General features: G+C 68.0%; 51 protein-coding genes. 20 read left to right on the forward strand and 31 right to left on the reverse strand.

Going from position 1 to position 56,789, the window contains the following annotated elements:
* Positions 1–156 precede the first annotated feature (156 nt).
* Positions 157–819, forward strand: coding sequence for a TetR/AcrR family transcriptional regulator (locus ASF80_RS06735; RefSeq protein ID WP_056309130.1), 663 nt, complete (start codon positions 157–159; stop codon positions 817–819).
* Between the two features lie 129 nt (positions 820–948).
* Complete coding sequence (locus ASF80_RS06740) at positions 949–2,184, forward strand: acyl-CoA dehydrogenase family protein (RefSeq protein WP_056309132.1); 1,236 nt, start codon at positions 949–951, stop codon at positions 2,182–2,184.
* 29 nt (positions 2,185–2,213) lie between these two features.
* On the opposite strand, the gene ASF80_RS06745 is transcribed toward ASF80_RS06740, so the two are convergent.
* Complete coding sequence (locus ASF80_RS06745; RefSeq protein WP_056309134.1) at positions 2,214–2,699, reverse strand: hypothetical protein; 486 nt, start codon at positions 2,697–2,699, stop codon at positions 2,214–2,216.
* Positions 2,700–2,740: 41 nt separating this feature from the next.
* Between ASF80_RS06745 and ASF80_RS06750 the strand changes: the two genes are divergently transcribed.
* On the forward strand, positions 2,741–4,192 hold the full coding sequence (locus tag ASF80_RS06750; RefSeq protein ID WP_056309136.1) for a phytoene desaturase family protein: 1,452 nt from the start codon (positions 2,741–2,743) through the stop codon (positions 4,190–4,192).
* A 58-nt stretch (positions 4,193–4,250) separates the two neighbouring features.
* Positions 4,251–5,294 (forward strand): ATP-dependent DNA ligase, encoded by a 1,044-nt coding sequence (locus ASF80_RS06755; protein WP_056309138.1) that lies wholly within the window; start codon positions 4,251–4,253, stop codon positions 5,292–5,294.
* A gap of 3 nt (positions 5,295–5,297) precedes the next feature.
* Here ASF80_RS06755 and ligD read toward each other — a convergent pair whose 3' ends face one another.
* The 3 genes from ligD to ASF80_RS06770 are packed head-to-tail and all read right to left on the reverse strand — an operon-like array spanning position 5,298 to position 10,008.
* Entirely contained in the window at positions 5,298–6,350 is a 1,053-nt protein-coding gene (ligD, locus tag ASF80_RS06760) for a non-homologous end-joining DNA ligase (protein ID WP_056309140.1), read from the reverse strand.
* Between the two features lie 40 nt (positions 6,351–6,390).
* Positions 6,391–7,527 carry an SseB family protein gene (locus tag ASF80_RS06765; protein WP_056309142.1) on the reverse strand — a complete coding sequence of 379 codons (1,137 nt, stop codon included), beginning with the start codon at positions 7,525–7,527 and terminating at the stop codon, positions 6,391–6,393.
* Positions 7,528–7,554: 27 nt separating this feature from the next.
* Complete coding sequence (locus ASF80_RS06770; RefSeq protein ID WP_056309144.1) at positions 7,555–10,008, reverse strand: ATP-dependent helicase; 2,454 nt, start codon at positions 10,006–10,008, stop codon at positions 7,555–7,557.
* 158 nt (positions 10,009–10,166) lie between these two features.
* On the opposite strand from ASF80_RS06770, the gene ASF80_RS06775 reads away from it, so the two are divergent.
* Genes ASF80_RS06775 through ASF80_RS06795 form a run of 5 tightly spaced genes read left to right on the forward strand, consistent with a single transcriptional unit; the run spans position 10,167 to position 13,048 of the window.
* Entirely contained in the window at positions 10,167–10,475 is a 309-nt protein-coding gene (locus tag ASF80_RS06775) for a hypothetical protein (protein ID WP_056309145.1), read from the forward strand.
* Between the two features lies 1 nt (position 10,476).
* Entirely contained in the window at positions 10,477–11,787 is a 1,311-nt protein-coding gene (locus tag ASF80_RS06780; RefSeq protein WP_056309151.1) for a hypothetical protein, read from the forward strand.
* Positions 11,777–12,343 (forward strand): hypothetical protein, encoded by a 567-nt coding sequence (locus ASF80_RS06785; protein WP_056309153.1) that lies wholly within the window; start codon positions 11,777–11,779, stop codon positions 12,341–12,343. Before ASF80_RS06780 ends, ASF80_RS06785 begins: the two co-directional genes overlap by 11 nt.
* 11 nt (positions 12,344–12,354) lie before the next feature.
* Positions 12,355–12,756, forward strand: a complete 402-nt coding sequence (locus tag ASF80_RS06790) for a YbaB/EbfC family nucleoid-associated protein (protein WP_162239117.1) — start codon at positions 12,355–12,357, stop codon at positions 12,754–12,756.
* 1 nt (position 12,757) lies between these two features.
* Complete coding sequence (locus ASF80_RS06795; protein ID WP_056309157.1) at positions 12,758–13,048, forward strand: WXG100 family type VII secretion target; 291 nt, start codon at positions 12,758–12,760, stop codon at positions 13,046–13,048.
* Between the two features lie 94 nt (positions 13,049–13,142).
* Here the strand turns inward: ASF80_RS06795 and ASF80_RS06800 are convergent, their stop codons facing one another.
* Positions 13,143–16,220, reverse strand: a complete 3,078-nt coding sequence (locus ASF80_RS06800) for a lamin tail domain-containing protein (RefSeq protein ID WP_056309159.1) — start codon at positions 16,218–16,220, stop codon at positions 13,143–13,145.
* Between the two features lie 156 nt (positions 16,221–16,376).
* Between ASF80_RS06800 and ASF80_RS06805 the strand changes: the two genes are divergently transcribed.
* Together ASF80_RS06805 and ASF80_RS06810 are read left to right on the forward strand one after the other, a co-directional pair.
* Positions 16,377–16,772: a YccF domain-containing protein gene (locus tag ASF80_RS06805; RefSeq protein WP_056311882.1), complete on the forward strand. Its 396-nt coding sequence runs from the start codon at positions 16,377–16,379 to the stop codon at positions 16,770–16,772.
* A gap of 31 nt (positions 16,773–16,803) precedes the next feature.
* Positions 16,804–17,265 carry a hemerythrin domain-containing protein gene (locus ASF80_RS06810; RefSeq protein ID WP_056309162.1) on the forward strand — a complete coding sequence of 154 codons (462 nt, stop codon included), beginning with the start codon at positions 16,804–16,806 and terminating at the stop codon, positions 17,263–17,265.
* A 6-nt stretch (positions 17,266–17,271) separates the two neighbouring features.
* Here ASF80_RS06810 and ASF80_RS06815 read toward each other — a convergent pair whose 3' ends face one another.
* Positions 17,272–18,258, reverse strand: a complete 987-nt coding sequence (locus ASF80_RS06815) for a glycerophosphodiester phosphodiesterase family protein (protein ID WP_056311884.1) — start codon at positions 18,256–18,258, stop codon at positions 17,272–17,274.
* 87 nt (positions 18,259–18,345) lie between these two features.
* Here ASF80_RS06815 and ASF80_RS06820 point away from each other — a divergent pair, with 87 nt between their 5' ends.
* Together ASF80_RS06820 and ASF80_RS06825 are read left to right on the forward strand one after the other, a co-directional pair.
* Positions 18,346–19,275 carry a Bax inhibitor-1/YccA family membrane protein gene (locus ASF80_RS06820; protein ID WP_056309164.1) on the forward strand — a complete coding sequence of 310 codons (930 nt, stop codon included), beginning with the start codon at positions 18,346–18,348 and terminating at the stop codon, positions 19,273–19,275.
* Between the two features lie 158 nt (positions 19,276–19,433).
* Complete coding sequence (locus ASF80_RS06825) at positions 19,434–19,706, forward strand: GlsB/YeaQ/YmgE family stress response membrane protein (protein ID WP_056309169.1); 273 nt, start codon at positions 19,434–19,436, stop codon at positions 19,704–19,706.
* Positions 19,707–19,809: 103 nt separating this feature from the next.
* Here the strand turns inward: ASF80_RS06825 and ASF80_RS06830 are convergent, their stop codons facing one another.
* The 11 genes from ASF80_RS06830 to ASF80_RS06880 form a co-directional block, all read right to left on the reverse strand.
* A complete protein-coding gene (locus ASF80_RS06830; protein WP_056309171.1) occupies positions 19,810–21,096 on the reverse strand; it encodes an RNA polymerase sigma factor in 1,287 nt (428 codons plus the stop codon).
* Position 21,097: 1 nt separating this feature from the next.
* Positions 21,098–21,526, reverse strand: coding sequence for a YciI family protein (locus tag ASF80_RS06835; protein ID WP_056309173.1), 429 nt, complete (start codon positions 21,524–21,526; stop codon positions 21,098–21,100).
* 116 nt (positions 21,527–21,642) lie between these two features.
* Positions 21,643–22,581: an L-lactate dehydrogenase gene (locus tag ASF80_RS06840; protein WP_056309176.1), complete on the reverse strand. Its 939-nt coding sequence runs from the start codon at positions 22,579–22,581 to the stop codon at positions 21,643–21,645.
* Between the two features lie 147 nt (positions 22,582–22,728).
* Positions 22,729–24,315: a glutamine-hydrolyzing GMP synthase gene (gene guaA / locus ASF80_RS06845; protein WP_056309177.1), complete on the reverse strand. Its 1,587-nt coding sequence runs from the start codon at positions 24,313–24,315 to the stop codon at positions 22,729–22,731.
* Complete coding sequence (locus ASF80_RS06850; protein WP_056309179.1) at positions 24,312–24,782, reverse strand: DUF3817 domain-containing protein; 471 nt, start codon at positions 24,780–24,782, stop codon at positions 24,312–24,314. Before ASF80_RS06850 ends, guaA begins: the two co-directional genes overlap by 4 nt.
* A gap of 41 nt (positions 24,783–24,823) precedes the next feature.
* Positions 24,824–25,801, reverse strand: a complete 978-nt coding sequence (locus tag ASF80_RS06855; RefSeq protein ID WP_056309182.1) for a class I mannose-6-phosphate isomerase — start codon at positions 25,799–25,801, stop codon at positions 24,824–24,826.
* Positions 25,798–26,994 (reverse strand): ADP-dependent glucokinase/phosphofructokinase, encoded by a 1,197-nt coding sequence (locus ASF80_RS06860; protein WP_157520988.1) that lies wholly within the window; start codon positions 26,992–26,994, stop codon positions 25,798–25,800. Before ASF80_RS06860 ends, ASF80_RS06855 begins: the two co-directional genes overlap by 4 nt.
* Before the next feature lie 30 nt (positions 26,995–27,024).
* On the reverse strand, positions 27,025–27,888 hold the full coding sequence (locus tag ASF80_RS06865; RefSeq protein WP_056309186.1) for a ketose-bisphosphate aldolase: 864 nt from the start codon (positions 27,886–27,888) through the stop codon (positions 27,025–27,027).
* 45 nt (positions 27,889–27,933) lie between these two features.
* The gene (locus ASF80_RS06870; protein WP_056309188.1) at positions 27,934–28,779 is read right to left on the reverse strand and encodes a carbohydrate ABC transporter permease; all 846 of its coding nucleotides are present in this window, start codon (positions 28,777–28,779) and stop codon (positions 27,934–27,936) included.
* A gap of 2 nt (positions 28,780–28,781) precedes the next feature.
* Positions 28,782–29,705, reverse strand: coding sequence for a carbohydrate ABC transporter permease (locus ASF80_RS06875; protein ID WP_056311886.1), 924 nt, complete (start codon positions 29,703–29,705; stop codon positions 28,782–28,784).
* Between the two features lie 82 nt (positions 29,706–29,787).
* Entirely contained in the window at positions 29,788–31,083 is a 1,296-nt protein-coding gene (locus ASF80_RS06880) for an ABC transporter substrate-binding protein (RefSeq protein ID WP_056309190.1), read from the reverse strand.
* 250 nt (positions 31,084–31,333) lie between these two features.
* Between ASF80_RS06880 and ASF80_RS06885 the strand changes: the two genes are divergently transcribed.
* Complete coding sequence (locus ASF80_RS06885) at positions 31,334–32,137, forward strand: DeoR/GlpR family DNA-binding transcription regulator (protein WP_056309192.1); 804 nt, start codon at positions 31,334–31,336, stop codon at positions 32,135–32,137.
* Positions 32,138–32,230: 93 nt separating this feature from the next.
* Here the strand turns inward: ASF80_RS06885 and ASF80_RS06890 are convergent, their stop codons facing one another.
* From ASF80_RS06890 to ASF80_RS06900, 3 genes are all read right to left on the reverse strand, one after another.
* Complete coding sequence (locus tag ASF80_RS06890; RefSeq protein WP_056309194.1) at positions 32,231–36,868, reverse strand: ExeM/NucH family extracellular endonuclease; 4,638 nt, start codon at positions 36,866–36,868, stop codon at positions 32,231–32,233.
* Between the two features lie 235 nt (positions 36,869–37,103).
* A complete protein-coding gene (locus ASF80_RS06895; RefSeq protein ID WP_082488357.1) occupies positions 37,104–37,856 on the reverse strand; it encodes an SURF1 family protein in 753 nt (250 codons plus the stop codon).
* 58 nt (positions 37,857–37,914) lie between these two features.
* Positions 37,915–39,030 carry a GuaB3 family IMP dehydrogenase-related protein gene (locus ASF80_RS06900; protein ID WP_056309199.1) on the reverse strand — a complete coding sequence of 372 codons (1,116 nt, stop codon included), beginning with the start codon at positions 39,028–39,030 and terminating at the stop codon, positions 37,915–37,917.
* A 76-nt stretch (positions 39,031–39,106) separates the two neighbouring features.
* On the opposite strand from ASF80_RS06900, the gene ASF80_RS06905 reads away from it, so the two are divergent.
* Complete coding sequence (locus tag ASF80_RS06905) at positions 39,107–40,189, forward strand: FAD-dependent oxidoreductase (RefSeq protein WP_056309202.1); 1,083 nt, start codon at positions 39,107–39,109, stop codon at positions 40,187–40,189.
* A gap of 8 nt (positions 40,190–40,197) precedes the next feature.
* On the opposite strand, the gene ASF80_RS06910 is transcribed toward ASF80_RS06905, so the two are convergent.
* From ASF80_RS06910 to ASF80_RS06945, 9 genes are all read right to left on the reverse strand, one after another.
* Positions 40,198–41,886 (reverse strand): ABC-F family ATP-binding cassette domain-containing protein, encoded by a 1,689-nt coding sequence (locus ASF80_RS06910; protein ID WP_056309203.1) that lies wholly within the window; start codon positions 41,884–41,886, stop codon positions 40,198–40,200.
* Between the two features lie 74 nt (positions 41,887–41,960).
* Complete coding sequence (locus ASF80_RS06915; protein ID WP_056309205.1) at positions 41,961–43,736, reverse strand: sensor histidine kinase; 1,776 nt, start codon at positions 43,734–43,736, stop codon at positions 41,961–41,963.
* Positions 43,733–44,080: a response regulator transcription factor gene (locus ASF80_RS06920; protein WP_056309207.1), complete on the reverse strand. Its 348-nt coding sequence runs from the start codon at positions 44,078–44,080 to the stop codon at positions 43,733–43,735. The genes ASF80_RS06915 and ASF80_RS06920 overlap by 4 nt, the downstream gene beginning before the upstream one ends.
* On the reverse strand, positions 44,077–44,220 hold the full coding sequence (locus ASF80_RS19085; protein WP_164481739.1) for a hypothetical protein: 144 nt from the start codon (positions 44,218–44,220) through the stop codon (positions 44,077–44,079). Before ASF80_RS19085 ends, ASF80_RS06920 begins: the two co-directional genes overlap by 4 nt.
* Complete coding sequence (locus ASF80_RS06925) at positions 44,217–45,704, reverse strand: glycosyltransferase family 2 protein (RefSeq protein ID WP_056309208.1); 1,488 nt, start codon at positions 45,702–45,704, stop codon at positions 44,217–44,219. Before ASF80_RS06925 ends, ASF80_RS19085 begins: the two co-directional genes overlap by 4 nt.
* Complete coding sequence (locus ASF80_RS06930; protein ID WP_056309211.1) at positions 45,704–46,420, reverse strand: PHP domain-containing protein; 717 nt, start codon at positions 46,418–46,420, stop codon at positions 45,704–45,706. The genes ASF80_RS06925 and ASF80_RS06930 overlap by 1 nt, the downstream gene beginning before the upstream one ends.
* Positions 46,417–47,406, reverse strand: coding sequence for an ATP-grasp domain-containing protein (locus ASF80_RS06935; RefSeq protein WP_056309213.1), 990 nt, complete (start codon positions 47,404–47,406; stop codon positions 46,417–46,419). Before ASF80_RS06935 ends, ASF80_RS06930 begins: the two co-directional genes overlap by 4 nt.
* A complete protein-coding gene (locus ASF80_RS06940; protein ID WP_056309215.1) occupies positions 47,406–48,449 on the reverse strand; it encodes a response regulator in 1,044 nt (347 codons plus the stop codon). Before ASF80_RS06940 ends, ASF80_RS06935 begins: the two co-directional genes overlap by 1 nt.
* A gap of 165 nt (positions 48,450–48,614) precedes the next feature.
* Entirely contained in the window at positions 48,615–48,929 is a 315-nt protein-coding gene (locus ASF80_RS06945; RefSeq protein ID WP_056309217.1) for a DUF2277 domain-containing protein, read from the reverse strand.
* Between the two features lie 132 nt (positions 48,930–49,061).
* On the opposite strand from ASF80_RS06945, the gene ASF80_RS06950 reads away from it, so the two are divergent.
* Positions 49,062–49,478, forward strand: a complete 417-nt coding sequence (locus ASF80_RS06950; RefSeq protein WP_056309219.1) for a DUF4190 domain-containing protein — start codon at positions 49,062–49,064, stop codon at positions 49,476–49,478.
* A gap of 55 nt (positions 49,479–49,533) precedes the next feature.
* Here ASF80_RS06950 and guaB read toward each other — a convergent pair whose 3' ends face one another.
* A complete protein-coding gene (gene guaB, locus ASF80_RS06955; RefSeq protein ID WP_056309221.1) occupies positions 49,534–51,036 on the reverse strand; it encodes an IMP dehydrogenase in 1,503 nt (500 codons plus the stop codon).
* A 300-nt stretch (positions 51,037–51,336) separates the two neighbouring features.
* On the opposite strand from guaB, the gene ASF80_RS06960 reads away from it, so the two are divergent.
* From ASF80_RS06960 to ASF80_RS06975, 4 genes are read left to right on the forward strand one after another with little or no spacing between them, the layout of a single operon-like run.
* A complete protein-coding gene (locus tag ASF80_RS06960) occupies positions 51,337–52,653 on the forward strand; it encodes a branched-chain amino acid ABC transporter permease (RefSeq protein ID WP_056309223.1) in 1,317 nt (438 codons plus the stop codon).
* Positions 52,654–52,655: 2 nt separating this feature from the next.
* Entirely contained in the window at positions 52,656–53,633 is a 978-nt protein-coding gene (locus ASF80_RS06965) for a branched-chain amino acid ABC transporter permease (protein WP_056309225.1), read from the forward strand.
* Positions 53,634–53,679: 46 nt separating this feature from the next.
* A complete protein-coding gene (locus ASF80_RS06970) occupies positions 53,680–54,633 on the forward strand; it encodes an ABC transporter ATP-binding protein (RefSeq protein ID WP_056311887.1) in 954 nt (317 codons plus the stop codon).
* Positions 54,630–55,385, forward strand: coding sequence for an ABC transporter ATP-binding protein (locus tag ASF80_RS06975; RefSeq protein ID WP_056309227.1), 756 nt, complete (start codon positions 54,630–54,632; stop codon positions 55,383–55,385). Before ASF80_RS06970 ends, ASF80_RS06975 begins: the two co-directional genes overlap by 4 nt.
* A 117-nt stretch (positions 55,386–55,502) precedes the next feature.
* On the opposite strand, the gene ASF80_RS06980 is transcribed toward ASF80_RS06975, so the two are convergent.
* Positions 55,503–56,771, reverse strand: coding sequence for an ABC transporter substrate-binding protein (locus ASF80_RS06980; protein WP_056309229.1), 1,269 nt, complete (start codon positions 56,769–56,771; stop codon positions 55,503–55,505).
* Between the last annotated feature and the right edge of the window lie 18 nt (positions 56,772–56,789).

The raw sequence follows: 56,789 nt of genomic DNA on the forward strand, positions 1-56,789 counted from the left end.
ACTCGGCACCAACACGACTCCCAGCACACACGCCACCGCAGCAACACGAGCAGTCCATCTACGCAGCACCATCATCATTCATCCCCCCTGGACGCATACCCGCTCATCGTAGACGCAGCGTCTGCGGTGCTCGAAGCCGAGGTCTAGGCTCGTCCCATGCACGAATCCGCAGAACTGCGCACCGGCGTCGTGGCCGCTGCACTCGAGCTCTTCGCATCGCAGGGCTTCGACCAGACCTCCGTCGAGCAGATCGCGAAGGCCGCGGGGGTCTCGCGTTCGACGTTCTTCCGCCAGTTCGGCGGCAAGGAGGATGTCGTCTTCGCCGACCACGAGGTGCTGCTCGAACAGCTGCGGTCATTCCTCGCCGAGGGACACGACGACCCGTGGGGCGCGGTGTGCGCGGCATCCGAGTCGGTCTTCGCCCACTTCGCGCACGATCCCGAGCTCGCGCGTCGCCGCTACCAGATCGTCCGCCAGGTGCCGGTGCTCCGCGAGCGCGAGATCATCACGGTGTTCCGCTACGAGCGCCTGTTCGACGACTATCTGCGCAGCTCGCTTCCCGGCATCGATCCTCTGGACGCGGTCGGGTTCTCGGCCCTCGTCACCGCCGTGCACAACCACGTTCTGCGTCAGCTGCTGCGCGGCAAGAAGAAGGTGCCGCTCTCGACGCTGCAGACTGCTCTCGCCGACGTGCGCCGCCGATACGGCGTCTCCTCGGAAGCTGTCGCCGAGGCGCCTGACGACGTCGTCGTCGCCGTGTTCCCCCGTTCGATGCCGATCGCCGAGGTCACCCGGCGCCTGCGCACACAGCTCGACTGAGTCGCCACCGGACAGACTCGCAACCGGACTGAGACGCAGCTCCTCCGACTCCGCACGGGTTCAGACGCAACCGGAGTCGTGGAACCGAGTATCGAGGAGTACGATACTTGGTGCCACGAAGGAGCCACCATGAGCACCGCAGCCTCCCCCTTCCCCGGCGAGCGCGTCTCGTCGTACGACATCACCGGACGACAGGACAGCGACTACTACGCCGTCTTCGCCGACATCCCCGACGCCGACCGCTCTGCCTGGGATCGCGCGAAGGCGTACATCGACGAGGTCGGGCCGCAGATGGCGGATGCCTGGGACCGCGCCGAGTACCCTCTCGACGCCGCCCGCCGCATGGGCGAGATGGATCTCGTCGTCGACGGCATCGAGCATCCGTCTCTCACCCGACTCTCGCCTCTCGCCGCCGGCCTCGTGAACATGGAGATCTCGCGCGGCGACGGATCGCTCGGCACCGTACTCGCCGTGCAGGGCGGTCTGGCGCTGCGCACCCTCGCGCTCTTCGGCTCGGATGAGCAGCAGGAGAAGTGGCTGACCTCCCTCGCCGACGGTTCGGTCTTCGGCTCCTTCGCCCTCACCGAGCCCGATCATGGGTCCGACTCCGTCTCGCTCGAGACAGTGGCCAGGCGCGATGGCGACGAATGGGTCATCCGCGGCGCGAAGAAGTGGATCGGCAACGGCGCCTCGGGCGGCATCACCTTCGTGTGGGCACGCGTCGACGATGAGACCGCGGCAGAGCACGGCGCCGTGCGCTGCTTCCTCGTCGAGCAGGAGACACCCGGATACACGGGGACGCCGATCCGCGGCAAGGCGTCGCTGCGCGCCATCCACCAGGCGCACATCGTCTTCGATGACGTGCGCGTTCCGCTGGACTGCGTGCTGCCGGGGACGAAGAGCTTCAAGGACGCGTCGATCGTGCTCTACGCGACCCGCTCAGGCGTGGCCTGGTCAGCGCTCGGACACGCGACCGCCTGCTACGAGGCCGCCCTCGCCTACTCGAAGGAGCGCATCCAGTTCGGCAAGCCGCTGGCGAAGTTCCAGATGGTGCAGGAGCGACTCACCCACATGCTCGAGGACCTCACCGCGATGCAGCTCTACTGCCGCCGCCTCGCCGACCTCGAGACCGCGGGCGAACTGCGCCCCACGCAGGCATCGCTGGCGAAGTTCCACAACACGCGTGCCGCGCGGCGCGTGGCGTCCATCGCCCGTGACCTGCTGGGCGGCAACGGCATCCTGCTCGAGAACGGCGTGATGCAGCACATGGCCGACATCGAAGCGATCCACACCTACGAGGGCACCGAGAGCGTGCAGGCCCTGCTGCTCGGCCGCGACATCACCGGGATGAGCGCCTTCGCCTGACGCCCCGAGGTCGGGCACGCGGTGCGTGATCAGTCGCAGCCGCAGCCGCCGGCGGGCGTCTTCACCATGAAGCAGACGTCGCACACGCCGTAATCGCGCTCGATGAGCTTGGGGGCGCGCTGGACCTTCGGCGCAGCCGCCACGCGGGGCGTCGTCGACCGCTTGGCCTTGACCGGCGCGATCGGGCGGAACTCGCTCGGGTGCGTCACATAGAAGAACGGTGCACGGCCTTCGCTCGGCTGCAGACGCAGGGGCGTCGAACCGATGACGACGACCTCGTCTTCCGTGAAGCCGTTCGTGTAGGTCTTGCCGATGTGCAGCGCAGCGCCCTCACCACGGCGGATCGCCTCGATGTAGCGGCCGCGGTCGATGTAGGAGGAGATGCCGATGGCATCCGTGATCGCCGCGATGAACTCGTGGTTCGCTTCGGCGATGCGGTGCGCGCGCAGCGCCTCCGCGAGGGTTCGGTACGGACGGGAGTTGCCTGTGGGGGTCGGGCCCTGAACTTCATTCATTTCTTCAAGGATCTCACGCCTGAGCATGGAAGACTGGCCGAATGGCTCGCGCGACGATCATCGGCTCCGGCCCGAACGGCCTCGCTGCCGCCGTGACGCTCGCTCGCGCCGGCTACGAGGTGCGCGTCCTCGAGGCAGCGAGCACCATCGGCGGCGGTGTGCGCACCGCCGAATCCACGCTCTCCGGCTTCCGGCACGACGTCTGCGCCGCCGTGCATCCGGCTGCGCTGTCGTCGTCGTTCTTCCAGGCTTTCGGCCTCGCCGAGCGGATCGAGTGGATCACCCCCGACATCTCCTACGCGCATCCTCTCGACGACGGACGCGCCGGCATCGCCTGGCGCGACATCGAGCGCACCGCCGCGGGCCTCGGAGTCGACGAGCGCGCGTGGCTCTCGCTGCTGCGCCCCCTGAGCAGCCACGTCGAGGGGGTCGTCGACTTCACGGGCAACCAGATGCTGCGGATCCCCCGCGAGCCGGTCACCGCACTGCGCTTCGCACTGCGGATGCTCGACCAGGGCACCCCGCTCGCCAGCCGCTCGTTCCGCACCGACGAGGCCGCGGGGCTGATGTCGGGAGTTCTCGCCCACGCCAACACGCCTCTCCCCTCGCTCGCGGGAGCGGCGGCGGGCCTGCTGCTGGCTGCACAGGCGCATGCCGGCGGCTGGATGTACCCGCGCGGCGGAGCCCAGCGCATCGCCGACAGCATGGTTGCCGACATCGAGTCGCACGGCGGGTCCGTCGAGTCCGGTGTGCACGTCACCGACCTGAGTGCGCTCGACTGGGGCGAACCCGCCCGGGGCGACCTGCTGCTGCTGAACACGTCGCCGCGTCTGACCCTCACCCACCCCGACATCCCCGCCGCGTACGCGCGCGCCATCCGCGGGTATCGCTACGGTCCGGCCGCCGCCAAGGTCGATTTCGCGCTCGACGGGCCCATCCCCTGGACGAATCCGGATGTCGCGCAGTCGCCGACCGTGCATATCGGCGGCACCGCAACCGAGGTATGGGAGAGCGAGAACGCGGTCGCGCGTGGCCGGATCAGCGATCGGCCGTATGCGCTCACCGTGCAGCCGTCGGTCTTCGACCCGACCAGGGCGCCGGAGGGCAAGGCCGTGCTGTGGGCGTACATCCACGTGCCGCAGAACTCCGACCTCGACGCCACCGAACTGATCACCCGTCAGGTCGAACGCTTCGCCCCCGGATTCCGCGACCTGATCCTGGCACACCACTCGGTGCCCGCATCGTCCCGCGAGGCGATCAACCCATCGGAGATCGGCGGCGACATCCTGGGCGGCGCGTTCACGATCACGCAGGCCCTGCGCAGGCCGGTGTTCGGCCCGGCACCGTGGCGTACACCGATGCGGGGCGTGTACCTCGCCTCGGCCTCGACACCCCCGGGCCCCGGCGTGAACGGCATGGCCGGATGGCATGCCGCCCGCACCGCGCTGAAGGATGCCGGCACCCGCGTGACCCTCGACGACCTGTTCGACTGAGGCGCGTCCGCGAGCGACACCCCTTCTGCCGCAGCGCCACCACCGCCAGGATGGACCCATGCGCTACGAGATCCCCTCCCCCATGCTGGCTAAGGCGGCAGCCTCCGTGCCCGACCCCGCGAAGACGACGGGCGGACTGCTGTTCGAGCCGAAGTGGGACGGCTTCCGCGGGCTGATCTCGTGGGACGGAGACACCGTCGAGATCGGATCGCGCGGGGCGAAGCCCCTGACCCGTTACTTCCCCGAGCTCGTCGAGGCGATCCCCCGGGTGCTGCCGGGGCCGTGCCTGCTCGACGGCGAGATCGTCGTCGCCACCGGCCCCGACGGCGCACAGCGGCTCGACTGGGAGGCACTGAGCCAGCGCATCCACCCCGCGGCATCGCGCGTGGCCAAGCTCGCCGACGAGACCCCGGCGATGTTCATCGCCTTCGATCTGCTCGCCCTCGGCGACGAGGATCTGCTGAGCACGCCGTTCGCCGAGCGACGCGAGCGCCTCGAGGCGCTGATGGCCGACGTCGAGCATCCGCTGCACATCACCCGCACGACCCGCGACCGCGACGCCGCCGTGCGCTGGCTCGCGGAGTTCGAAGGAGCAGGTCTCGACGGCGTCGTCGCGAAGCCCCTCGACCAGCCGTACGCCCCGGGCAAGCGCACACTCATCAAGGTCAAGCACGCGCGCACCGCCGACGTCGTCGCCCTCGGCTACCGCATCCACAAGTCCGGTTCCGGCGTCGGATCGCTGCTCGTCGGCCTGTACGACTCCGACGGCACGCTGCGCCAGGTCGGCGGTGTCGCGGCATGGAGCGACGTCCGACGCAGGGAGCTCGTCGACGAGCTCGCGCCGCTCGTCGAACGCGACGACGCAGGCGACGCCGTGACCGGTGCGGGAGAACGCTCGCGCTTCAGCGGCTCGAAGGACGTGTCGTTCGTGCGGCTGCGCCCCGAGCTGGTGCTCGAGGTGCGCTACGACCAGCTCGAAGGAGCGCGATTCCGCCACACCGTGCAGTTCGAGCGCTGGCGCCCCGACCGCGACGCGCGCTCATGCACCTACGACCAGCTCGACACCGTCGCCGGTTACGACCTCGCCGATGTCATCGGCTGACGGTCACTCGTCGACCGGGTCACCGTTCTCGTCCCAGTTCGCGGCGACCTTCTTGCTGGGCTGCACGCGTGGGGGCTCGCCCGGCATCTTGGGGAACTCGGGCGGGAACGACAGCTCGCCGAGCCCGGCCTCCTTGTCGCGCTCCCACCATTCGAGCAGGGTGTCGATGCGCCCGGGCGCACTCTGCATTCCCGCCCACGGGTCGCCGACCTCCGCGAGCCGCTTCGGGATGCTGCGGACCGTGAACGTCTGGGGGTCGAGCCCGTCGAGCTCGTCCCAGTGCACGGGCGTCGACACCGTCGCCTCGGGGAGCGCTCGGGGGCTGTAGGCGCCGGCCATCGTGCGATCCCGATTCGCCTGGTTGAAGTCGATGAAGATGCGCTCTCCGCGCTCCTCCTTCCACCAGTTCATGGTGACCTGCTCGGGCATCCTTCTCTCCAGCTCGCGCCCGGCCGCGATCACCGCGTGGCGGACGTCGAGGAACTCGTGGGTCGGCTCGATCGGGGCGAAGACGTGCAATCCGCGGTTGCCGCTCGTCTTCACGAATGCGTTCAGCCCCACCTCGTGGAGCACCTCGCGCAGTGCGTGCGCAGCCGGGATCGCGTCGGCGAACCCCGTGCCCGGCTGAGGGTCGAGGTCGATCCTCAGCTCGACGGGGTTGTCGGGATCGGAGGCGAGAGACGCCCACGGGTGGAACACGATCGTGTTCATCTGCGCCGCCCAGACGATCGCGCTCGGCCGGTTCAGCACGATCTGCGGATGCCGACGGCCACTGTTGTATGTGACCGTCACCGCATCGACATAGTCGGGCGTGCCCTTGGGCGGGTTCTTCGAGAAGAAGCCCTCGCTGCCCATGCCGTCGCGGAACCTCTCGAGAGAGACCGGTCGGTTGCCATTGGCCTCGAGGAAGGGCGCGCCGACGAGCTGGAAGTACTCCGCGAGCTCGGCCTTCGTGATGCCGACCTTCGGCCACACGACCTTGTTCGGACTCGAGAGCACGACCTCGCGCTCACCGTCCGGATCGACGACGGTCAGGGTCACGCGTTCTGAGGCCATGCTCCGACCCTAGGGCGCACGTGCGGCGCGCGGAAGACCGTCAGGCGTCGAGGTCGACGGCCAGGATGAGCACCGACGTCAGGGCGTCGCGCTCGACCACCATGGTGGGTCCGGCCGGGTCGACGACCACGCCTGCCATGTCGATGTGACTCGACAGGAGCTTGGCGAGCTGCTCGGGCTCGAACGGCAGCGGGCGGTCGCCGCGGCCGAGGGCGAGCACCTCGAGCGGGTGCGAGAACAGCTGCAGGAACCGCTTGCCGTCGGGGGTCTGCGCCTCGGCGATGCCGACCTGCCCGTTGGGGTTGCCCTCGTTGACGGCGACCCACATGCGCTTCGTGGCGAGCGCCTCGCCGAGCTTGGCTGCGGTGTCCTGCTCGCGCGGAGCGGCGACGATCGACTTGACGGTCATGTCGACGTCGGCCTGCTCGAGCGCCTTCTGCAGGAGTTCGGTCGGGAACACCACGCGGTGAGGAGCCGAGGCGTTGTCGACGATGAGGCCGGCGAACTCGCCCGAGACGACCTGCTGCAGCACCGAGGTCGTCGGCTGGGCGACGGCCGACGTCGCGGTCGGGTCCTTCTCGAGCTGCACCGAGTCGCGCACGGCGGCGGCCGAGCTGAACGCGAGCATGAACTGACGATCGCCGTCACGGACCACGGCGACGGCCAGGGGCTTGCCCTCGCTGATCTGGGCACGGGCGTCGCCGTTCACCCGGATGTACAGGTGCCCCTGCAGGGCCTGGCGCAGAACGCCGAGGAGCTGATCGTTCGTGGCGCCCTGCTCGACCTGCTTGAGCGACTCGCGGAGCAGGACGTTGTCCTTCATGCCCGCGACCGTCTCTGTCTGCTCGGGCGGCAGTGCGGGTGCCAGCGGAAGACGGCGTTCGGCTTCAGGAGCCGGAGTGGCGGCCGGTGCCGCCGGGGCCGGAGTGGTGGTGGCTGCCGGAGACACGGGGGCCGCGTCGGGGTCGGGGAGCGCGACCTCGGGGCCCGCCTGGGCTCCCACGCCGCGGAACGCCTGCACGGAGATCCCGATGGTCGGGGCGGCCTCGGTCACCTCAGAGGCAGCTTCTGCCTCTTCGGCAGCGTCGACTGAGGACTCCTCGGTCTCTGTCTGGGTCTCGATCTGGTCGGCGACGACGTCGTCAGCGGACTTCTTGCGGCGGGAGAACAGGGCCATATCAGCCAGCCTAACCCGCGAAACCGCTCAGATCTTCTCGATCGGCGCGACCTTGATCAGGAGCTTCTTCTGGCCGGCCGAATCGAAGCGCACGTGCGCGATGCGCTTCGCGCCCTCACCCGTGACCGCGTCGACCCGTCCCTCGCCGAAGTCGGAGTGACGGATGCGATCGCCCGCGGTCAGCTCGAGGTCTCCGTTGTCTCGCATCTTCGCCGTCACCCGGTTGGGGAACTTGTCCATCGCGGTCGACAGCGGCTTGAGCGAGTCACGACCCGGCAGCTGCTTGACCGCGAAACGGTCGCCCGAACCGGAACCGCCGAAGCCGCCGGCACGACGCGCGTTGAGCGCACGCGACTGCATTCCGCCGCGCGAGTTCACATCACCCGGCGACTGGCGCCAATCGATGAGCCCCGCGGGGATCTCCTGCAGGAAGCGACTGGGCATCGCGACCGAGACCTCGCCGAACTGCGCGCGGGTCATCGCGAGAGAGAGATGCAGGCGCTTGCGCGCACGCGTGATGCCCACGTAGAAGAGTCGCCGCTCCTCCTGCGGGCCGCCGGGCTCCCCGGCCGAGATGCGGTGCGGGATGAGATCTTCTTCGACACCCGTGACGAAGACGGCGTCGTACTCGAGGCCCTTCGCCGTGTGCATCGTCATCATCGAGACCGAACCCGACTCGTCGTCGAGGTCGTCGGCGTCTGAGACGAGCGCGACCTCGGTGAGGAAGTCGACGATCGTCCCGTCGGGGTTGTTGCGAGCGAAGTCGCGCGCGACGGCGACGAACTCGTCGAGGTTCTCGACCCTGGCCTCGTCCTGAGGGTCACGGCTCGCGCGCAGTGCGTCGAGGTACCCGCTCTTGGACAGAAGAACGTTCAGCCCGTCGGCGACCGTGGTCGGTGCGGGCACCTCGCCGGAGGCGGGGAGCATGATCTCGGTCGCCTCGGCGAGCACCGCGTCGAGCTGAGCGATCCCCGCCTGGATCTTCGGGCCGAAGCCGAGCTGGTCGGGCACTGACAGCGCCTGGCGGAACGTGATGCCGTGCTCCTCGGCGAAGCGCGCGATCGTGGTCTCGGTGACGTCGCCGATACCGCGCTTCGGCTTGTTGAGGATGCGCCGCACAGCCATCTCGTCTGCGGGGTTCGCCACCGCGACGAGGTAGGCGAGTGCATCCTTGATCTCGGCGCGATCGTAGAACTTGGTGCCGCCCATGATCTTGTAGGGCACGGCCGAGCGGATGAAGATCTCCTCCAGCGCGCGGGACTGCGAGTTGGTGCGATAGAAGACGGCCATCTCTGAGTACGGCATGCCCGAGCGACGCAGCACCTCGACCTCGTCGGCGACGAACTGGGCCTCGTCGTGCTGCGAGTACCCGGTGAAGCCGACGATCATGTCGCCGGCGCCCTTGTCGCTCCAGAGCTTCTTGTCTTTGCGGTCGAAGTTGTTGCCGATCACCGAGTTCGCAGCCGACAGGATGTTCTGGGTCGAACGGTAGTTCTGCTCGAGGAGCACGACGCGGGCGCCGGGGAAGTCCCGCTCGAACTCGCTGATGTTGCGGATGTCGGCGCCGCGGAAGGCGTAGATCGACTGATCGGAGTCGCCGACCACGGTGAGTGACGCGCCCGCGAGCTCGGGGGTGGTTTCAGGTTCGAAGATCATCATGCCGTTCGAGGCATACGGATCGGGGGCGTCGCCGGACACCGGCCGAGTGAGCTCGTGGATCAGCGCATACTGGGCGTGGTTGGTGTCCTGATACTCGTCGACCAGGATGTGGCGGAAGCGCCGGCGATACGTGTCGGCGACCTGCGGGAACGCACGGAACAGGTAGACCGTCTGCCCGATGAGGTCGTCGAAGTCGAACGCGTTGGCCTTCTGCAGCTGTCGCTGGTAGTCGGCGAACAGCTCGACGAAGATCCGCTCGGCCGGGTCGCTCATGTTGGCCTGGCGCGCATAGGCATCGGCATCCGACAGCTCGTTCTTGAGCTTCGAGATGCGGGACTGCACGGAGGCGGGGGTCAGACCGTAGGCGTCCGCCTCGTGTTCCTTGACCAGACGCTTGAGGAGCGCGCGCGAGTCGCCGGAGTCGTAGATCGTGAACGACTTCGTGAAACCGAACTGCTGGGCCTCGCGCCGCAGGATGCGCACGCAGGCGGAGTGGAAGGTCGAGATCCACATGCCTCTGGCCGCGTCGCCGATGATCGCCTCGACGCGCTCGCGCATCTCGCCCGCAGCCTTGTTGGTGAAGGTGATGGCGAGGATCTGGCTCGGCCAGGCCTCTCGTGCCCGCAGCAGCGAGGCGATGCGGCGGGTGAGCACGCTCGTCTTGCCCGACCCGGCTCCCGCGACGATGAGCAGCGCGGGGCCGCGATAGGTCACGGCCTCGAGCTGCTGAGGGTTGAGGCCGGCGAGGAGGTCGTCCTGCCCCTGCTCCCCTGTGGGGCGAGGGCCGACGGATCCGGGGACGATGAGGGGGGCTTCGGTCATGGCCTTATGAGTCTAAGCCGCGCCACCGACACTGGCCGCGGGCGAGGGCGAGCGCCCGGAGCGGGAGCTTGGCAACGTCGGGCGCCCGACCTATCGTGGAACCTGTCTGCTCGCCGCTCCGGCGGGTGGACACGCAGATTTCGGGGGGAGCTCGACCGATGGCGGAGATCGAAGTCCACAGTGATGCCTACGAGGCCGCACGCAGTGCACTGACGGAGGCGGCAGCGAAGCTGGCATCGTCACGCAACAGCATCTCGTCGGCGGTGCCCGGCATGGCGTTCGGTCCGATCGGGGCGTTCATCCCGCCGGTGCTCAACTCGATCGGCGGGGTCGTCGAGGGAGCCGCGGGCTTCGTCGGGACGGTCTCGCAGCGCACCGCCGACGGTGTGCAGAAGGCCGTCGAGGGCTTCCGCACGGTCGACGACACCGGACGCGCAGACCTCGACCGCATCGCCGCGGAGGGATGACATGAGCACTGCCGTCCTCCCCGAGGCCGATGCCGCGGCATCCTCACTCGCCTCCGGAAGCTGGAGCAGCCAGCTCCCCGCCGGAGGAGGTGCGGGCGACGACTGCGGCGGCGGCCTCAATGGCTTCGCCTCCGAGATCATGCAGTTCGTCCGCCCCCTCGAGGAGCTGCTCGAGAAGGTGACCGGCGATCCTGCCGGGCTCTATCAGGCGTCGCATGCGTGGGAGACGTATGCCGGTGACGTGCAGTCGACCTCCGCGCTCTATCAGCAGGCCCTCACCCAGATCAGCGGCCACGTGCAGGGGATCACGGCCACCGTGGTCGAGGGGTCGCTACGGGTTCTCTCCGCCGCGACGCACTCGATCGCGGACTGGTCCAAGGTCATGAGCCAGGCCCTCCAGCTGTGCGTGCGCGCGGTCGAGATCATGCGCTCCCTGGTCTGCGCCGGCTTCGAGCTGCTGTCCACCGTCGGCGGCAGCATCAAGGACTTCCTGTTCGGAAGCTGGCCGTGGGAGCTCGACAAGAAGGCTCAGGTCATCCGCGACTTCGCCGACAACTGCGCGCAGGTCGTCGCGGAGGCCACCTCCAACATCGACCGCGCTCTGCAGGCGCTGCGCGAGATGCTGCGTCTGGCGACCGACCTCTACCGCGCGATCATCCCGTTCCACCAGCGCCTCGAGGACATCCTCGGTGACCTGCTCGAACAGTTCCCTCCCGGGAAGCTCCTGGGGCCCTTGGGCGGCCTCCCCGGAGGCCTGCCTGCCGGCGGGATGGGAGACACCTACGACCCCGGTCCCTCTCCGTACCCGGGTTCCGATCACCGATTCGTCGGCGACTACGACCTCGGCTACTCCCACCAGTTCGATCTCGGCGCCACCGACATGACGACCGAGCAGCTGAACCAGATGCTGCAGCAGGAGTTCGGACACGTCTTCCTCCCCTCTCGCGAGGGAGACAACTCGCAGCTCAACATGCAGCTCACGGGCGAGGGGCAGACGATCAAGACCTCGCTGTTCGGCATGGGCATCCCCGGTGTCACCTCGGGAGACATCGTCGTGCAGCAGGTGACGGATGACGGCTTCGTGATCGCCGCCCAGCCGGGGCATCCGGAATACCCGGGCGAGGTCGCTTTCCGGCTGCGCAACGTCGACGGCCACGGCGTCTTCGAGGTCACCGGAGCCTACGACGAGACGATCCTCTCGGGCATGGGCTTCTCCGGCAACACCAACCCGGCCTACGCCGGCATCGCGGATGTCAGCATCTGGTCCGACATGCAGTACCGACTCGAGGACATGATGCACTATGGCCGCTAAGCGCTGGTTCGCCCTCTCCGCCGTCGCCGTGGGCGTGCTCGCGCTCACGGGGTGCGCGATCGGGGGCGGGAGCTCCGAGAGCGACGTCCCGCACGATGCCGCATCCGGCGGCCAGACGCTCTCCGAGATGCGGGACTCGTTCGATGCGCTCCCGGGCATCGTGGTCTCCGACATCGTCGGCGGCGAGAAGCCGAACGTGAAGGGCAACACCGGCTACGCCGTCGCGCTCGAGGTCGAGCCGGGCTATGCGATCGCCGACGGCGCCGCGCTGGTCGACTTCGTCGTGACATCGGTCTGGTCGGTGCGCGAGGGATACATGCCGAATGCGCGCATCGACATCAGCGTGCGCACCTCCTCGGGCGGAGGCTTCGACGTGGCCGCTGCAGCGGCGCAGGCAGGCTGGGCGCAAAGCGCCGCGACGACGCCGAGCTCCTACAGCTCCGCCGCCATCGAGGTGACCGACAACAAGGACCAGGGCACTCGCAACCTCGAGCGACTCGGCTCCTGGCCGGGCGACGCACCCGAGGTCCCCACCGGCGTGACAGTGCAGGAATGACGGAGGACGACATGAGCGACAACACATTCGGGATCGACGAGGGATTCGCCGCAGCCCGCACACAGCTCGACGACATCAACCGGCAGGCGCAGCAGAACCAGGCACGCGCGCAGGCGCTGGCGACCGACGTCGAGACTCTCGTCGAGTCGGCTCGCAGCCCCCGCGGCGAGGTCACCGTTCGGGCGAAGGTCGGCGGAAAGCTCGCCGGACTCGAGTTCGGCCCCTCCGCCGAGGCGCTCACGCTGCAGGCTCTGGCCCAGGTGACGCTGGAGACGATCGCGCAGGCGCAGCACAACGCGATGTCGACGCTCGCCGACCGCAGCGCGGAGCTGTTCGGCGAGGAGTCCGACATCGCGACGAGCCTGAAGTCGGACGCGCGACGCGGCTATCCGTCTCCCGGACTGGAGCGCTGACATGGATCTCAAGGTCGACCCAGACCGGCTCGCCGAAGCGGCCGCGAGCGGCGCAGCCTCCGCCGCCTCGATCGTCGAGTCGCTCGACTCCCTCGCCGGCACTTCGCAGGACCTCCGCAGCCGCTGGGAGGGTGAGGCCCAGAACGCCTACACGCGGCGTTCGTCGGCGCTCGACTCGCAGTGGCGCCTGCACGCGGGCACGCTGCGTCTCTCAGCCGAGCGTGCCGCACGCCTCGCCGAAGAGTACCGCCAGGCGGACTCCGACGGCGCCCGCGCCGTGCTGGGTCTCTGACACCGCTTCACACGCTGCCGCGGCAGCACACACGAGAGGGAGGATGCGCGGATTCTCGCGCATCCTCCCCGTCGTCATTCGCGACGCGAGGGCGTCAGACTGTGCTGCGGCGACGGCGGACGATCAACACACCCGCGACGATCAGCATCAGAGCCAGCGCGATCACGGCGACAGGCACCTCGGCGCCCGTCGCGGCGAGTCCGCTCGGGTCGGTGATGCGGATGTCCGCCCATCCGATCAGCTCGCCGCCTGCCGAGTAGATCGCGATCCGATGGGCGCCGAGGGCGGCATCCGTCGGAATCGTCACCGTGAGCGCACCGGACGCGGATGCCGCGCCCGAGGCCAGCTGCACGGGTTCGGAGTACATCCATACCGAGATCCGGTCGCCGGCGGTGTCGCCGCCCGCCGTCACCGTCACCTGCGAGCCGCGTGCCGCGACCGCCGGGTTCACCGTGACGCCGTTGCGGTTGGCATCGGTGAGAGCTGTGCCGGGGAGCGGAGGGTTCTGCGCACCGGGGGTGCCGCCCGGGTTCTCACCCGGGTTCTCCTCTGTCGCGCCCGGAAGCGTCCCGACTCGCAGTGCCTCGGAGGCGAAGCCGTCGGCGAACCACCACACCGGGCGCTGGCCGTCGACCGACAGTGAAGCCGGAGCGGTGGCGAAGCCCTCGTTGTTGATGTCGGGCATGCCGGTGGGGCGCGCGAAGTGCGCGATCCCCGGCTGGGCGGTGCCGTTCAGCGTGATCTGCGCCGACTGCCCGTGGCATCCGTCGTCGCAGACGGCCCACAGCACATCGAGGACGCTGTCGTAGTCGAGAGCCATGACCCCTGCGAGACCGGGTGCGATCTCCGACACCAGCGTCGCCGTGCCGTCGGCGCCGAGCGCGAAGGCGTAGACGTGGCCGTTGTCCTCGACGGCGACGAAGAACAGGCCGTCGCCGTGCCCTGCGTAGTCCGTCGAGTCGTAGGCAGCACCGGTGTTGGTGTCGAAGAGCGCACCGTCGAGTGCACTGTCGGGCACCCACTGCACGGCCTCCATGCCGAGGTTCGCACCCACGGCCGGCAGCAGCGACGTGAGGTCCCATTCCTGCTGGGCGATGAGGTCGCCGGGGGCGGCCTCGGGGTCGACCTTCAGCACGGTGTTCTGATTCACGCCCTTCGCGCTGTTGTCGCGCTCCGAGGCGACGTAGACCGAGCCAGCGCCGTCGACCGTGATGCCCTCGGTGTCAGGGCCCGCAGCACCGGGGTTCGCGGCATCCTTCTGGAATCGCACGCGCTTGCCCGATTCCCAGCCGTCGATCTGCGTGAACGATCCGTCGGCGTGGGCCTCGAGCTTCCAGATGCGCCCCTCGCCGTTGTCGACGGCCCAGAGGAACGCGCCGTCGGCGGTCTCCTGCACGTCGAGGCCGGAGCTGTCCTCGAGGAACGTCGGAACGGTGTCGAGCACGCGGACGTCGGCGGAACCGGGCCACGGCGAGACGGCGATCTCGCCGGCGCAGACGTTCGCCGCTCCCTTCGTGCTCTCGGCGGTAACTGCGAAGGCGCCGGTGACGTCGGGGCAACGGCCCCACGTGGTCGCGGCGTGCCCTGCACCCCAGGTGGTGGAGTCGATGAGGAGGTCACCGTCGAAGGCGCGCACCGAGTCGCCGTCGCCGAGGCCGAAGCCGAGGTCGGCCCCCTCGATGACGAGGTATCCGCCCGCCGCGATCGTGGTCGCGGCCGGGATGACGTACGAGTGGGTGTCGTCGTCGTCCTTCACGACGATGCCCGAGACGTCGAGGGCGGATGCCGTCGGGTTGACGAGTTCGATCCAGTCACCGGGCGATCCGCCGTCGGACTCGACCTCGTTGATGCGCACAGGGTTGCCGCATGCGTTGCGCAGGCCCTTGGTCGAGACCGCGATGTCGACGAAGTCGCCGCTGCCGTCCGCGCAGCGGGCGAGCACGCCGGCCGCATGCGCCGCGTACACGTGCTCGTCGACGACGTTGAGGTTCGCGTCGCGCAGCGTGACCGTGTCGCCATCCCCCAGACCGAACACGAAGTCGGACGGCTGGTCGAAGACGAGATACGAGCCGGGCGCGAGCACCGTGCCCGCAGGCAGCGGCGTCACCTGCGCTGCGTGGCCGACCGGGTCGCCGTCCATCACGCTCCAGCCGGAGAGGTCGACCGGGGTGCTGCCCGTGTTGACGACCTCGACCCAGTCGGTCGTGTCGCCGTTGGACTCGATCTCATTGATCACGACGTCGGGCATGACGCACGCGTTGGCCGCCCCCGGCGTCGAATACGCGAGCACGAAGGCGCCCTGGCCGTCGGGGCAGCGCGCGAGGGTCGCGGCGATGACGTCGCCGTCGATCGCGGCGTGGCCGCTCCACGGGAGCGTGTCGTCGATCAGGAGGCCCGCGTCGTCGAAGAGGCGGATGCGGTCGGCGCTGCCGATGCCGATCGGATCGCGGAACGCGGTCTCGACGCCGTCCACGAGCCCGATCGAGCCCTCCGCGACGACGAGGAACTCGCCCGCGGCGATCTCCGTTCCCGGCAGGAACTGCCAACGGTGGTCGTCGGAGTTGTCGCGGATCTCGTATCCCGAGATGTCGAGAGGGGCATCGCCCGCGTTGTAGAACTCGACCCAGTCGGCCGGCTGCGAGTCGACCTCGTTGATGACGATGCTGCCGCCCAGAGGGTTGTCGGCCGCGAAGACGTTGACTGCGCCCTTCGTGGACTCGGAGGTGTCCGCCCATTCCACGGTGCCCTCGACGTCGCGGGCACCCCAGGTCGCTGCAGCGTGAGCCGCCCACGATGTCTCGTCGACCAGCACGGCGCTCGGGTCGAACAGGCGCACCTGGTCGTCCTTGCCGAGTCCGAAGGTGAAGTTACCGACGCCCGCAGCAACCTCGTCGATCACGAGGTAGGCGCCGGGCTCGACGATCGTCCCCTCGGGGAACGTGTAGGACTCGTCCTCGCCGTTGTCCTTGACGACGTAGCCGCTCAGATCGAGGGCGACGGCGGATGTGTTGACGAACTCGATCCAGTCGCCGGGCACTCCCCCGCTGGATTCGACTTCGTTGATGCGGACACCGGATTCGGCGCCGGTGGCGGCGAGCGGAACGGCGAGCAGGGCGGCAGCGCTGAGTGCGCAGACCGTCGTGACCGCAGCCGCGGAGTGCAGGCGGGACATGGGGCTCCTGAGGGAATCAGACGGGTATCACCCCACATCACCGACACCGCATGGCTGACCGACGACCCGCAGGTGCACGGATGGTGAACGGCCGGTGGCCATTCGCCCGGAAGCAGCGAAGGGCGGATGCTCAGGCGCCGGTGCGAGGATCGTCTCGTGCGCACCATCCTCAACATCATCTGGCTGATCTTCGCCGGGCTCGCCCTGTTCCTCGGCTACATGCTCGCCGGCATCCTGCTGTGCATCCCGATCGTGACGATCCCCTGGGCGATCGCCTCGTTCCGCATCGCCCGGTACGCGATCTGGCCGTTCGGACGCGAGATCGTCAGCAAGCCCACGTCGGGCGTCGGCTCGTTCCTCGGCAACGTGCTCTGGGTGATCCTCGCTGGCTGGTGGCTCGCCATCGGGCACATCGTCTCGGGGCTCGCACTGTGCATCACGATCATCGGCATCCCGATGGGCATCGCCGACTTCAAGATGGTGCCGGTGTCGCTGATGCCGCTCGGCAAGGAGATCGTGTCGCGCAAGGGCGCTTTCGACCGCACCCTCTGACGGATCGTACGACCGACCTAGACTGACCGGGATGGATGCCGACCGCCTGATCGCCTGGGACGACGAGCTCCGCCGGGCGCACACCCGCCTCCGCGCGGCTCTGGAGGCGACGCGGGCAGCGCTCGACGACGACGCCGACGCCCCGGACGCCGCCTCGGATCTCGCACTGTTCTGCATCGGATTCTGCTCGGCGCTCGACGGACATCATCTGAGCGAGGACCGCGCCCTGTTCCCCGCCCTGCGTGAGGAGCACCCCGAATTCGGGGACGTGATCGACAAGCTCATGCAGGATCACTCGATGCTCGCGCACCTGCTCGGCGCGCTGCGCACCGCGGTCGAGAGTGGCGAGAGCGCCGAGACGATCGAACGGCACCTCGACGGCGTGGGGGCGATCATGGAGTCCCACTTCCGCTTCGAGGAGCGCGAGATCCTGACGCCGCTGCGTGCACTGCACCTGGATCGCGCCGTGCCGGACGTGCTCGGTCCACTCTGAACCGGGTCAGCCGCGGAAGAAGCCGACCCCGAGGTCCGGGTGGTCCACGAACACTCCGTCGACGCCCGTGCGGGCGATGACGCCCCATTCGGCCTCGTAGTCGCCGTACGCACCCTTGCCCCCGGCTCCCCGGAACTCCGCGGAGAGGAAGGCGTTCTCAGGACGACAGGTCCACGTGAACACCTTGAGCCCTCTGGCGTGTGCGTCGGGCACGATCGTGTTGCCTGCCGCGAGCAGCATCCGCTTGTTGACGCTGATGCCGTCGACCTGCCCCACCAGACCGTCGAGCCCTGTCGGCGCGACCGTCGCCTTGTAGGTCAGCGCCTTCTTGCCCTGCGCGACGAGCAGGTCGTAGGGACGCCCCGACGCCTCGATGAGGTAGATGTACGAGGCGGCGATGCCACGAGCCTTCAGCTGCCCGAGGATGCTCGACTCGAAGCACTCGACGATCAGCGGCAGCTCGCCGTCGGCCCAGCCCGCCGCGCGCAGGTCGCGCTCGATGAGCGGCGCGAGATCGAGCCCAATGCTCGCGAAGTACGTGGCGTGCTTGACCTCGAGCACGACTCCGATCTCACGGCCGTGCTCGACCGAGCCGTCTCGCACGATGTCGAGCACGTCGGTCAGTCGGAGGATGGCCTGTGAGCCGCTGAAGCTCGCGCTCGAGAGCCGCACCTCGGGCAGGCGTTCGCGGCTGCGCAGAGTCGTCAGCTCGTCCCACGTGAAGTCCTCGGTGAACCAGCCGGTCAGCGCCTGCCCGTCGACGCGCTTCGTCGTCTTGCGGTCGGCGAACTCCGGATGCTCTGCGACATCGGTCGTGCCCGAGATCTCGTTCTCGTGACGGACGATGAGCACACCGTCCTTCGTCGCGACGACGTCGGGTTCGACCGCATCCACCCCCATCGCGAGGGCGAGCTCGTACGAGGAGCGACTGTGTTCCGGACGGTAACCGGGCGCACCGCGGTGCCCGATCACGAGAGGCGATTTCCTGGGCACGCTCTCAGCGTAGGACACCCTGATGGCCCGGCATTCCAGGTATCGTGGAGGAAAGCGACCCACAACCCACTTTGGAGTGAGGCCCACATGAGCAACTTCGCCTTCAACAATCCGGCGTTCCAGCAGCAGGACCCGCGCAACGTCGCGACCTACCCGGGTGCGCCGCAGGGCGCTCAGGGTGCACAGGCCGCGTCGTTCCAGCACGGCACGATGGATGCTGCCGCCAACGCGCAGCTGGAGGGCATGTACGCCGCTCCCCCGGCCGGCGCGATCGAGACCGACCGCATGTCGGTCGAGGACACCGTCTGGAAGACCGCCGGACTCTTCGGCATCCTCCTCGTCACCGCCGCCATCGGCTGGTTCGTGACGCTCGGCGGCGTCGCCGCACCCGAGCAGAACCCCTACGACCAGTTCCAGCCGAACATGCTGCCCTGGATCGTCGGCGCGCTCGGCGGCTTCGTGCTCGCCATGGTGATCTCCTTCACATCGCGCAAGAAGGTCCGCCCCGCGCTGATCTTCGCGTACGCCGCGTTCGAGGGTCTCTTCATCGGTGGCATCTCGGCGTTCTTCGAGGTGCTCTACCCCGGAATCGTCTTCCAGGCCACACTCGCCACGGTCTCCGTGGTCGGCGTGACGCTCGCCCTCTTCGCCAGCGGCAAGATCCGCGCGTCGAAGAAGGCCACCAAGATCTTCATGATCGCCATGATCGGCTACCTTGTCTTCTCGCTCCTCAACGTCGTCCTGACGTGGACCGGCGTCCTGGGCGAGGGCGCGGCCTTCGGCCTGCTCAGCAAGGTCGAGATCCTCGGCATCCCGCTGGGTCTCATCATCGGCGTCCTGGTCGTCATCATGGCCGCGTACTCGCTGGTGCTCGACTTCGACCAGATCCAGCAGGGCGTGCGCAACGGCGCTCCCCGCAAGTACGGCTGGCTCGGCGCCTTCGGCATCATGGTCACGGTCGTCTGGCTCTACGTCGAGATCCTGCGGATCATCGCGATCGCCCGCGGCAACAACTGACGCATCGTCGCTCGAAGAGGCCCGTCTCCTTCCGGAGGCGGGCCTCTTCGCACACCCGGAGGCTCAGGCGCAAGGGGTTGGCTGATAATCAGCTGAGAGGGCACAGTGGTTCACACGAGCCCTGGCACCCCGGGGCTCACGATACATAGGAGCTGAACATGAGCTTTCTCGGATTCCTTCTTCTCGGCCTCATCGCCGGCGCGATCGCAAAGCTGATCCTTCCCGGCAAGCAGGGCGGCGGATGGTTCATCACCCTTCTGCTCGGCGTCGTCGGCGCCTTCCTCGGCGGATGGCTCGGCAGCCTCATCCTGAACCGTCCTCTCACGGAGTTCTGGGACCTGGGCACGTGGCTCCTCGCCATCGGCGGCTCGATCATCGTGCTGCTGATCTACGGCCTGATCGCCGGTCGCGGCAGCAAGGCCCGCAGCTGACCACATCGCGCACCGCGCGGTGAACAGAACCGCCCCCGTCGGAAGCAACGCTTCGGACGGGGGCGGTTCTTCGTATGAAGGCGGTTCCTCGTGCGGGTGGGCGTCAGCGCTCCGCGGCCCTGGCTTCGAGCAGCGCCCGCTCCCTGTCGTTTCCCGCGAGCGCGGCGGCGACGGCGAATTCGCTGCGCGCCTCCTCGTCGCGGCCGAGACGCAGGAGCAGCTCGGCACGCGTCGCCGGCAGCAGGTGGTAGCCGGTCAGAGCGCCCGAGGCTGAGAGCCGGTCGATGATCTGCAGGGCGGATGCGGGACCTGTCGCCATCGCCACGGCGGCCGCACGGTTGAGTTCGACCACGGGCGAGGGGGCGATACGGCCGAGAGCCTCGTAGAGCACCACGATGCGGTCCCAGTCGGTCTCGGCGACGCTCGCCGCGAGCGCGTGGCACTCGGCGATCGCCGCCTGCAGACCGTACGGGCCGCGACCCGAGCCGAGCGCATCCGCGGCCGCCAGCGCGGCGCGACCGCGCGCGATACGCCCTCGATCCCAGCGGCGCCGGTCCTGGTCGGCGAGCAGCACGGGTTCGCCGTGCGCGTCGACCCTGGCCGGAAACCGGGCGGCCGTCAGCTCCATGAGGGCGAGAAGGCTGTGCACATCGCGCTCCCGCGGCATCAGCGCCGCGAGCACGCGCGTCAGCCGGATCGCCTCGAGGCTCAACTCCGGTCGCATCCAGTCGGGGCCGCTGCTGGCCGCATGGCCCTCGTTGAAGATGAGGTACAGCACGCCGAGGATCGCACCCAGTCGAGCCGTGTGCTCGTCGCGGGGAGGCATCTCGAACGGCACGTGCGCTGCGGCGAGGGTCTTCTTCGCGCGGACGATGCGCTGCTGCACGGTCGCGGTGGGAACGAGGAACGCCCTCGCGATCTCCTCGCTCGACAGACCGCCCACCACCCGCAGCGTCAGAGCGACCTGTGCTTCGCGCGACAGCACGGGGTGGCACGAGATGAAGATCAACCGGAGCACGTCGTCGTCGACGGCATCCGGATCCCACGGCGGCGCATCCGCGGCCTCGGCCTGCTCACGCTCCAGGTCGTGGGCGAGCACCGCCATGCGGTCGTCCAGCCGCTCTCTTCGGCGCCAGCCGTCGACAGCCTTGCGCTTCGCGACCGCCGTGAGCCACGCTCCGCCGTTGCGAGGGACGCCGTCGATCGGCCACTGCCGCAGCGCATCCACCAGCGCCTCCTGCGCCAGATCCTCCGCGAGACCGAAGTCACCGACCGCCCGCGTCAGCGTGCCGACGATCTTCGCGGACTCGATGCGCCACACGGCGGCGACGGCGCGCTCCGCGGCACTCGTGTCGGGGGCTGAGCGCGCCGTCTCGCTGTCGTCGGTCATGTCACTGCTGGGCGCGGCGCGCCTCTTCCTCTTCGCGCCAGCCCTTCTCCTTCTCGATCCACTCGTTGTCGGCCGGGAAGTCGGACTCGTCGGTCACGCGTCGCACCTCGAGGAACGAGCCTGCGCCGAGAGGTGCGCGGCTCGCCCACTCGGCAGCCTCCTCGCGCGTCGATGCCTCGATGATCCAGAAGCCGTTGAAGAGCTCCTTCGTCTCCCCGTAGGGGCCGTCGGTGATCAGGGGCTTCTCGGCGCTGAAATCGACCACGAAGCCCTCCGAGGCGTCGCTGAGTCCCTCACCCGCGAGCAGCACGCCGGCCTTGATCATCGACTCGTTATACGCACCCATGGCTGCGATGACCTGCTCGAACGGCATCTCCTTGTACGCCTCGACCGCTTCGTCGTTCGAGCGCATGATCAGCATGTACTTCATGATGTTCTCCTTGGTGGGTGGGGCCGTCTTTCGACCCTCTCATTGAAGACGTCGAACGGGAACGACTCGGATCGACAGGCTCGACGAAGATTCTCGAGAATCTTTTCCCGAAGGGGTCAGCCGAGCTCGTCGATCGCCACCCGGATCGCGTCGGCTGAGGCCCGCAGCAGGCTCAGCTCACGCTCGCTCATCGGCGTCTCGGCCAGCGGCACCGCACCCGCAGCACCCACCACCGAGGGCACCGACAGCGCGACCCCGTGCAGCCCGTACTCGCCGTCGAGCACCGTCGCGACCGGAAGCACCGCCCGCTCGTCATGCAGCACCGCCTCGGCGATGCGGGCGCAGCTGACGCCGATCGCGAGGTTCGTGGCTCCCTTGCCTCGGATGACGGCGTACGCCGCGTCGCGCACCTCGATCGCGATCCGGTCGAGCTCCTCGGCCGTGAACGGCTCGTCGGCAGGCCAGTCGAGGATCGGCACGGACCCGATCGTCGCATTCGACCACAGGGGGAACTCCGTGTCGCCGTGCTCGCCCACGATATCGGCGTGGACGCTCGTCGTGCTCACGTTCGCCCGATGCGCGAGACGCCAGCGCAGACGCGAGGTGTCGAGCACGGTACCCGACCCGAACACCCGGTGGGGAGGCAGACCCGAGACCCGCTGGGCCACGACCGTCATCACATCCGCCGGGTTGGTGACGATGATGAACACCGCGTCAGGAGCACGCTCGACGAGCTGCGGCATGAGCTTCTCGAGCAGACGCGCATTGATGCCCGAGAGCTCCATGCGGGTCTGTCCCGGCTGCTGCTTCGCACCGGCCGTCACGACGATCACGTCGCTGCCGTCGACGACCGACAGATCGGAGCCTCCGCTCACCGCGGCAGAGGTGAACTGCGTGCCGTGCGCGAGGTCGAGCACCTCGGCATCCACCTTGTCGGTGGCGATGTCGTAGAGCGCGACCTCGGCCGCACTCCCCCGGATCAGCGCCGCATACGCGACGCTCACTCCCACGCTGCCCGCACCGATAACCGTGATCTTCGTCCGCGCCTTGGTCATAGGCTCATCCTGCCCGAAATACCGCGAACGGGCACGGACCTGATGGTCCGTGCCCGTTCACCTGATCTGCGCGGGAGCGCTCACTCCCACTCGCCCGCTGGCGCGGTCGAGCGCCACGCTGTGCCTATACGAGCGGGAGCTCCTGCGTCACTCCCACTCGATGGTTCCCGGCGGCTTCGACGTCACGTCGAGCACCACGCGGTTGACGTCGCGGACGCCGTTGGTGATGCGGTTGGAGATCTTCGAGAGCACGTCGTACGGCAGACGCGTCCAGTCGGCGGTCATCGCGTCTTCGCTCGAGACGGGGCGCAGCACGATCGGATGCCCATAGGTGCGACCGTCGCCCTGGACCCCGACCGAGCGGACGTCGGCGAGCAGCACGACGGGGCACTGCCAGATGTCCTGGTCGAGTCCTGCCTTGGTGAGCTCCTCACGAGCGATCGCGTCGGCCTCGCGCAGGATCTCGAGGCGGTCCTGCGTGACCTCGCCGATGATGCGGATGCCGAGGCCGGGCCCGGGGAACGGCTGACGACCGACGATCGCCTCGGGGATGCCGAGCTCGCGACCGATCGCACGCACCTCGTCCTTGAACAGGGCGCGGAGCGGCTCGATGAGCTCGAAGTCGAGGTCATCGGGGAGCCCGCCCACGTTGTGGTGGGACTTGATGTTGGCCGTGCCCGCACCACCACCGGACTCGACGACGTCGGGGTACAGCGTGCCCTGCACGAGGAACTTGACCGGTGCTCCGCCCGAAGCCTTCGCCTCGGCGACGAGGTCGAGCTGCACCTTCTCGAACGCGCGGATGAACTCGCGGCCGATGATCTTGCGCTTCTCCTCGGGGTCGGTGACGCCCTGGAGGTGACCGAGGAAGGTGTCGGCCGCGTCGACCGTGATCAGTCGCACACCGGTGGACTCGACGTAGTCCTTCTCGACCTGCTCGCGCTCCCCCTTGCGGAGGAGCCCGTGGTCGACGAACACCGCAGTGAGCTGGTCGCCGATCGCCTTGTGCACCAGAGCCGTCGAGACGGCCGAGTCGACACCGCCGGAGAGCGCGGAGATGACGCGAGCGTCACCGACCTGCTCGCGGATGCGCTCGATCTGCTCGGCGATCACGTTGCCGCTGTTCCAGTCGGATGCGAGGCCCGCGCCCTTGTGCAGGAAGTTCTCGAGCACCTGCTGCCCGTGGTCGGAGTGCTTGACCTCGGGGTGCCACTGCACGCCGTAGAAGCCACGCTCCTCGTTCGCGAACGCGGCGACCTTGGTGGCGTCGGTCGTGGCGAGCACGTCGAAGCCCTCAGGGGCCTTGGCGACCTGGTCGCCGTGGCTCATCCAGACGTTCTGCTCCGCCGGCTGGCCGCCGAGCAGAGTGCCGCCGTCACCCGAGATGACGGCATCCGTCGCACCGTACTCGCACAGGCCGGTGTTCGCGACCTCGCCGCCGAGGGTCTGCGCCATGTACTGGAAGCCGTAGCAGATGCCGAGCGTCGGCACGCCGAGCTCGAAGACGGCAGGGTCGAGACGCGGGGCGCCCTCTTCGTAGACCGACGACGGACCACCCGAGAGGATGATCGCGACGGGGTTCTTCTCGGCGATCTCGGCGGCCGTGGCGGTGTGCGGCACGATCTCGCTGTAGACACCGGCCTCACGCACTCGGCGGGCGATCAGCTGCGCATACTGCGCGCCGAAGTCGACGACGAGCGCAGGGCGCTGCTGGGTCTCGGACTGTTCGGTCACCGGACACCTTCCGTGGCAGGGGCGGAGGCCGAGGCGGCCTCCCTCGAAGCGAGGTAGGCCTTGACGTCGCGGGCGACGATGGCCTCCATGAAGAATGACAGGAGCGGGATGACCCCGCCGAGCGCGAGCAGGATGAAGCGCAGGAACGGCCAACGCATCAGGCTCCACATCCGGAAGCACGCGAAGAGGTACACGACGTAGAACCAGCCGTGCGCGACGAGGATCGAGAGCGAGATGTTGAGTCCGTCACCGGTCGACTCGAGGCCCTCGGGCCCCTCGACGACGGGAGCGAACCAGAGCAGACCGCCGGATCCTCCCGCGAAGAGCTCGAGTCGGATCGGCGTGTACTTCAGCACCATCTCGGCGACCAGCAGGAGCAGCATGACTCCGGTGATGATCGACGCGACCTGGTAGAACTTCAGCGCACCACGGATCGCCGGAAAGCTGGCGACTTTCGGTTCGGGCATGACTCCAGTCTAGCTGGGGAGAATCCGCGTCGATTCCGGCGTCAGGGTGCGGGTGGACGCGCCACGAGCAGTTCGCCCGCGCCTGTCGCCGCGAGCGCTCCGGCAGCGTGGGGCACGAGCAGGGTCGAGCCGCGGCGGAGTCGCTGCGCCCCGATCTCGACATCACCGTCGTTCACGATCACGATCGAGAAACCGCGTCCGATGACGGTGGAGCCGTCGACGGGGATCCGTTCGAGGCGGAAGTACTCGTCGGCAGCACCAGGAAGGGCGGAGCCCGATGCGGGGGCGGTCGTGATCAGCGCGTCGAGGTCCGTCGCCGATCGTGCGGTCGTGGTGACCGCGGCGAGCGCGAGGTCGAAGCCGAGACCGAGATGGCCGACCGCCGCCCCGTCGATCGCGAAGTCTCCCCACTCGAGAAGGATCGACAGGTCTTCCGGCTGCTGCAGCTCGAGCAGCAGCACGCCGGCGCCGATCGCGTGCAGCTCGCCCGGCGGCACCCAGACCACATCTCCCGCGGCGACCTCGATCTCATGCAGCAGACCGAGCAGCGTCGTCGCGTCCTGTCGCTCGACGAGAGCGGCCAGATCGGCTGCCTCGACGTCCTGCCGCAGGCCGATGTGCACAGTGCCGCCCTGCAGGATGTACCAGGCCTCCGCCTTGCCGTGCGCGCGGCCGAGATGCGTCGCCGCGAAGTCGTCGTGCGGGTGCGCGTGCACGGGCAGCCGCTGCCCGGCATCCAGAAGCTTCACGAGCAGGCGGGTGTCCGCACCCCACCGTGCGACGTGGTCGTCTCCCAGCCAGGCGACAGGGTCCCGCTCGATCGCGTCACGCAGCACCCGTCCGTCCGGGAGCGTGGTGAGGCCGAGCTCGGGCTCCCCGTTGACCGTGGTCGTCGAGCCGATCCAGTCCTCGGGTTCCCGCGGAGCGGCGCCGTCTTCGCCGCGGAAGGCGCTGATGCGTGCGCCACCTCGGTAGAAGCGCTCGGCGGGTCGATTCGACGGCAGCGGGATGGGATTCATACGTTCTCCTTCGATCGCACGGCTCCGGCGAGGAAGCCCCCGACGAACGTGTCTCCTAGGCCCACGGTGGTCGGGGCGGGGACGTCGAGCGAGAATGCCGCGACACCCACGGCATCCGGGAGCGCCGCCTCGACGGCCGACACCAGGGCCTCCCCTCCCCCATGCCTGGGCATCGACGACGTGTGCTCGACGTCGTCCGACGTCACGCCGTCGCCCACCCGATAGCGGGTCGCGGCGACGACGACGGCGCTGTCGAGGGCTGCACGGTGCCGAGCGGCATCGGGCCCTGTGGCGATCGCCCAGTAGCGGGTGTGCACCACCAGCGCGCGAGCGGGGATGATCATGTGCGCCTCGCGGAGGGCGCGGATGACGTCGGACTGATCCAGCAGGTTCACGGCCCGGCCGAGGTACTCCTGCAGCTCGTCCTCGTTCATGCCGTAGACGTCGATCTGCGGCAGCAGCCGGGTCCGAACGGTCTCCGCGAAGCCTCGCGTGTAGAAGCCCGCGTCCTCGTAATAGACGAGAGCATCGCCCGGGAGGCTCGACATCGCGCGCTGCACCTCGATGAGCCGCTGTTCGAGCAGGTCGTGATCCTGCATCGTGTTGAAACCCGAGACGAGGAAGACGCCGGCGTCCGACAGAGATGCCGGCAGATCGGCCGAGAGGAGCATCCGCCGGTTGGGCGGGTCGTTCGCGAAGATCAGCCGGTTGGGGGCGGGCGACAGCACCTCTCCGTCCGTGAGGCGCACGTGCGCGCCGACCGGATACTGCACGATCAGATGCGGGTCGAGGGTGTCCTCGGTCGCCGAGCAGATGTACGAGATCGACTCGGGCAGCAGCCGACGGACGTTGTCGTCGATGCTCACCAGGTGCTGCACGCTCGCGATGCCGAGGGCGTCGAGCACGAGCCCCGCCCGCACACCGGTGCCACCGAGCGTGACCGCGTACTCGAAGTGCGACACGAAGTCCTCGATCACCTCGGACGAGGCGACGAATCGCTCAGCACCCGTTCCCGAGGCGACGAAGGCCAGCACCGCCACCAGCAGCGAGCGTTCGTCGGTGATCGGCGCCGTGGTCGTGAGCTCGTGGCGCCGCACGCCGTGCGCGTGCGCCAGCCTGTCGAACACCGATGAGTCCCACCTGAGCTCATAGTCGACGGTGCCGCCGAGTCCGAGTACGAGCGTTCTGTCCACGTCGCCGATCATCCTCCCGAAGTCCGCGGTTCAGTACAGCGTTGCCTTGCCGTCTGCGCCGAACAGGTCGATCTTCTCAGCAGCCGTCACCTTCATGGCTTCGAGCGCCGCCGGCTGGATCGCGTTCGGCTCGCGCAGACGCTCGTCGGTGCCGAGCACCTCGCGCATGCGGTTGTGGTACGAGACCTTGATGTCGCTGGAGATGTTGATCTTGTTGACGCCCAGTTCGACCGCACGACGCAGTTCGGCGTCCGGGTTGGACGATCCGCCGTGCAGCACGAGCGGGATGCCGATCGCGGCCTTGATCTCCTCGAGCAGATCGTGACGCAGCTCGGGGTTCTTGTCACTCGGGTAGAGGCCGTGCGAGGTGCCGATCGCGATCGCCAGGCTGTCGACCCCGGTCTCCTCGACGAAGCGCACGGCGTCGGCGGGATTCGTGTAGATGATCTCGGCCGCACCGGACTCGCCGTAGCTGTCGTTCGCGCCGATCGTGCCCAGCTCACCCTCGACCTGGATGCCCACCGCGTGAGCCGCGTCGACGACCTTGCGGGTCAGCGCGACGTTCTCGTCGAACGGCAGCAGAGAGGCGTCGATCATGACCGAGGTGAAGCCCGCCTTGATGGCCGTGATGATCTGCTCGTAGCTTCCGCCGTGGTCCCAGTGGATCGCGACGGGCACGCTCGACCGGTGTGCGCGGGAGTGCATCGCCGCGATCAGGTCGGTAGTGATGTGAGACACCTCATCGGGGTGGATGGCGATGATGACCGGAGCGGCCTTCTCTTCACTGATGTCCATGATCCCGTTGAACATCGCCCAGTCGCTGATGTTGAACGCCGGGATGGCGAAGTTGTTCTCATTGGCGACATCGAGGATGGATTTGCCGGTGTAGAGCACTTGATTCTCCTGTTTCGTGGTGGTCGTTGATCCGTCGGCACGACGTCAGCTCTTCACGGACCCCGCCGTGAGACCGCTGATGAAGTACCGCTGGAAGATGAGGAAGAGGATGAGCACGGGGATGGATCCGAGCACGCTCATCGCCATGATCTGGTTCCACTCGTACGAGTGCTGCCCCATGAGCAGCTGGATGCCGATGGGCACCGTGCGCATGTCGATCGTGCGGGTGAGCGTCAGCGCGAACAGGTACTCGTTCCACGCGATCATGAAGGTGTAGATGCCGACGGACACGATGCCCGGGATCGAGATCGGCACCAGGATGCGCCACAGGGCGGTCATGGAACCTGCGCCGTCGACGCGGACGGCCTCGTCGAGCTCCTTCGGCAGGGTGTTGAAGTAGCCGGTCATCATGATGATCGCGTAGGGCAGCGTGAACACCATGTAGGTGAGGATCAGCCCGAGGTACGAGTTGTAGAGCCCGAGCGCCACCATCAGCCCGAAGTACGGGATCAGCAGAGTGATCGGCGGTACGGCCTGCACGCTGACGATCACGACGTTCAGGATGCGCTTGCCGCGGAAGTCGAAGCGGCTGAACGCGTACGCCGCCTGGATGGCCACGAGCAGCGTCAGGATCGTGACGGAGCCGGCGACGACGTAGCTGTTCAGGAAGAACCGCATCGTCTCGGGGTTCGTGAAGATCGCGATGTACGCGTCGAACGAGAACGTGTCGGTGACCAGCCGAGGCGGAAGCTCGAAGATCTGGGTGTTCGACTTGAACGAGCTCGAGAGCATCCAGAGCACCGGGCCCGCGGCGAACACGGCACCGAGGATCAGGCCGATCATCACGCCGGTCCTGGCGACGCGACGCTGGTTCTGAACGGTGAGAGCCATGATCAGTCCCTCGCTTTCTGGTGACGGACGTAGAAGACGGCGAGCACCATCGACATGAGCAGGACCAGCACCGCGGAGGTCGCGGCGAGCGAGAAGTCGTACTTGGCGAAGGCGAGCTTGTAGGTGAAGGTGCTGAGCACCTCGGTCACGTCGATCGGTCCGCCGCCGGTGGTCATCCAGATGAGGGCGAACTGCTGAGAGGTCCAGATCAGATCGAGCAGCACGAGGCTGATGATGATGGGGCGCAGCTGCGGGACGGTGACGTTCCAGAACCGCTGCACCGCACCCGCGCCGTCGACGGTCGCAGCCTCGTTCAGCTCGTTGGGGATGCCCTGGAGACCGGCCAGCAGACTGACCATGAAGAAGGGGTACCCCGCCCAGATGTTGATGAAGATGATGGTCCCGAGCGCGAGCTGCGGCGAGGCGAGCCATTCGATGTCGGTGTTGAGCAGGAAGTTCACGACGCCGTTCGGGGCGAGGAGCATGCGCCAGAGCACGGCGATCACGGCGACCGTGAAGAGCCACGGCAGCACGTACAGGGCCCGGAAGAAGGAGCGCGAGAAGCGGCCGAGCAGCGGACTGTTCAGCATCATCGCGAAGGCGAGACCGAGCACCAGGTGCGCGACCACGCTGGTCACCGTGAAGAGGATCGTGTTGCCGGTGGCCTTCCAGAAGCGCGGGTCCGACAGGATCTCGACGTAGTTGCCGATGCCGACGAACTCGGGCGACTTGTTCAGGATCACGTTGTCCTGGAAGGAGTAGCCGATCACCATGACGATCGGCACGATCATCAGGACGAAGAGCAGGATGATGGTCGGCGAGAGGAAGGCGTACGACTCGGTGGTCTTGCGCAGCTGCCGCCGGCGACGCGACATCGCGACCCCGGTGACGATCACCTCGGTGTCGTCGGATGTTCTCAGACTCATGGGAAGCATGGCTCCTTGGTTGGTCGGGTGCCGCATCGCATCGGTCGCGATGCGGCACCCCGTTCATTCGGGAAGCGAGAGGTCAGAACTCCGCTTTCCAGCTCTCCTGCGCCTTCTTGAGCGCGTCGTCGATCGACTGCTGCCCGTCGAAGGCCGACTGCAGCTGCTCGCCGAGCTGACGCATCAGCTCCTCGGCGACCGGAAGTCCGGTGAACTCGTTCGCCGGGTATCCCGCCTGGTAGATGTCGAACGCCTGCTTGAACAGCTCGTCATCGTTCACGAAGTCGGGGACCGACTTCGAGTTGCCGGGGAAGGCCTTGGCCATGGTCGAGAGCTCCGAGTTGGTCTGCTCGCTCATCAGGAACTCGACCAGCTTGAACGCGGCGTCCTTGTGCTCCGAGTTCTCGGCCACGCCGATGCCCCAGGATGCGTAGGGGATGCCCCGTTCGCCGTCGTAGCCGTCCTCGGCAGGAAGCGCCGAGATCGAGAACTTCAGGTCGGGGTTCGTCTCACGGATCAGGTTGATGTGCGCGAGCGAGTCGATCATCATGCCGACGCGGCCGTTGGTGAACTCCTCGACCTTGTCCTGCTCCTTCATGGTGAAGGAACCGGAGGCGATCGAGCCGTCATCCCACATGCCGCCGATGAAGTCGACCGCCGAGGTGACATCGCCGTTGGTCAGATCGGGCTGACCGTCCTTGAGCATCGATCCTCCCGATGCCCATACCCACGACATGACGTCGTTCTGCACACCGTTCGGCGCTTCGAGGGAGAGCGGGAGAACCCAACCCGAGACGTCGCCGCCGAGGGCCGAGACCTTCGATGCCGCATCCGCGAACTCCGTGCGTGTGGTCGGCGGGGCGGAGACGCCCGCGTCGGCCAGCAGCGTGTCGTTCGTGAACATCGGGTAGACGAAGTTCACGACCGGGATCATGTACGTGCTGCCGTCGACCTGGATCTGGCTCGCCAGTTCGCTGTCGTCGTAGTCGTTCTCCTTCATCAGAGCGGTCAGGTCGGCGATGACGCCCTGCGAGGCGAAGTCGTTGACCCACGCGCCGTCGAGGCCGACGACGTCCGGCATGGTGCCGGATGCCGCTCCTGCGAACAGCTGCTCCTTGGTCGATGCGTACGGCCCGCTCACGAGCTTGACGGTGATGCCCGGGTTGGCGTCTTCGAACTCGTCGATGAGCGCCCGGAACTCACCGTCGGGGAGCTCGGGCTCCCACCACTGTGCGAACTCGATGGTGACGTCTCCGCCATCGGATCCATCGGTTCCGCTGTCGCCTGCCGCGCAACCTGCCACGGCCAGGACTGTCACGGCTGCTGTCGCTGCGCCGGCGAGCTTCAGAATGCGTCGCCCTCGCCCCACTGTGATCATCACTTCTCCTCTTCGAGATCGTGCCGCACACGCGCTTCGATGCTTGTTCGTGCGGTTTTGAGCCATGTTATGCCGACATTTGCAGGAACGTCAAGCACTTATCTGCATTTGCTCACACATGTAACTACAGATTTCATGACTGTATCCTTGTTTTCCTGGCGAATACCACCGTGATCAGATCGGAACGCTGGATGCCGTTATCTGCCGAAGTCTGCCGACTTATCTGCGCAAATGTGCTAGAGATGTCTGCATGGAAGCAACCGCACCGTCGCCGAAGCGCCGACTCCCCGCGGGCCGGAAGGCCGATCTCGCCGCCTATGTCGAGCAGATCGGAGAGGTCACCGTCGGAGGTCTCGCCGAGCACTTCCACGTGTCCATCGACACGATCCGGCGAGATCTCGACCAGCTCGATCGCGAGGGCGTCGTCATCCGCACGCACGGGGGCGCAGTCAGCGCCGAAGGCCAGCTGAAGGATCGCGCGCTCGATGTGCGCCTGCGGATGCAGACCGAGGAGAAGGAGAAGATCGCGCGCCTCGCCGCGGGCCTGATCGACGACGGCGCCGTCGTCATGCTCAACGCCGGGACCACGACCCTGGCTCTCGCCCGCGCCCTGCGGAACCACCGCGACCTCACGATCGCCACGAACAACCTGCGGATCCCTGCGGAGATCTCCCCCTCCGCCTTCCGCGACCTCTATGTCTTCGGCGGAGCGGTGCGGGCGATCACTCAGGCCACGACCGGGCCCGTCACCTTCACGATGACGCCAGGCGGGCCCGAGGTCGACATCCGGTGCGATCTCGCGCTGATCGCTGTCGGAGCGATCGACGAAGCAGGGTTCTCGACGTCGAACATGGGTGACGCGAACATGATGTCCGAGATGATCCAGCGCGCCGAACGCACCGCGATCCTCGCCGACTCCTCGAAGTTCGGCCGCCGCCTGTTCGCGCAGGTCACGACCCTCGATCGCGCGGACTACCTGGTGACCGACACTCCCCCGGAATCCTCCTTCGCGGCCGCTCTCGCGCAGGCCGAGGTCGAGGTCATCTCCGCCTGACCGGGTCTGACCACTCGCACGCACGACGAAGGCCGCCGGGAGAGCTCCCGACGGCCTTCGCCCCTGTCATACCTGCGTCATACGCCCGAGGGCTCAGAACCACCCGTTCAGGAGATCCCACAGCCAGTCGAGGATGTCGCCGATGATGCCGCCGATCCCGCCTGCGCGGTTCACGGTGACGGTGGCGGTGGCCTCGTCTCCGTCGGCCTGAGCGACCGCGACGGTGTACTTGCCCGGCTGCGTGCTCTTCGGCACGGTGACCGAGGTCGAGAACGTGCCGTCGTTCTTGACCAGGACGGTGCCGACCTCGGTGGCCGCACCCTTCTTGGGTCGCAGCTCGACCGTCACGGTCTCACCGGGCTCGTAGCCCTCACCGGTGATCTTCAGCTTCTTTCCTGCGGTCACCTTCGAGGATCCGAGGTCGATGGAACCCGCGAACTCCGCCGGTTCCTCACCCGCGATCGTGAACGGCACCTGCACCGTGGTGCCGGTACCTGCGACGGCGACGGTGAGCAGCTGCTCGCCGAAGACGCCCGAGGGAACCGTGAAGCTGAGCGACGCGCGCCCCGCCTCGTCGGTCGTGTCGACGATCGTCGGATCGACGGCCCCTGCGGCGAGCTGCGTGCCGCCGAGCGACAGCGTCACCTCACCGGGCGCCTGCTCGCCCGCGCTGAACGCCAGCGACGAGAGCGCGACCGTCACCTGGTCGCCGGCGCTGTAGCCGTCGGCATCCGGCGCGCTGACCGAGACACCCACGGCACGCTGTGCGAGGTCGGGGGTCGCGGTCTTGTTGGCGTCGAACCAGTCGACCATGGACTGCAGGTCGATCTTGCCGGTGTCGCGCTTGCCCGCGCCCTCCTTGAAGGTGAAGAAGTTGTCTCCACCCGCGGCGAGGAACGAGTTGGCTGCCACCGTGTAGTTCGCCGCCGGATCGATCGCGGTGCCGTTGAGCGTGATCGACGTGACCCGCGAGCCCTGCGCTGCGGCGGGGTCGTACGTGTAGACGAGCCCCTCCGAGACGCCGAGCTTGAGGAACGGGCGAGCGGAGCCTGCCGGCTGCCACTGCTCCTCGAGAACGCCCTTCAGCTGAGCGCCGGTGAGCGTCAGTGTCACCAGTGTGTTGGCGAACGGCTGCACCGTCGCCGCCTCACGGTATGTCACGTTGCCGTTCGGGTCGTTCGCGTTCGACGAGGCGTACGTCAGGTTGGCACGGATGCCGCCCGGGTTCATCAGCGCGATGTCCGCGCCGGTGGACCATTTCTGCACGTCGGCCACGAAGTTGCCGATGGTGGACTCGCCACCGCGGTTCTCCGACCCGTTCGTCTGGCGAGCGCGGTTGAAGTCGGCGGTGATGTCTCCGACCTTCACCGCACCGAGAACGTCCGCCTCGGCCTTCGCCTTCGCGACGATGTCGGCCACCTCCGGAACGGCCGGGTAGAGCGGCTGACCTGCGGCGGTGAGCGGCTTGATCTCATTCGTGATCGAGATCAGATCCTTGGTCTTCGGATCGACCTGCAGGTTCATGAGACCCAGGTTCTCGCCGTACTGCCCAGCCGAGACGACCGGGCGGCCGTCGATGACGTGGTTGTACGCGAGGTGGGTGTGCGCCGACACGATCGCGTCGACGTCCTCATCGACCCCGTAGACGATCTCACCCAGGGGCGAGTCGGGGGTGATGCTCGACAGTTCGACGCTGGACGCACCCTCGTGGACGAGGAGGATGACGACGTCCGCCTCACCGTTGGACGGATCTCCGTCGCGCAGGTCGTCGGCCACGGCGTTCACCGAGTCGACGATGCTGCGCACCTCGAGGTCAGCGATCCCCTCCGGGGACACCAGCGAATCGAGGTCCTCGGTCACCGCTCCGACGAAGCCGACGCGCACGCCGTCGAGTTCCTTGACCCAGGCCGGGGCGAGCGCGGGCTCGCCGGTCTCGGTCACGAACACGTTCGACGAGATGTACTCCCAGTCCGCGCGGTCCTGCACGCGGTCGCGCAGGTCCTCCCAGCCCTGGTCGAACTCGTGGTTTCCTGCCGCGCTGACGTCGAGTCCTGCAGCGTTGAGCGCATCGATCGTCGGGTTGTCGTCGTTGATGAACGAGGTGAACGTCGACGCGCCGATCAGGTCGCCGGCTCCGGCGAAGATCGTGTTCGGGTTCTCCTCGCGGAACTGCTTGACGGCTCCAGCGACCACTGCGGCACCGGCGGCGGCGCCGTCGGCCTCGATCCGACCGTGGAAGTCGTTGATCGTGACGATGTCGATGCTCACCGGGGGGATCTCGGACGAGACGCCGACGATGATCGGGTCGTGGTCGCTCGAGCGGAACGGCGTACCCGCCTCGGTGGCGCCGAACGCGTACCCGCGGTCGCTCCACTCCGGAGAGTTGATGCTCCACACACCTGCACCCGTGATCGACGCGGCCAGCGACGGGGATGCCAGCACGTGGTCGAGCGATCCGAGCTCGCCGTCGAACGTGTAGGTGTGCTGGTCGGGGGCCTTCTCGCGAGCGACGTCACTCCACCCCGCCGTCGTGAAGACCTCGATCGGGTCTTCCTTGGCGTAGGCGTTGAAGTCGCCGATCAGCAGGATGTCGCTGCTGCCGGTCGTCTGCTCGATCTCCTCGGTGAAGCCCTTGAGCGAGTTCGCCTGCGTGACGCGATCGGCGTTGAAGAAGCCCTGGCCGTCGGCCGGCTCCGCTCCACCGCCCTCGGGTGCAGACTTCGACTTGAAGTGGTTCGCCACGACCGTGACGACGCGGCCGTCGATGTCGAACGCCTGAGCGATCGGCTCGCGGGCGTTGCCCCACACGGTCTCGTCGGTCACGGTCAAACTGTCGCCCACCGTCTCGACGGCATCCTTCTTGTAGATGATCGCGCTGGTGATGAAGTCGGTGGTGGCCGAATCGTTCAGCTCGTCGGGAGTGCGGACATAGTCCCACTCGTCACTGCCGAGCGCGTCGTTGAGCCCGTCGACCAGATCGGCCAGCGCCTCGTCGAGCGAGCCGCCGAGCTTGATCGAGTTCTCGATCTCCATGAGCGACACGATCTCGGCGTCGAGTCCGTTGATCGCCGCGACGATCTTGGACTTCTGGATCTCGAACTGAGCCGCGTTCGCCGCACCCCGAGCGTTCGAGTTCTCGCTCTTGAGCGTCGTGAAGTAGTTGAAGACGTTGAACGACGCGACCTGCACGTCGCCGCCCACCGTCGGCGCCGTGTCGGAGCGCGGGTTCGTCGCCGCGAAGCCCACCTTCAGGTCGTCGGACGAGGTGTTGTCGATGGGCACCACCGGCTGCAGACGCCAGTCGTCGAAGCCGTACTGCAGCACGTAGCCGTTGTCGCTGAAGTCGACGGTGTCGCCGTTGCGGACGACGAGGTCCTTCGTGAAGTAGGGCTGGTCGTTCGGGTGACCGCTGTTCGTGACCTGGATCGACCAGCCGTCGTCGAGGAGGATGCGGTTGGCGCGGTTCGCCGCGGCGATCGCCACCGCCTCGTCGCCGGGGCGGACGGTCTCGGTGTTCTTGACGTTGAGGTCGGCACCGGCGTTCAGCCAGAGCGCTCCGAAGTTGTAGAGCTGGTGGCTCGATGCGACGCGGTATGTGCCGGCGGGTGCGACGTACATGTTCTCGTACTGCTCGCGGTCCGCACCTTCGACCGAGTCGGGAAGCGGCGTGAGCGCGGGAACCCCGACGCCCGCCTGCACCACGGAGATGCCGGACAGAGCCGCGGGGTTGATCTGCGTCTGGCCGAAGTACTCGCTGACCGATCCCGTGACCGAGACGAGGTCGCCGATCTCGAGGGTCGGAGCCAGCGCGTTGAGGAAGACGAAGACGCCGTCGGACGCACCGGGCGTCGCGTCGGTCTCGCCGCCGGACCCCTGGGTCTGGATGACGATGCCCTTGTAGCCGCCGGTGCGGTAGTCGGCCGTGACCACGCCCTCGACCGTGACGGTCTGACCGTTCAGCGGCGAGACGTCGGTCGTGCCCTGCACCTCGGCGATGGAGACCGCCGTCGGGTCGGGCTCGGGCTCCGGGTCGGGGTCGGGCACCGTGCCGGTGTTCTGCGGCGTGATGGTCGCCGAGAGGCTGAAGTCCGCCCTGTTGTCGTCGGTGTCCTTGCCGTCGGTGCGGTTGAGCGACTTGACGTCGGTGTTGCCGGTGGGCGGCGTCGCCGCCGTGGTCTCGAAGGTGTTCGAGGTGCCGTAACCGAGAACGTCGATCACTCCGTCGGCACCCGTGATCGAGCCGGGGGCAAGCGTGACAGCCGCGGTGCCGTTCACGAGGGCGAGTGTGCCGTTGGTGCCGCTCGGGTTGAGGGTGCTCACCGCGTCGGCTGCCGGCAGAGCGGCGCCGTTGGCCCCGTTGCTGCCGGCCTGCACGAGGTAGTGGCCGCCCGCCGGGATGACTCCGGTCAGCGGCGCGACGCCGTTGGAGCCGCCCGTTCCCGTCGCCGATCGATACTGCAGCGAGAGTCCGTCGAGGGTGACGGGTGCCGCGGTCGGGTTGTAGAGCTCGACGAACTTGTTCGTGAAAGCCGCGCCTGCGCTACCTCCGGACAGGTACGCCTCGTTGATGACCACCCCCGTCCCTGCGACGTCGGCGGATGCGGGCGCTGCGATCAGGGCGCTGGCGCCGAGAGCTGCGACGCAGGTGGCGGCGAGGACGCCGAGACGCCCCCGACTTCTGCGATCTGACCCCGGAACCTCGCGGTTCACGGCGTCGGGAGCGGACATCATCTGTGTTGTCTCCTCGGGTATCGTCTGGCGACGGCTCTCGTGAAACCGTGGCTGCGCGCTCTCAGCTGACGCACATGTGAGCGAGCATACGGAGGCCCTCGGACAACCTCAACGGAGTTTTCCGATTGGTAACCAAGCCCTCACCGAACGTCGGAAACGACCCCTGACGAAGGTGGAATATCGCGTGCATCCGCGCTCGGATGCGCATGGTGCTCCGCGCAGACGCGCGTCGGGATCAGACCGACTCGCCCGCCACGGCGTCCTCGAATTCCTCGACCTCGCGCTCCCAGGCGTCCTTCGCGAGTCGGTACCAGAGGTAGAACGCGAAACCCGCGAAGATCGCCCACTCGACCGCGTAGAAGATGTTGAGCCAGTTCACCGGGGACTGCTCCTCCGGAGCCGGCGACGAGATGTCCGTCAGGCCGGCCGCAGCCGTCGTCGACGCGAGGTACGGCCGATACACGTCGAGCTGATCGACGTCGTGCCAATGGCTGAGCAGCGCGGCGGTGGACATCTTGTCCATGCGCTGCGGGTCGTCCTTGGGCGGCACAGCTGGGCCTTCATCCGAGATGAGGCGTCCGGTGATCGAGGCTTCCGCCTCGCCCGCGTTCAGCTTCTCGACGGCGTCATCGGCGACGGCACGGTCGGCCGTCCAGCCGATCGCCACGGCGATCGAGGTGCGATCGGCGACCCGCAGCTGACCGGTGACCCAGTAGCCCTCGACGTCGTCGTTGAAACGGCTCGACACCACGAGGAAGTCATCCGGAACCCAGGTGCCCGACGTCTCGACCTTCTGACCGACGAGCGGCTCGGGCAGGTAGACGCCCGGCTCGACCACATCGGTCAGCGGACGCACCTCCTCGGTCGCTCCGGCGGGCGGAGGGTCGGTCTCGATCGCGCGCTCCAGCTGCCACTGACCGAGCCAGGCGAAAACGCCGGCGACGACCAGGCACAGCACGAGCATCCCGATCCAGCGTCCCCGGAGCATGACCTCGCGAAGGGTCGGCGGGAACAGTGCGGGTGAAGTCACGGTGACGAGCGGAGCCTCAGGCCTCGTAGGGTGCGAGGACGACCTCGACCCGCTGGAACTCCTTGAGGTCGGAGTATCCGGTGGTGGCCATCGACTTGCGGAGCGCGCCGATCAGGTTCGCCGTGCCGTCGGCGACGGGTGCGGGACCGTAGAGGATCTCCTCCAGGGTGCCGATGCCGCCGACCTCGACGCGGCGACCGCGCGGGAGCTTCGGGTGGTGCGCCTCGGGGCCCCAGTGGAATCCGCGGCCGGGTGCGTCCGTGGCGCGAGCGAGCGCGACACCGAGCATGACGGCATCCGCTCCCATCGCGAGCGCCTTGACGATGTCGCCGGACGTGCCGACCCCGCCGTCGGCGATCACGTGCACGTAGCGTCCGCCCGACTCGTCGAGGTAGTCGCGACGAGCGGCCGCGACGTCGGAGACGGCCGTGGCCATCGGCGCGTGGATGCCGAGGGTGGCGCGGGTGGTCGATGCCGCTCCCCCGCCGAAGCCTACGAGCACGCCGGCAGCGCCCGTGCGCATCAGGTGCAGTGCGGCCGTGTAGGTGGCTGCTCCGCCGACGATCACAGGCACGTCGAGGTCGTAGATGAACTTCTTGAGGTTCAGCGGCTCGTCGACGCTCGACACGTGCTCGGCCGAGACCGTCGTGCCGCGGATGACGAACAGATCGACGCCTGCAGCGGCGACGGTGTCGTAGAACTCCTGCGTGCGCTGCGGGGTCAGGGAGCCTGCGACGGTCACACCGGCCTCGCGGATCTCGGCGAGGCGCTGCGTGATGAGCGCGGGCTTTATCGGCTCGGCGTAGAGCTCCTGCATCCGCACCGTCGCCTGGCCCTCGTCGAGGCCGGCGATCTCGGCGAGCAGCGGCTCGGGGTTCTCGTACCGGGTCCAGAGGCCCTCGAGGTCGAGCACACCCAGGCCGCCGAGCTGCCCCAGCATGATCGCCGTCTGCGGACTCACGACGGAGTCCATCGGGGCGCCCAGCACCGGGATGCCGAAGCCGAAGGCGTCGATCGTCCAGGCGGTCGACACATCCTCAGGGTTGCGCGTGCGCCTCGACGGCACCACCGCGATGTCGTCGAACGTGTACGCGCGTCGCGCGCGCTTGCCTCGGCCGAGCTCGATCTCCATGGTCACCACTCCAGACTACCGGGCGCACGCGGAGGTGCCGACGGCTGGGACACTGGGAAGGAGGTCAGGAGGCAGTATGTCGGTGGATGCCATGGAGATCGCCGTCGTCGGAGGCGGCGTGATGGGACTCGCCACCGCGTGGGAGCTGACCAGACGCGGCCATCGGCCGGTGGTGTTCGAGCGCTTCGCGCGCGGGCATCGCGAAGGAGCCTCGCACGGAGCGACGCGCAACTTCAACAACGCCTACGACGAGGAGCACTACCTCGATCTGCTCGTCCGCGCGCGGGACGGCTGGGAGGCACTCGGCCTGGTCGACGGCGAGCCTCTGCTGCGCCTGCACGGTCTGGTCACGCACGGCGATCTCGATGTGTCCTCGGTCGAGCACCGCCTCCATGAGCGGGGCATCCACGCCGAGATCCTGTCCCCCGCCGAGGCGACGTCCCGCTGGCAGGGCATGCGGTTCGCCGATCCGGTGCTGTTCTCCCGAGACGCGGGGGTGGCCCGAGCATCCGCCGCCCTGCGGGAACTCGAGCGACGCATCGTCGACGCGGGAGGCGAGGTGCGCTGGGAGACCCCCGTCACCCGGATCGACGAGACGGATGCCGGTGTCGAACTCGTGCTCGCCGACGGGCGGATCCACGCCGAGATCGCCGTCGTCACGGTGGGCGCCTGGACCGAGAGGATGCTCCCCGGCATCCGACTTCCCCGACTCGAGGTCACCGAGGAGACGCCCGCCCACTTCCGGCCCGTCGACGGATCGGCCTGGCCGTCGTTCAACCACTACGTCGACCCCGACCGCTATCCGGCGACGGTGTACGGGATGCCGACTCCGGGCGAGGGCGTCAAGGTCGGGTTCCACCGGGTCGGCGATGTCGTCGACCCCGATGCGCGCCCGCATCTGACCACCCACGCCGATGCGCTGGCCGACTACGTGCGCGAGTGGATGCCCGGCCTCGACCCGGCATCCGCCGTCCCGATCAACTGCACCTACACCTCGACGGACGACAGCGCGTTCGTGCTCGATCGACGCGGACGGCTCGTGGTGGGCGCGGGCTTCTCGGGGCACGGGTTCAAGTTCGCACCGGGAGTGGGGGCCACCCTGGCCGACCTCGCGCTCGACCCGACCGCACTCGCGGCCGAGCCCTTCCGCCTCCCCTGAGCCGGGGCTCAGCGGGAACGCGCGACGCGGCGCTCGTCCCACACGGGGGCGCCCGCCTCGTACACCTCCCCGTCCGAGCCGAACACGAGGAACCGATCGAACGACCGAGCGAACCAGCGGTCGTGCGTGACCGCGAGCACGGTGCCCTCGAATCGCGCCAGCGCGTCCTCGAGCGCCTCCGCCGACTCGATGTCGAGGTTGTCGGTCGGCTCGTCGAGCAGAAGCAGCGTCGCGCCGGAGAGCTCGAGAAGCAGCACCTGGAACCGCGCCTGCTGCCCTCCCGACAGTGATTCGAAGGTCTGCTGAGCCTGACGCACGAGCCCGTAGCGGTCGAGCGCCGAGCTCGCGGCATCCCGCGGCATCCCCGCTCGTCGTTCGTCACCTCGGTGCAGGATCTCGAGCAGCGTGCGCCCCACGAACTCAGGGTGCGCGTGCGTCTGCGCGAACAGACCGGGAACCACCCGTGCACCGAGGACAGCTCGGCCGGAGTGCGCCACCTCGGAGAGCTGCTCCCCCGTCGAGGTCACGTGACCGAGGGTCGAGTCCGGGTCGCTTCCTCCCCGGGCCAGCAGACGGAGAAAGTGCGACTTGCCCGAGCCGTTGGATCCCAGCACGGCGACGCGATCGCCGTACCAGACCTCCGCGTCGAACGGCCGCATCAGCCCCGTAAGCTCCAGCCTCTCCGTGACGACCGCGCGCTTGCCGGTGCGCGAACCGCGCAGGCGCATGTCGAACTCCTGGGCAGGCGGCCGCTCCTCGGGCGGTCCGGCCTCCTCGAACTTGCGGAGACGGGTCTGGGCCGCCTGGTAGCGCGAGGCGAACCCGTCGTTCGCCGAGGCCTTCACCTTGAGGTTCGCGACGAGGATCCGCAGCTTCTCGTGTTGCTCGTCCCACCGCCGACGCAGCTCGTCGAGACGGTCCATCCGGTCGCTGCGCGCCTGGTGATACGTCGCGAAGCCGCCGCCATGCACCCACGCAGACGCCCCAGCGCCTCCCGGTTCGAGAGTCACGAGCCGGTCGACCGCGCGTGCGAGGAGCTCGCGGTCGTGCGACACGAGAAGCACGGTCTTCGGGGTCTGCCGCAGTTGCTCCTCGAGCCAGCGCTTGGTCGGCACGTCGAGGTAGTTGTCGGGCTCGTCGAGAAGCAGCACCTCGTCGGGGCCGCGCAGCAGCGCCTCGAGCGCGAGCCTCTTCTGCTCACCTCCCGAGAGCGTGGTCAGCTCACGGAAGCGCGCGCGGTCGTAGGGCACTCCGAGAGCTGCCACCGTGCACTGGTCCCAGATCGTCTCGTGCTCGTATCCGCCGGCGTCCGCGTACTCGGCGATCGCCGTCGCATACGCCATCTGGGTGTCGTGCTCATCCCGCTCGATCAGCGCGTTCTCGGCTGCTTCGAGCGCTTCCGCCGCCTGGCGGATCCGTCGCGGCGCGACGCGCACCAGCAGCTCGTGAACGGTCTGGCCTGCTTCGCCGTGTCCGACGAACTGATCCATCACTCCGAGGCCGCCGTCGATCGTGACGACACCGGAATCGGCCGCCTGATCACCGCGGATGATCCGGAGCAACGTCGTCTTGCCCGCACCGTTCGGTCCGATCAGAGCGCTCGTCGAACCGGAACCGACGCGGAACGTCGCGTCGTCCAACAGCGGTCTGCCGTCGGGGAGGGTCAGCGAGACCCCAGCTACATCGATATATCCCACCGTGCGTGGCCGTCCTTCCGCCCGCATGGCGAGCCGACCAGGCTATCAGGAAGCGGGCCGGTGGTCGATCGCACCTACCGGACGACCTGGATGGCCTCCGTGCGAGGAGCGGCGGGAAGGAGCATCCGGAACTCGGTGCCGACGCCCTCCTTGCTCGTCACGTCCATGGATCCGCCGTGGGCGAGCATGATCGCCCGGGTGATCGTGAGCCCGAGCCCCACCCCGGGGACCGCGTTCTGCGTCGCCGTCGATGCGCGGAAGAAACGTGTGAACAGCATTCCCTGCTCGTCTTCGGGGATCCCGACGCCGGTGTCCCTGACCGCGAGCTCGACCGCTCCGTCGAGCATCCGCACGCTCGCCGTGACCCGCCCGCCGGAGCCCGTGAACTTGATCGCGTTCGAGAGGAGGTTGTCGAGCGCCTGACCGATCCGCCCCGCGTCGATCGACAGACGCACAGGAGCGGTCGGCACCTCGGCGACGATCTCGATCCCCTCGCGCTGCGCATGGGGTCCGGCGGACTCCACGGCATTGCGTACGAGCTCGACGACGTCGGCCTCTCGGCGCTCGAGCGGGAACCTGCCGGACTCGACCTGAGCGGTGAAGAGGAGGTCGCCCACGAGGTTGAGGAGCCGCTGCGCATTGCGCTCGATGATCCCGACGAACTCCTGCTGATCGGTCGTGAGCGGCTGCGCCGGGTCGTTCTGCAGCAGATCGAGGAATCCGATGATCGCGCTCAGCGGCGTGCGGAGCTCATGCGAGATCATGCCGACGAACTCGTCCTTCATGCGCGCGACCTCGACCGCCCTGGTCTCGTCGGTGATCACGAGCAGGTAGCCGTGCCGAGAGCCGTCCGAGTCCTGGTACGGCGACACCGTCATGCGCGCGGGCACAGAGGATCCGCCGACCGTCGTGACGTCGATGTGCGAGTCGACCGACAGCCCCGAGTCGGCCTCGTCGAACAGCGCCCGCAGCCCGGGGTGCAGTCCGTCCTCGGTGCGCTCCGCACCCTGCGGGGCGAACTGCGCGAGCACCGTCGGCTCGAAGAACCGGTCGACACGCACCTCGGCGAGCGCCTCGCGCACGGGCATGCCCAGCAGACGCACGGCGCCGGGGTTCCATGCGCTGATCGTGCCGCAGTTGTCGGTGGCGATGACCGCCTGCCCGGTGATCGAGTTCCACAGGCTCGTGAACGACTCCGAGAGGCCGCGGTACTGCTGCTCGCTGGCGCTGAGCTTCTCGAGCATCGCCTGGTTCGCGACGAGTGCGGCCGTCCGCTCGGCGACGAGAGCCTCGGCCTGCGATGTGCGCAATCGCTGCAGTCTGGACAGCTCGTTCACGATCGCGCCCACCGTCGCGAAGACGAGGGGCCCGATGATGCCGCGCAGCCAGGCGGCAGAATCCTCGGGCGGATCGATGATGTTCGGCATCAACAGCGCGATCGACGTGAAGATCCCGACGATGAAGACCTGCCTGCGACCGGGAGACGCGGCGATCCAGATCACGGGCAGGAGGACGAGAGAGGAGAAGAGCGAGGAGGCGGCGCCGGTTCCTGCGCGCAACGCGCCGATGCCGAGGAGGTCGATGATGGGGACCAGCATCACGACCCAGCCGTCGTACACGCCTCGCGCGGACAGGACAGCGGCGAGCGCGGTCACGACAGCGACCGCGAGGATGCCGGAGACGGCGACGACGGCGTCGGTGACCGGAACCCCGGGGATCGCCCACATCAGGAGAGCGGCGATCCCGACCGCGATCGCCGTGGGTCCCTGCTTCATCAGCGGAGTGGGATTGTCGAAGTACTTTCGCCATCCCCGCTCCATCGACGCCTGCACGACGTTCGTCGTGGTCATCGCGCCACGCCTCGGAGCAGTCGACGCAGATCGGCTCCGACGATGGGCTTCGGCAACGCCGCATCGGCATCCGGATAGTCGGCGACGTCCAGCACCGAACTCACGATCAGGAAGCAGTCGGGGAACCGGTCACGCACCTGGCGGGCGCACTCCTCGCCGGTGATGCCCGGCAGCAGGAGGTCGATCACCGCGACAGCCGGGTTCATCCCCGCAAAGGCGGCGATCGCGGTCTCGGCGTCCATCGCCGCGAACACATCGAATCCCTCACGGTCGAGATACCGCTGCAGGAGATCCATCTGATCAGCGCTGTCCTCGACGACGAGGGCCAGCGGCCGCGCGCTCATCGCAGGAACAGCTCTCGCACGATGACGATCACGACGACGATGCCGAGGGCGAGGAGCGCCTGCGGGATGAGGCGCTTCTCGCGACGGGCGTCCGTCGCGATCTCCTCCTCCTCGGCGCTGCGCGAGGGTGCTTCGGTCATGAGTCGACCCGTCCGATCTTCTCGGTCTTGATCCATGCGGCGTCGGCGTGACGCCATTCCTTGATGTACGAATCGACGGTGATGGCGCAGAGCAGCGAGCCGTATCCGCACACGTACAGGAGCAGCCCGGCGAAGAACCGTCCGCCGGGGAGCGGCTCGACGGTGCGCGCGAGCCAGATGCCGAGCATCGAGATCGGGCCCCAGAGGTAGAAGATGACCGCCCACGTGATTCGGGTCTGGTCGGTGACCGCGAGTCCGAGCTCGCTCAGCCCCGCGTCGAACAGCCAGGGGAAGAGGGCTATGGCCATCAGGATCAATGCACCGAGCCCCGGGAACATCAGCGCTTCACGCCACGACTGACGCCCGATCCGCGGATCCAGCTGCACCGCATAGAGCATCGAGAAGAGGTAGATGCAGGCGGCCGCGATCCACATGAAGCGGAACACGAACTCGGCGATGTCGCTGTGCAGGACCAGCAGCACGAGAAGGGCGGATGCCGCGAGGATCATGAAGGCCGGGAGGAGCAGGATCGTGAACCACGCGAGCCCGAACGAGAAGCTCCCCAGATTGTGCACCCGGCTGGGGCGGAACCACAGCGTGCGATAGATCGACGTCAGTTGCACGTTGCCTCGCGCCCACCGCAGTCGCTGCTTCCAGAGGCTGTCGATCGTGCGGGGCTCCTCGGCGAGAACGACCGCGTGCGGCTCGAAGACCATGCGCCGGCCGGCGAGCTGCCCCTCGAACGTCGTCATGGTGTCCTCGGCGAGCGTGCCGGTCGGGATTCGACCGCCGATCGCCTCGAGGTTCGCGCGCGAGTGCAGCTGCGCACCGCCGGCGAGGCAGGCGATCGCGCCGCCCACGTTCTGGGTCCGGCGCGCCGAGAGCTGGCCGATCACGTACTCGATCGCGATGAAGCGCGTCAGATAGTTGCGGTCTCGGCTGCCCTCGGCGATGTACGCGGTGACCGCCCCGACCTTCTCGTCGGCGAGGTGCCTGCTCATCTTGCGCAGCGAGTCGCGCGCGAAGATGACGTCGGCGTCCATGATCAGCACGGCCTCGGTCCACTCATCCGCGAGGACGATCTCGAGACCGTGGTTCAGCGTGTGCGCCTTGCCCTGGCCGCCCTGGTCGCGGCGCAGATGCACGACGCGACCGGGGTACGCCTGGGCCTTCGCCGCCACGACCGCGGGGGTGTCGTCGGTCGACGCGTCATCGATCACGAAGATCCGGAGTCGATCCGCCGGATACTCCAGCTGCGTCAGTCGGTCGATCGCCTGGCCGAGCACCAGGCCCTCGTTCCAGGCGGGGATCAGCACGGCGATGCGAGGGTGATACGGAGCGGCCTTGCCGTAGTGATTGCGGAACGCGTGCAGGGGCAGCACGAGGAACTGCAGGCCCGTGTTGACGACGGGAAGCGTGCCGACGAACACGCAGATCAGCAGGATGACGACCACGACGGTCTCGACCCAGGTGAGCTCCGGCATCAGCGCTGCGCCTCCCGCTCGCCCAGGAGCTCGGCGACGCGTGAATAGCGACCCACCTCGGACGCCACGTGGCTGTCGGTGGAGGCGACGAGCTCGGCTCCCGCATCACGCAGGGCATCGAGCAGGGGGATGCCGGGACACCCCCACTTCTCGTTCACCTCGACCATCGTGTCGGTCTCTGCGGCGGCCTTCGCCCAGGCGGCGACCCGTTCCGCGCCGAGGTCGCCTTCGGCCAGCCCGATCTTCGGGAGGAGGGAGAAGCAGTGCGCCAGCTGGTTGCCCGGGTGGCGGCGCATGGCGGCGATCAGCGCGGACACCAGCTGGTCGAGTGCATCCTCCGTGCCCCAGCCGGCGGCGATCCGCTCGCGCACGGCACTCGGGCTGAGCGGCCCCTCGACGCCCGGGAACTGGTGGTCGGCGATCAGGATGCGATCGATCCCCGCGGGCAGCACGGGGATGTCGAGCGCGCCCGAGGCATCCAGGATCTTCGCCTCCACGCCGGTCAGGACCGTGAGCCCCTCGGGAACGCGCAGGGCGCGCACCGCGCTGAGGTACTCGGGCACCCATGTGGTGGTGCTGCGGACGTGATCGACGAGGCGGAGCGTCTCAAGACCCGCGACGGATGCTGCCGTGACGTTCTCGGCGAGCGTCGAGACGGCATCGTCCGAGAACGTCGAGTGGACGTGGTGATCGCCTCGCAGCAGGGCGTGGGTCACAGCTCCTCCTGATGCCCGGCGTGCGCGGACACGAGCACCTCGTCGACCTCGACGATGATGTCTTCGAGGAAGCGCACGGAGGCGACCTCGCGGAACGGGATGCTCGTGGGGATGTCGCGCCCGAGGAACAGGTCCGCGACGAGCGAGGGGATGTCCACCCCTGCCGCGATGGTGAGCGGAAGCGCTCCGGGGAACCGCGGGTTGACCTCGAGCAGCACGGCCCGCCCCTCGCGGTCACGGCGGAGCTGCACGTTGGCGACGCCGACGAGACCGATGGCCCGCGCGATGGCAGCGGCGGTCTCTTCGAGCTCCGGGTCGTGTACGGTACGGCCGGCGATCGCCACACCCGAGTCGACTCTGGCGCGGGTGCGGGGTACGGCGGCGACCACGGTTCCGGCGGCGTCCGCGATCACGTCGACCGAGTATTCCTCGCCCGGGAGGTAGTCCTGGACGATGAGTCCTTCATCCAGCGGCAGCGATTCGAGCGCCGCGCGATCGGGCACCATGCGGATGCCCCGGCTGCCCGCGCCCTGACGGGGCTTGGCGAAGACCGGGAACTCCCAGTCGACGGCGGCCGCGTCAGCCCCGGCGAGCACCGTGCGCGGAGTGCGACCGGTGGACTCGCAGCGTTCGGCGAGCAGCAGCTTGTCGAGCGCCACCGAGAGCGTGTCCTGGGACGGAGCTGCGAGCACGGCGGGCGCGAGGTCGTCGCGGCGGCCGGCCAGCGCGATCAGCTCGACGTCGACGGTCGAGATCACGAGGTCGAGCCGGTCCTCGGTCACCATCCGCGAGATCGCCGGCACGAAGTCCTCGTCTCGACCGGGCGGCACGAGACGACGATGCGTCGGGGGCACCAGGTAGATGCCGCTCGCCCAGCCGTCCATGTCGGCGGCGAAGACCTCGAGGTCGGAGCGACGCAGGAGGGAGCGGATCACGGCGACTCCGGCGGGGCCTCCCGCGCCGGTCACCAGTACGCGTGCAGACATCAGCTCTCCCGCCGTGCGAGTTCGTGGGCGCCGATGAACTCGGCGGTCTCGCGCACGACCTCGAGCGGCTCCACGGCCACTCCCCCGCCGAAACGCGACCAGTATCGGGCGGTGGCGGTCACGAAGTCGGGCTCGAGGTAGTCCCGCATCGCGGTCTGCGAGGCGAAGCACTCGAGCAGCCGGAGCTTCTGAGGGAGGTCCTGGTCGATGCGGACGAAGCGAGTCGGCCGGAAGTCGATCGTCGACGAGGGGCTCTGATAGCAGGCAACGGTGCCCACCCGCCTGGTGGCGGCGATCGTCGCCTCGCTCACAGCCCGGTGGTCCTGGTGGCGGTCATGACTGGAGTGCGTGTAGACGATCGTCGGTCGCACCTCCTGCACGACTTCCTCGATCAGACGCACCGTCGCGCCGCCGCCGGAGATCTCGGTGTCGACGAGGTCCTTCAGGAAGAGGCGGGCGCCCAGCATGTCGGCGGACGCCAGCGACTCGTGCTGACGACTCTCGGCGTCTCCTCCGCGTGAGCCGCGAGAGAGGGTCAGCACCGTGATCGAGTCGCCTGCGCGTGCGTGAGCGGCGAGGATGCCGCCGACGCCGATCTCGACGTCGTCGGGGTGAGCACCGATCGCGAGAACCACCTCCCGCGAGCGGTTCGCCTCGCGTCGGGCGCGCCCCTCGGCCGCGAGCCGTGCGACAGCCTCGACCAGTCGAGCGTTGTCGAGCGGCTTGGTCAGGAACTCGTCCGCCTGCGCTCGCAGTGCCGAGACGGCGTATTCGACCGAGACGTGCGCGGTCATCACGATGACCGGGACGAGCGGATCCTTCCGGCGGAGTTCCGCGAGGAGCTCGAGTCCGTCGAGACCGGGCATCTCGATGTCGGTGACGACGACGTCCGGAGTGAAGAGTGCGAGGCGTTCGACGGCTGCGAGGCCGTCCTCGGCGACCACGACTTCGCAGCCGGCCCGCCTCTCGAGCACGGTCTTGACGAGCAGGGCGACGTCAGGGTCGTCGTCGACGACCAGGACGCGGGGTGCATCCTGAGGCATATCTGCAGCTCTCAATGGGGAGGTTCCCTGCCGGTCATGCTCCGGCAAGCGGCTCGCGACGCCCTTCGCGTCAGGAGCCCGAGGAAAATCGAGCGGGTATCCCTAAATACTGGCATACCGAGTCATCACCGGATGCGACTCGATCCCCCCGGGCATCCGGTCGCGTCAGGATGCGGTGCGCGCAGCCCGCTTCTCCTCCTGGAACACACGGATCGCCTCGTACCGCTCCGCCGATCGCGCACGGCGTTTGGTCGCCTCATCCTCGCGATTCTTGCGCGGCGCAGTGGTCGTCAGGTCATCGACGAGCGCTCTGGTGGCGCGCGCGATCTCTTCGACGGCACGATCGAAGACATCCTGGTTCACCCGGGACGGTGTGGTGGTCCCGGCGATCTTGCGCACGAACTGCAACGCGGCATCATGACACTCGTGGTCCGTGGCGGCGGGCTCGAGGTTGTTCAGAGGCACGATGTTGCGGCACATACCGGCACGGTACGCCGCGGCGCGGACATGCGGAAGACCTGGGACGAGGGATGGCGCGCGCAGTGCGCCCCTCAGTACTCTCGGCTAGGAGCGCGGCCACCCCAGCGACCGCCCACGCAGATCGGAGCGACCATGACGAACCCGCCACCGCCCGGAGACTCGCAGTACACCCCGCCGGCATGGGACGGCACCGCACCCGCCGCGGACCCGTCCACGAACCCCGCCGCATACCCGGTCGCCGGCCCCGGCTATGCGACCCCACCGCCCGCGCCGGCCGGGAACGGACTCGCGATCGCCGGACTCGTCCTGGCGTTCGTGGTCGCCCCGCTCGGCCTCATCCTCAGCATCGTCGCCGCCGTCAAGCTCGGCAAGGCGGGAGCCTCGAAGGGACTCGCCGTAGCGGGCATCATCGTCGGTGCGGTGATCACGATCCTGTGGATCATCGGCATCGTGCTGCTCGTGACGGTGTTCGCGAACCTGTTCTCGATGTGCGCCGACCTCGGTCCGGGCGTCTGGCAGGTCGACGGCGTCACCTACACCTGCAGCTGAGCACGCACAGGAGAAGGGGCCGGATGCTCTCGCATCCGGCCCCTTCTCATTCGTCTCAGCGCTTGTAGTTGGGCGCCTCGACCACGATCTGCACGTCGTGCGGGTGCGACTCCTTGAGCCCCGCAGCCGTGATGCGCACGAACTTGCCGCGCTGCTTGAGCTCCTCGATGGTGCGTGCGCCGACGTAGAACATCGACTGGCGCAGCCCGCCGACCAGCTGGTACGCGACAGCCGCCACGGGACCGCGATAGGGCACCTGGCCCTCGATGCCCTCGGGGATCAGCTTGTCGTCGCTGGGGACGTCGGCCTGGAAGTAGCGGTCCTTCGAGTACGAGGTCTGCTTGCCGCGGGTCTGCATGGCTCCGAGCGAGCCCATGCCGCGGTACTGCTTGAACTGCTTGCCCGACTGGAAGACGATCTCGCCCGGCGACTCGTCGGTGCCGGCGAGCAGCGAGCCGAGCATGACGGCATCCGCACCGGCGACGAGCGCCTTGGCGATGTCGCCCGAGTACTGCAGACCGCCGTCGGCGATCACCGGAACACCGGCGGGACGGGCGGCGAGCGATGCCTCGTACACGGCGGTGACCTGCGGCACACCGACTCCGGCGACGACGCGCGTCGTGCAGATCGAGCCGGGGCCCACGCCGACCTTGACGGCGTCGACGCCTGCATCGACGAGCGCCTGAGCACCCTCGCGGGTCGCGACGTTGCCGCCGATCACGTCGATGTGCGCGAAGCTCTCGTCGGCCTTGATGCGCTTGACCAGTTCGATCACTCCCTGGGACTGACCGTTCGCGGTGTCGACGACGAGCACGTCGACACCCGCGTCGCGCAGCGCCTCCGCACGCTCCCATGCGTCGCCGAAGAATCCGATCGCGGCACCGACGCGCAGACGCCCCTGGTCGTCCTTCGTGGCCAGCGGATACTTCTCGCTCTTGTCGAAGTCCTTGATGGTGATGAGGCCCGCGAGCTTGCCGTCTTCATCGATGAGCGGCAGCTTCTCGACGCGGTGATGCGCGAAGAGGGCGATGACCTCGCCTGCGGCGACGCCCACCGGTGCGGTGACGAGTCCCTCGGACGTCATGACGTCCTTCACGAACGTGGTCTGACGCTCGAAGCCCGAGACGAAGCGCATGTCGCGGTTCGTGATGATGCCGACGAGGCGTCCGTCGGCATCGACGACGGGAAGCCCCGAGATGCGGTACTTGGCGCAGAGCGCGTCGACCTCTTCGACGGTCGCGTCCGGCGTCGTCGTGATCGGGTCCGTGATCATGCCCGACTCGCTGCGCTTGACGCGGTCGACGTGGGCTGCCTGATCGGCGATCGACAGGTTCCGGTGCAGGATGCCGATACCGCCCTCACGTGCCATCGCGATGGCCATGCGCGACTCGGTCACGGTGTCCATCGCGCTGGAGAGCAGCGGAGTCGCGACCGAGATACGGCGAGTGATCCGCGACGAGGTGTCGGCCTCGCTGGGGATGACGTCGGTGTGCCCCGGAAGGAGCAGCACATCGTCGTACGTGAGTCCGACGAAGCCGAAGGGGTCGTGCTGGTCCATGGATTGTCCTCCTGCGGGCGCGATCTGGGCGAGGGTGTACCAATTCTAAGCGCGGGGAGGCTGAGGAAATTCCCGGGCCCGCGTGGGCGCCGCCCTCAGCACGAGCGCACGCCCCATCCGGTATTTCGCAACTTCGTGATGGGATCGTTCTCACCGTGAGCAGATCGTGCCTTGGTTGAAACAGAGCCGACACATTACGCTCATACCGTCGTACATCAAGGCCGATGAACAACCCTGTCATGGCCTGTGTACTCGGCTGGAGGTTCTGTGCGTCCGACGATCTCGGCGAATCGAAGCGGAATGCGATGGGTCATCATCCTTCTCGCGTCGCTGCTCGCCATCGCTTTCCTCTGGTTGCAGCCCCCGTCGGCCGCTTCCGCCGAAGAGACGGACGACGGGCAGGAGATCACCGATTTCTACTTCGCCGGCGTGATCACCTTCGACGACGACCCTGTCGAGGGCGTCGTGATGGCGATCAAGGGCAACGGATTCGAGGGCGAGACCGAGACCGACGCCGAGGGCAAGTGGCGCCTGTACGTTCCCGAGAAGGAGACGTACACGCTCACCGTCGACGAGGAGACCCTCCCCGACGGCGTGATCGTCGATGCCGCACAGCTGCCTGAGGGCACCCAGCCGATCGCAGGGACGACCGCCTCGTTCGAGGTCGAGTTCGGCCTGACCGGCACCAAGATCATGAACCTCTTCCTCGGCGAGGGAGAGCGCATGACCACGTCGTTCATCGATCAGCTGGCCTCCCGACTCGTGGGTGGGCTCAACTTCGGCCTGCTGCTGGCCCTGGCCTCGATGGGGGCGGCGCTGATCTACGGCACGACGCGCCTGTCGAACTTCGCCCACGCCGAGATGGTCACGTGGGGCGGCCTGGTCGCCCTCGTCACGACGAGCTTCTGGCACCTCCCCCTGTGGCTGGGCATCATCGCCGCGGTGGTCGGCGGTGGTCTCTTCGGCTGGGCACTCGACGCCGGCATCTGGCGTCCGCTGCGACGACGGGGTCTCGGGGTGGTGCAGCTGATGATCGTCAGCATCGGACTCTCGCTCGCACTTCGCTACGCCTTCCAGTACATGATCGGCGGCGGCACCAGGCAGCTCCCCGGGGCGAGCCCCGAGCCGTTCCGGTTCGGTCCGATCTCCCTGTCGTACATCGACCTGATCGGCATCGTCGTGAGCATCGTCGTGATCATCGGCGTCGCGTTCTTCCTCACACGCACCCGCATCGGCAAAGCCACTCGTGCGATCTCCGACAACCCGCAGCTCGCCGCAGCATCCGGCATCGACGTCGACAAGGTCGTCCGCTACGTCTGGATCCTCGCCGGCACGCTGGCCGCGATCTCCGGCATCCTGTGGGCGTACTTCCGCCCCGGCGTGAAGTGGGACATGGGCATGCAGATGCTGCTCCTCATCTTCGCCGCCATCACGCTCGGCGGCCTCGGCACCGCGTTCGGTGCCCTCGTCGGCTCGCTCATCGTCGGAATCGCGGTCGAGGTCTCGACCCTGTGGATCCCGTCCGACCTCAAGTACGCGAGCGCTCTCGTCGTGCTCATCGTGATCCTCCTGGTGAGGCCGCAAGGTCTGCTCGGACGCAAGGAAAGGTTGGGCTGACCATGGACTTCGGAAGCATCCTCTCCAACACCGCGGTCTATCTGCTCAGCCCGGTCACGATCGCCTACGCGTTGGCGGCGACGGGCCTTGCCGTGCACTTCGGCTATGCGGGACTCCTGAACTTCGGTATGGCCGCATTCATGGCCGTCGGCGGCTACGGCTACGCCATCTCGGTGCTGACCTTCGGTCTCCCCTGGTGGATCGGCATGCTGATCGGCCTCCTCGGCGGCGCGTTCTTCGCCGTGCTCCTCGGCATCCCGACGCTGCGACTGCGGGCCGACTACCTCGCCATCGCGACCATCGCGGCCGGTGAGATCGTGCGTCTGCTCTTCACGACGCAGATCTTCGACGAGTACACCAACTCGGCCGACGGACTCGCGCAGTTCAACGGCGGATTCCGCGACGCGAACCCGTTCCCCCCTGGCACCTACGGCTTCGGTCCGTGGACGTTCAGCGCCAACGACCTCTGGAACCGCGTGTTCGGGATCATCGTCCTCGCCATCGCGATCCTGCTCGTGTGGGCGCTGATGCGCAGCCCATGGGGCCGGGTACTCAAGGGCATCCGCGAAGACGAGGACGCCGTGCGCTCGCTCGGCAAGAACGTCTTCGCCTACAAGATGCAGGCGCTCGTGGTCGGTGGGATGATCGGCGCAGCGGGTGGGATCGTGTTCGTCCTCCCCTCCGCCGTGGTCCCCGGCAGCTACACCACCTCGCTCACGTTCTTCCTGTGGACCGTGCTGCTCCTCGGCGGCGCGGCGACCGTCTTCGGCCCCACTCTCGGCGCGATCCTGTTCTGGGTCGTGTTCGCGTTCATGGCGAACCTGCTTCCGGCACTGGCCAAGGCGGGCGTCCTGCCGATGTCCGACAGCCAGGCCTCGACGCTGGTGTTCATCTTCGTCGGCATCGCCCTGATGCTGCTCGTGATCTTCCGTCCTCAGGGCATCCTCGGAGACAAGAGGGAGATGACCTTTGTCAATTGAACCCACCCCCGACGAGAACGTCGAGGCGGCGCCCCAGACCGGGAGCATCCGTCGCCCCAAGACCACGGGGCTCGCGAAGGGCCCTGCGGCCCCCGGAGTACCCAAGGTCGACCCGATCCTCGTCGCAGACGCCGTACAGCGACGCTTCGGCGGCCTGACCGCCGTCGACGTCGACCACGTCGAGATCCCACGCGGGGCGATCACCGCTCTGATCGGTCCGAACGGTGCGGGCAAGACCACACTGTTCAACCTGCTCTGCGGGTTCGACAAGCCCAACAGCGGCACGTGGTCGTTCGACGGCAAGAACCTCTCCGGCGTACCCTCCTTCAAGGTGGCGCGCATGGGGCAGGTGCGCACGTTCCAGCTCACCAAGTCGCTGTCGCTTCTCACGGTGCTCGAGAACATGAAGCTCGGAGCCCCCGGCCAGCGCGGAGAGGGCTTCTGGTCGAGCCTCTTCCCGTTCCTGTGGCGCAAGCAGGATCAGGAGATCGAGGTGAAGGCGCGCGAACTTCTCGCCCGCTTCAAGCTCGACGCCAAGGAGAAGGACTTCGCGGCCTCGCTCTCGGGCGGTCAGCGCAAGCTCCTCGAGATGGCCAGGGCGCTCATGAGCGACCCGACCCTGGTCATGCTCGACGAACCGATGGCCGGCGTCAACCCTGCTCTCACGCAGTCACTCCTCGACCACATCCTCGATCTCAAGGGACTCGGGATGACGGTGCTTTTCGTCGAACACGACATGCACATGGTCCGCCACATCGCCGACTGGGTCGTCGTGATGGCAGAGGGACGCGTCGTCGCGGAGGGTCCGCCTGACGAGGTCATGGAAGACCCGGCAGTCGTCGACGCCTACCTCGGCGCCCACCAGGACGTCGATCTCGGCGCCGTCACCGGTCGCATCCCGGTGCTCGCCGATACGGCCGCCGTGAAGCTGCGCGAGCAGATCGAGGCAGAGGCAGAGGCAGAGCTCGCCGCCGAAGACACCGAGGAGGGACGCGCATGATCGATGACGCATCTGTGAAGAACGACGACATCGTCGTCGAGCTCAAGGACGTGCACGCCGGATACCTGCCGGGGGTGAACATCCTGAACGGCGCCAACCTCGTCGCACGCCAGGGCGAGCTGATCGGCATCATCGGGCCCAACGGCGCGGGCAAGTCGACGCTGCTGAAGTCGATCTTCGGCATGGTCAACGTGCGCAGCGGCGACATCACCGTGAACGGCGAGAGCATCGTCGGCCTCAAGGCCGACAAACTCGTCAAGCGCGGCGTGGCCTTCGTGCCGCAGACGAACAACGTCTTCCCGTCGCTCTCGATCGAGGAGAACCTGCAGATGGGGCTCTACCAGAACCCCAAGATCTACACGGAGCGTCTCGAGTTCGTCACCGGCATCTTCGCCGAGTTGGGCAAGCGCCTCAAGCAGCGTGCGGGCTCTCTCTCCGGTGGTGAGCGCCAGATGGTGGCGATGTCGCGGGCTCTCATGATGGATCCCTCGGTGCTGCTCCTCGACGAGCCCTCCGCGGGGCTCTCCCCCGTGCGTCAGGACGACGCGTTCATCCGCGTCTCCGACATCAACAAGGCGGGCGTCACCACGATCATGGTCGAGCAGAACGCACGACGCTGCCTGCAGATCTGCGACCGCGGCTACGTGCTCGACCAGGGCAAGGACGCCTACGAGGGCACCGGACGCGATCTGCTGAACGATCCGAAGGTCATCGGCCTGTACCTCGGAACGCTCGGCACCGACGCGGCCTGAGCGCTCACCACGACAGAGGGACGGATGCTTCGGCATCCGTCCCTCTTCTGTGTCCGCGCACTGCACCGGGAACGACGAAGGCCCCGGATGCTCAGCATCCGGGGCCTTCGCTCGTGATCAGTTGGTGCGGGAGATCAGGTTGTCCGCGCCGTAGACGTACGTGCCGATCGAGGCGCCCTGCGGGTCGCCGTTCTCGTCGAACGTGATCTCGCCGGAGTAGCCGTCGTAGTCGGCGGTGCCTCCGTCGTTGATGATCTTCGCGCAGTCAGCGAAGCTCGTGCACTTCTCACCGTCTCCGGTGCCGCCCGAGACCTCGGCCATCTTGGCCGCGATGTCCGCGCCCTCGGTCGAGCCTGCCGCAAGAGAGGCGAGTGCGACGAGCACGACGGCGTCGTATGCCTCGGCCGCGTACGTGAAGTCGTTGACCTCGGGGTTGCCCTCACCCGTCCAGAACGTCTGCAGACGGTCGGTGAAGTCGTCCTCGAGCGCCGGTCCCGGCTTGGTGCCCTGTGCGCCCTCGAGCGAGAACGGGAAGTTCGTGTCGGGCGACGAACCGTAGTCCGACAGGTTGCCGTCGACGAGGTAGAACTTGTCGGGCGAGATGCCCGCGTTCACCAGCAGCGGGGCGATGGTCTTGAACTGGTCGAACGACACGATCGCGACCGCGTCGGGGTTCTGAGCCTTGATCGTCTCGACCTGTGCGTCGAACTGACCGTCACCGACGTTGTACGACGCGTCTGCGACGACCTCGCCGCCGGCGCCCTCGAACGTCGACTTGATGTTCTCGAAGAGACCGGTGCCGTAGGCGTCGTTCTGGTAGATGACACCCAGCGTCTTGTGGCCGTCCTCGGCGATCAGGTTGCCGAGCACCTCGCCCTGGAGCAGGTCGCTGGGAGCGGTGCGGAAGTAGAGTCCGTTGTCGTCCCAGTCGGTGAAGTCGGGGCCGGTGTTGGACGCGGAGATCTGCAGGATGCCTGCGGAGACGTTGCCGTCGAGGATCAGGCGCGAGACACCGGATGCGGCGGCGCCGACGATCGCGGTGACTCCTGCACCCTGGAGCTTGGTGATCGAGGTCTCGTACGCCTTGGTGTCGGTGTCGCCCTCGTCTTCTGCGGTCAGGTCGATCGTGACGCCTGCTGCAGCGTCGTTGACCTCCTTGACGGCGAGTCCGACGCCGGATTCCATGGGCGGGCCCAGGAACGACAGCGATCCGGTCTGCGGCAGCAGCGAACCCAGCTTGAGGGTGAGGTCGGCGGACGATCCGCCACCGTCGGACGGCTCGTCCGAGGGCGTGCTGCTGCAGCCTGCGACGACCATCGCCGAGACGCTCAGCAGCGCGACTCCGGCGAGGATCTTGGCGCTGCGCGAGCGCGTGAATGCGGTCATGATGCTCCCTTGCGTGAC

The sequence above is a fragment of the Microbacterium sp. Leaf159 genome, assembly GCF_001423615.1.
In the GTDB taxonomy this organism is placed as follows: domain Bacteria; phylum Actinomycetota; class Actinomycetes; order Actinomycetales; family Microbacteriaceae; genus Microbacterium.

Excerpts from the sequence above, each read along its gene's own strand:
- ASF80_RS06890 (WP_056309194.1), bottom strand. The coding sequence starts at position 36,868 with ATGATGTCCGCTCCCGACGCCGTGAACCGCGAGGTTCCGGGGTCAGAT.
- ASF80_RS06755 (WP_056309138.1), top strand. The coding sequence starts at position 4,251 with ATGCGCTACGAGATCCCCTCCCCCATGCTGGCTAAGGCGGCAGCCTCC.
- ASF80_RS06750 (WP_056309136.1), top strand. The coding sequence starts at position 2,741 with ATGGCTCGCGCGACGATCATCGGCTCCGGCCCGAACGGCCTCGCTGCC.
- ASF80_RS06895 (WP_082488357.1), bottom strand. The coding sequence starts at position 37,856 with ATGCTCCGGGGACGCTGGATCGGGATGCTCGTGCTGTGCCTGGTCGTC.
- ASF80_RS06780 (WP_056309151.1), top strand. The coding sequence starts at position 10,477 with ATGAGCACTGCCGTCCTCCCCGAGGCCGATGCCGCGGCATCCTCACTC.
- ASF80_RS06875 (WP_056311886.1), bottom strand. The coding sequence starts at position 29,705 with ATGAGTCTGAGAACATCCGACGACACCGAGGTGATCGTCACCGGGGTC.
- ASF80_RS06935 (WP_056309213.1), bottom strand. The coding sequence starts at position 47,406 with ATGTCTGCACGCGTACTGGTGACCGGCGCGGGAGGCCCCGCCGGAGTC.
- ASF80_RS19085 (WP_164481739.1), bottom strand. The coding sequence starts at position 44,220 with ATGACCGAAGCACCCTCGCGCAGCGCCGAGGAGGAGGAGATCGCGACG.
- ASF80_RS06765 (WP_056309142.1), bottom strand. The coding sequence starts at position 7,527 with ATGGCCCTGTTCTCCCGCCGCAAGAAGTCCGCTGACGACGTCGTCGCC.
- ASF80_RS06735 (WP_056309130.1), top strand. The coding sequence starts at position 157 with ATGCACGAATCCGCAGAACTGCGCACCGGCGTCGTGGCCGCTGCACTC.
- ASF80_RS06950 (WP_056309219.1), top strand. The coding sequence starts at position 49,062 with ATGACGAACCCGCCACCGCCCGGAGACTCGCAGTACACCCCGCCGGCA.
- ASF80_RS06965 (WP_056309225.1), top strand. The coding sequence starts at position 52,656 with ATGGACTTCGGAAGCATCCTCTCCAACACCGCGGTCTATCTGCTCAGC.
- ASF80_RS06850 (WP_056309179.1), bottom strand. The coding sequence starts at position 24,782 with ATGCCCGAACCGAAAGTCGCCAGCTTTCCGGCGATCCGTGGTGCGCTG.
- ASF80_RS06855 (WP_056309182.1), bottom strand. The coding sequence starts at position 25,801 with ATGAATCCCATCCCGCTGCCGTCGAATCGACCCGCCGAGCGCTTCTAC.
- ASF80_RS06770 (WP_056309144.1), bottom strand. The coding sequence starts at position 10,008 with ATGACCGAAGCCCCCCTCATCGTCCCCGGATCCGTCGGCCCTCGCCCC.
- ASF80_RS06790 (WP_162239117.1), top strand. The coding sequence starts at position 12,355 with ATGAGCGACAACACATTCGGGATCGACGAGGGATTCGCCGCAGCCCGC.
- ASF80_RS06795 (WP_056309157.1), top strand. The coding sequence starts at position 12,758 with ATGGATCTCAAGGTCGACCCAGACCGGCTCGCCGAAGCGGCCGCGAGC.
- ASF80_RS06830 (WP_056309171.1), bottom strand. The coding sequence starts at position 21,096 with ATGACCGACGACAGCGAGACGGCGCGCTCAGCCCCCGACACGAGTGCC.
- ASF80_RS06885 (WP_056309192.1), top strand. The coding sequence starts at position 31,334 with ATGGAAGCAACCGCACCGTCGCCGAAGCGCCGACTCCCCGCGGGCCGG.
- ASF80_RS06800 (WP_056309159.1), bottom strand. The coding sequence starts at position 16,220 with ATGTCCCGCCTGCACTCCGCGGCTGCGGTCACGACGGTCTGCGCACTC.
- ASF80_RS06825 (WP_056309169.1), top strand. The coding sequence starts at position 19,434 with ATGAGCTTTCTCGGATTCCTTCTTCTCGGCCTCATCGCCGGCGCGATC.
- ASF80_RS06905 (WP_056309202.1), top strand. The coding sequence starts at position 39,107 with ATGTCGGTGGATGCCATGGAGATCGCCGTCGTCGGAGGCGGCGTGATG.
- ASF80_RS06840 (WP_056309176.1), bottom strand. The coding sequence starts at position 22,581 with ATGACCAAGGCGCGGACGAAGATCACGGTTATCGGTGCGGGCAGCGTG.
- ASF80_RS06785 (WP_056309153.1), top strand. The coding sequence starts at position 11,777 with ATGGCCGCTAAGCGCTGGTTCGCCCTCTCCGCCGTCGCCGTGGGCGTG.
- ASF80_RS06740 (WP_056309132.1), top strand. The coding sequence starts at position 949 with ATGAGCACCGCAGCCTCCCCCTTCCCCGGCGAGCGCGTCTCGTCGTAC.
- ASF80_RS06810 (WP_056309162.1), top strand. The coding sequence starts at position 16,804 with ATGGATGCCGACCGCCTGATCGCCTGGGACGACGAGCTCCGCCGGGCG.
- ASF80_RS06980 (WP_056309229.1), bottom strand. The coding sequence starts at position 56,771 with ATGACCGCATTCACGCGCTCGCGCAGCGCCAAGATCCTCGCCGGAGTC.
- ASF80_RS06940 (WP_056309215.1), bottom strand. The coding sequence starts at position 48,449 with ATGCCTCAGGATGCACCCCGCGTCCTGGTCGTCGACGACGACCCTGAC.
- ASF80_RS06920 (WP_056309207.1), bottom strand. The coding sequence starts at position 44,080 with ATGAGCGCGCGGCCGCTGGCCCTCGTCGTCGAGGACAGCGCTGATCAG.
- guaB (WP_056309221.1), bottom strand. The coding sequence starts at position 51,036 with ATGGACCAGCACGACCCCTTCGGCTTCGTCGGACTCACGTACGACGAT.
- ASF80_RS06835 (WP_056309173.1), bottom strand. The coding sequence starts at position 21,526 with ATGAAGTACATGCTGATCATGCGCTCGAACGACGAAGCGGTCGAGGCG.
- ASF80_RS06915 (WP_056309205.1), bottom strand. The coding sequence starts at position 43,736 with ATGACCACGACGAACGTCGTGCAGGCGTCGATGGAGCGGGGATGGCGA.
- ASF80_RS06960 (WP_056309223.1), top strand. The coding sequence starts at position 51,337 with ATGCGATGGGTCATCATCCTTCTCGCGTCGCTGCTCGCCATCGCTTTC.
- ASF80_RS06870 (WP_056309188.1), bottom strand. The coding sequence starts at position 28,779 with ATGGCTCTCACCGTTCAGAACCAGCGTCGCGTCGCCAGGACCGGCGTG.
- ASF80_RS06945 (WP_056309217.1), bottom strand. The coding sequence starts at position 48,929 with ATGTGCCGCAACATCGTGCCTCTGAACAACCTCGAGCCCGCCGCCACG.
- ASF80_RS06880 (WP_056309190.1), bottom strand. The coding sequence starts at position 31,083 with ATGATCACAGTGGGGCGAGGGCGACGCATTCTGAAGCTCGCCGGCGCA.
- ASF80_RS06975 (WP_056309227.1), top strand. The coding sequence starts at position 54,630 with ATGATCGATGACGCATCTGTGAAGAACGACGACATCGTCGTCGAGCTC.
- ASF80_RS06820 (WP_056309164.1), top strand. The coding sequence starts at position 18,346 with ATGAGCAACTTCGCCTTCAACAATCCGGCGTTCCAGCAGCAGGACCCG.
- ASF80_RS06745 (WP_056309134.1), bottom strand. The coding sequence starts at position 2,699 with ATGAATGAAGTTCAGGGCCCGACCCCCACAGGCAACTCCCGTCCGTAC.
- ASF80_RS06900 (WP_056309199.1), bottom strand. The coding sequence starts at position 39,030 with ATGGAGATCGAGCTCGGCCGAGGCAAGCGCGCGCGACGCGCGTACACG.
- ASF80_RS06775 (WP_056309145.1), top strand. The coding sequence starts at position 10,167 with ATGGCGGAGATCGAAGTCCACAGTGATGCCTACGAGGCCGCACGCAGT.
- ligD (WP_056309140.1), bottom strand. The coding sequence starts at position 6,350 with ATGGCCTCAGAACGCGTGACCCTGACCGTCGTCGATCCGGACGGTGAG.
- ASF80_RS06925 (WP_056309208.1), bottom strand. The coding sequence starts at position 45,704 with ATGCCGGAGCTCACCTGGGTCGAGACCGTCGTGGTCGTCATCCTGCTG.